The 57,671-nt window shown below is 45.9% G+C and carries 51 protein-coding genes (2 of these 51 cut by a window edge); 34 read left to right on the forward strand and 17 right to left on the reverse strand.

All coding sequences use genetic code 11. The features are described 5' to 3' along the window. The 9 genes from MHI06_RS09440 to MHI06_RS09480 all read left to right on the forward strand — a co-directional run. On the forward strand, positions 1-394 hold the 3' portion of the coding sequence (locus MHI06_RS09440; protein WP_340401296.1) for a hypothetical protein. Its footprint begins 299 nt before the window's first position; the window shows 394 of its 693 coding nt (coding positions 300-693); its start codon lies off the left edge, out of view; the stop codon is at positions 392-394. 3 nt (positions 395-397) lie between these two features. Beyond that, the gene (locus MHI06_RS09445) at positions 398-3,925 is read left to right on the forward strand and encodes a hypothetical protein (protein ID WP_340401297.1); all 3,528 of its coding nucleotides are present in this window, start codon (positions 398-400) and stop codon (positions 3,923-3,925) included. A 66-nt stretch (positions 3,926-3,991) separates the two neighbouring features. Then, entirely contained in the window at positions 3,992-4,765 is a 774-nt protein-coding gene (locus MHI06_RS09450; protein ID WP_340401298.1) for a hypothetical protein, read from the forward strand. 60 nt (positions 4,766-4,825) lie between these two features. Further along, on the forward strand, positions 4,826-6,235 hold the full coding sequence (locus MHI06_RS09455; RefSeq protein ID WP_340401299.1) for a LamG domain-containing protein: 1,410 nt from the start codon (positions 4,826-4,828) through the stop codon (positions 6,233-6,235). 55 nt (positions 6,236-6,290) lie between these two features. After that, positions 6,291-7,430: a hypothetical protein gene (locus MHI06_RS09460; protein WP_340401300.1), complete on the forward strand. Its 1,140-nt coding sequence runs from the start codon at positions 6,291-6,293 to the stop codon at positions 7,428-7,430. A 369-nt stretch (positions 7,431-7,799) separates the two neighbouring features. Further along, on the forward strand, positions 7,800-9,566 hold the full coding sequence (locus MHI06_RS09465) for a hypothetical protein (protein WP_340401301.1): 1,767 nt from the start codon (positions 7,800-7,802) through the stop codon (positions 9,564-9,566). A 23-nt stretch (positions 9,567-9,589) separates the two neighbouring features. Continuing rightward, entirely contained in the window at positions 9,590-11,536 is a 1,947-nt protein-coding gene (locus MHI06_RS09470; RefSeq protein ID WP_340401302.1) for a DNRLRE domain-containing protein, read from the forward strand. Positions 11,537-11,681: 145 nt separating this feature from the next. Next, on the forward strand, positions 11,682-11,936 hold the full coding sequence (locus MHI06_RS09475) for a hypothetical protein (RefSeq protein ID WP_340401303.1): 255 nt from the start codon (positions 11,682-11,684) through the stop codon (positions 11,934-11,936). 392 nt (positions 11,937-12,328) lie between these two features. After that, positions 12,329-12,631: a DUF1805 domain-containing protein gene (locus tag MHI06_RS09480; RefSeq protein ID WP_017689545.1), complete on the forward strand. Its 303-nt coding sequence runs from the start codon at positions 12,329-12,331 to the stop codon at positions 12,629-12,631. A gap of 132 nt (positions 12,632-12,763) precedes the next feature. Here the strand turns inward: MHI06_RS09480 and mtnA are convergent, their stop codons facing one another. Next, positions 12,764-13,837: an S-methyl-5-thioribose-1-phosphate isomerase gene (gene mtnA, locus MHI06_RS09485; RefSeq protein ID WP_340401304.1), complete on the reverse strand. Its 1,074-nt coding sequence runs from the start codon at positions 13,835-13,837 to the stop codon at positions 12,764-12,766. A gap of 23 nt (positions 13,838-13,860) precedes the next feature. Next, positions 13,861-15,078 (reverse strand): S-methyl-5-thioribose kinase, encoded by a 1,218-nt coding sequence (gene mtnK / locus MHI06_RS09490; protein ID WP_340401305.1) that lies wholly within the window; start codon positions 15,076-15,078, stop codon positions 13,861-13,863. Between the two features lie 297 nt (positions 15,079-15,375). Between mtnK and MHI06_RS09495 the strand changes: the two genes are divergently transcribed. From MHI06_RS09495 to MHI06_RS09535, 9 genes are all read left to right on the forward strand, one after another. Continuing rightward, the gene (locus MHI06_RS09495; RefSeq protein WP_062833522.1) at positions 15,376-15,837 is read left to right on the forward strand and encodes a Dps family protein; all 462 of its coding nucleotides are present in this window, start codon (positions 15,376-15,378) and stop codon (positions 15,835-15,837) included. Between the two features lie 126 nt (positions 15,838-15,963). Then, positions 15,964-16,539, forward strand: coding sequence for a DUF1802 family protein (locus MHI06_RS09500; protein WP_340401306.1), 576 nt, complete (start codon positions 15,964-15,966; stop codon positions 16,537-16,539). A 376-nt stretch (positions 16,540-16,915) separates the two neighbouring features. Further along, positions 16,916-17,698, forward strand: a complete 783-nt coding sequence (gene sufC / locus MHI06_RS09505) for a Fe-S cluster assembly ATPase SufC (protein ID WP_017689540.1) — start codon at positions 16,916-16,918, stop codon at positions 17,696-17,698. Between the two features lie 25 nt (positions 17,699-17,723). After that, positions 17,724-19,028, forward strand: coding sequence for a Fe-S cluster assembly protein SufD (gene sufD, locus MHI06_RS09510; RefSeq protein ID WP_340401307.1), 1,305 nt, complete (start codon positions 17,724-17,726; stop codon positions 19,026-19,028). Continuing rightward, complete coding sequence (locus MHI06_RS09515; protein ID WP_076330320.1) at positions 19,025-20,245, forward strand: cysteine desulfurase; 1,221 nt, start codon at positions 19,025-19,027, stop codon at positions 20,243-20,245. The genes sufD and MHI06_RS09515 overlap by 4 nt, the downstream gene beginning before the upstream one ends. Then, on the forward strand, positions 20,235-20,666 hold the full coding sequence (sufU, locus tag MHI06_RS09520) for a Fe-S cluster assembly sulfur transfer protein SufU (protein ID WP_169478722.1): 432 nt from the start codon (positions 20,235-20,237) through the stop codon (positions 20,664-20,666). The genes MHI06_RS09515 and sufU overlap by 11 nt, the downstream gene beginning before the upstream one ends. 20 nt (positions 20,667-20,686) lie before the next feature. Then, on the forward strand, positions 20,687-22,084 hold the full coding sequence (gene sufB, locus MHI06_RS09525) for a Fe-S cluster assembly protein SufB (protein ID WP_036669904.1): 1,398 nt from the start codon (positions 20,687-20,689) through the stop codon (positions 22,082-22,084). A gap of 630 nt (positions 22,085-22,714) precedes the next feature. Further along, complete coding sequence (locus tag MHI06_RS09530; RefSeq protein ID WP_340401308.1) at positions 22,715-23,434, forward strand: M23 family metallopeptidase; 720 nt, start codon at positions 22,715-22,717, stop codon at positions 23,432-23,434. 149 nt (positions 23,435-23,583) lie between these two features. After that, a complete protein-coding gene (locus MHI06_RS09535; RefSeq protein ID WP_017689533.1) occupies positions 23,584-23,724 on the forward strand; it encodes a hypothetical protein in 141 nt (46 codons plus the stop codon). A gap of 111 nt (positions 23,725-23,835) precedes the next feature. On the opposite strand, the gene MHI06_RS09540 is transcribed toward MHI06_RS09535, so the two are convergent. Both MHI06_RS09540 and MHI06_RS09545 read right to left on the reverse strand, forming a co-directional pair. Further along, entirely contained in the window at positions 23,836-24,885 is a 1,050-nt protein-coding gene (locus MHI06_RS09540) for an HD-GYP domain-containing protein (RefSeq protein ID WP_169478720.1), read from the reverse strand. A gap of 125 nt (positions 24,886-25,010) precedes the next feature. Further along, positions 25,011-25,757, reverse strand: coding sequence for a molybdenum cofactor biosynthesis protein MoaE (locus MHI06_RS09545; protein WP_340401309.1), 747 nt, complete (start codon positions 25,755-25,757; stop codon positions 25,011-25,013). Between the two features lie 120 nt (positions 25,758-25,877). On the opposite strand from MHI06_RS09545, the gene MHI06_RS09550 reads away from it, so the two are divergent. The 7 genes from MHI06_RS09550 to MHI06_RS09580 all read left to right on the forward strand — a co-directional run bounded on the left by MHI06_RS09550 (position 25,878) and on the right by MHI06_RS09580 (position 32,709). Continuing rightward, positions 25,878-27,311: a 5'-nucleotidase C-terminal domain-containing protein gene (locus tag MHI06_RS09550; RefSeq protein ID WP_340401310.1), complete on the forward strand. Its 1,434-nt coding sequence runs from the start codon at positions 25,878-25,880 to the stop codon at positions 27,309-27,311. A gap of 67 nt (positions 27,312-27,378) precedes the next feature. Then, positions 27,379-28,500: an HD-GYP domain-containing protein gene (locus MHI06_RS09555; RefSeq protein WP_169478717.1), complete on the forward strand. Its 1,122-nt coding sequence runs from the start codon at positions 27,379-27,381 to the stop codon at positions 28,498-28,500. A 221-nt stretch (positions 28,501-28,721) separates the two neighbouring features. Continuing rightward, positions 28,722-29,858 carry a radical SAM/CxCxxxxC motif protein YfkAB gene (gene yfkAB / locus MHI06_RS09560; protein ID WP_155985059.1) on the forward strand — a complete coding sequence of 379 codons (1,137 nt, stop codon included), beginning with the start codon at positions 28,722-28,724 and terminating at the stop codon, positions 29,856-29,858. A 46-nt stretch (positions 29,859-29,904) separates the two neighbouring features. Then, positions 29,905-31,257, forward strand: a complete 1,353-nt coding sequence (locus MHI06_RS09565; protein ID WP_169478716.1) for a hemolysin family protein — start codon at positions 29,905-29,907, stop codon at positions 31,255-31,257. A 279-nt stretch (positions 31,258-31,536) separates the two neighbouring features. After that, positions 31,537-31,776 (forward strand): spore coat associated protein CotJA, encoded by a 240-nt coding sequence (locus MHI06_RS09570; RefSeq protein ID WP_036609912.1) that lies wholly within the window; start codon positions 31,537-31,539, stop codon positions 31,774-31,776. Beyond that, positions 31,766-32,041: a spore coat protein CotJB gene (locus MHI06_RS09575; RefSeq protein WP_036609910.1), complete on the forward strand. Its 276-nt coding sequence runs from the start codon at positions 31,766-31,768 to the stop codon at positions 32,039-32,041. The genes MHI06_RS09570 and MHI06_RS09575 overlap by 11 nt, the downstream gene beginning before the upstream one ends. Before the next feature lie 98 nt (positions 32,042-32,139). Further along, the gene (locus MHI06_RS09580) at positions 32,140-32,709 is read left to right on the forward strand and encodes a manganese catalase family protein (protein ID WP_017689524.1); all 570 of its coding nucleotides are present in this window, start codon (positions 32,140-32,142) and stop codon (positions 32,707-32,709) included. 173 nt (positions 32,710-32,882) lie between these two features. Here MHI06_RS09580 and MHI06_RS09585 read toward each other — a convergent pair whose 3' ends face one another. The 4 genes from MHI06_RS09585 to MHI06_RS09600 form a co-directional block, all read right to left on the reverse strand. Next, positions 32,883-33,875 carry a 3-oxoacyl-[acyl-carrier-protein] synthase III C-terminal domain-containing protein gene (locus tag MHI06_RS09585; RefSeq protein WP_340401311.1) on the reverse strand — a complete coding sequence of 331 codons (993 nt, stop codon included), beginning with the start codon at positions 33,873-33,875 and terminating at the stop codon, positions 32,883-32,885. Between the two features lie 54 nt (positions 33,876-33,929). Continuing rightward, positions 33,930-34,280 carry a hypothetical protein gene (locus MHI06_RS09590; protein WP_169478713.1) on the reverse strand — a complete coding sequence of 117 codons (351 nt, stop codon included), beginning with the start codon at positions 34,278-34,280 and terminating at the stop codon, positions 33,930-33,932. Between the two features lie 187 nt (positions 34,281-34,467). Continuing rightward, on the reverse strand, positions 34,468-34,836 hold the full coding sequence (locus MHI06_RS09595) for a carboxymuconolactone decarboxylase family protein (RefSeq protein WP_340401312.1): 369 nt from the start codon (positions 34,834-34,836) through the stop codon (positions 34,468-34,470). Between the two features lie 12 nt (positions 34,837-34,848). Beyond that, positions 34,849-36,480, reverse strand: a complete 1,632-nt coding sequence (locus MHI06_RS09600) for a thiamine pyrophosphate-binding protein (RefSeq protein WP_340401313.1) — start codon at positions 36,478-36,480, stop codon at positions 34,849-34,851. A gap of 408 nt (positions 36,481-36,888) precedes the next feature. On the opposite strand from MHI06_RS09600, the gene MHI06_RS09605 reads away from it, so the two are divergent. Beyond that, positions 36,889-37,860, forward strand: coding sequence for a Gfo/Idh/MocA family oxidoreductase (locus MHI06_RS09605; RefSeq protein WP_340401314.1), 972 nt, complete (start codon positions 36,889-36,891; stop codon positions 37,858-37,860). A gap of 179 nt (positions 37,861-38,039) precedes the next feature. On the opposite strand, the gene MHI06_RS09610 is transcribed toward MHI06_RS09605, so the two are convergent. Continuing rightward, positions 38,040-39,758, reverse strand: a complete 1,719-nt coding sequence (locus MHI06_RS09610; RefSeq protein WP_340401315.1) for a methyl-accepting chemotaxis protein — start codon at positions 39,756-39,758, stop codon at positions 38,040-38,042. Positions 39,759-40,051: 293 nt separating this feature from the next. Here MHI06_RS09610 and MHI06_RS09615 point away from each other — a divergent pair, with 293 nt between their 5' ends. Further along, positions 40,052-40,744: an HAD hydrolase-like protein gene (locus MHI06_RS09615; protein ID WP_340401316.1), complete on the forward strand. Its 693-nt coding sequence runs from the start codon at positions 40,052-40,054 to the stop codon at positions 40,742-40,744. A 95-nt stretch (positions 40,745-40,839) separates the two neighbouring features. Here the strand turns inward: MHI06_RS09615 and MHI06_RS09620 are convergent, their stop codons facing one another. The 5 genes from MHI06_RS09620 to MHI06_RS09640 are packed head-to-tail and all read right to left on the reverse strand — an operon-like array spanning position 40,840 to position 47,202. Then, a complete protein-coding gene (locus MHI06_RS09620) occupies positions 40,840-42,018 on the reverse strand; it encodes a YheC/YheD family protein (RefSeq protein WP_340401317.1) in 1,179 nt (392 codons plus the stop codon). Between the two features lie 35 nt (positions 42,019-42,053). Next, positions 42,054-43,160: a YheC/YheD family protein gene (locus MHI06_RS09625; RefSeq protein ID WP_169478707.1), complete on the reverse strand. Its 1,107-nt coding sequence runs from the start codon at positions 43,158-43,160 to the stop codon at positions 42,054-42,056. Further along, positions 43,160-44,533, reverse strand: a complete 1,374-nt coding sequence (locus MHI06_RS09630) for a YheC/YheD family protein (RefSeq protein ID WP_340401318.1) — start codon at positions 44,531-44,533, stop codon at positions 43,160-43,162. The genes MHI06_RS09625 and MHI06_RS09630 overlap by 1 nt, the downstream gene beginning before the upstream one ends. 60 nt (positions 44,534-44,593) lie before the next feature. Next, the gene (locus tag MHI06_RS09635) at positions 44,594-45,784 is read right to left on the reverse strand and encodes a YheC/YheD family protein (RefSeq protein WP_340401319.1); all 1,191 of its coding nucleotides are present in this window, start codon (positions 45,782-45,784) and stop codon (positions 44,594-44,596) included. A gap of 50 nt (positions 45,785-45,834) precedes the next feature. Next, positions 45,835-47,202 (reverse strand): YheC/YheD family protein, encoded by a 1,368-nt coding sequence (locus MHI06_RS09640; RefSeq protein WP_076330330.1) that lies wholly within the window; start codon positions 47,200-47,202, stop codon positions 45,835-45,837. Between the two features lie 236 nt (positions 47,203-47,438). On the opposite strand from MHI06_RS09640, the gene MHI06_RS09645 reads away from it, so the two are divergent. From MHI06_RS09645 to MHI06_RS09655, 3 genes are all read left to right on the forward strand, one after another. Then, positions 47,439-47,786 (forward strand): YlbF family regulator, encoded by a 348-nt coding sequence (locus tag MHI06_RS09645; RefSeq protein ID WP_169478704.1) that lies wholly within the window; start codon positions 47,439-47,441, stop codon positions 47,784-47,786. Positions 47,787-47,885: 99 nt separating this feature from the next. Continuing rightward, complete coding sequence (locus MHI06_RS09650) at positions 47,886-48,170, forward strand: hypothetical protein (protein WP_139331819.1); 285 nt, start codon at positions 47,886-47,888, stop codon at positions 48,168-48,170. Positions 48,171-48,422: 252 nt separating this feature from the next. Continuing rightward, entirely contained in the window at positions 48,423-49,757 is a 1,335-nt protein-coding gene (locus MHI06_RS09655; RefSeq protein WP_169478703.1) for a DRTGG domain-containing protein, read from the forward strand. A gap of 145 nt (positions 49,758-49,902) precedes the next feature. On the opposite strand, the gene MHI06_RS09660 is transcribed toward MHI06_RS09655, so the two are convergent. From MHI06_RS09660 to MHI06_RS09670, 3 genes are all read right to left on the reverse strand, one after another. Further along, a complete protein-coding gene (locus tag MHI06_RS09660) occupies positions 49,903-50,244 on the reverse strand; it encodes a YtpI family protein (RefSeq protein WP_340401320.1) in 342 nt (113 codons plus the stop codon). Positions 50,245-50,327: 83 nt separating this feature from the next. Beyond that, positions 50,328-50,816 (reverse strand): hypothetical protein, encoded by a 489-nt coding sequence (locus tag MHI06_RS09665; protein ID WP_017689500.1) that lies wholly within the window; start codon positions 50,814-50,816, stop codon positions 50,328-50,330. A gap of 21 nt (positions 50,817-50,837) precedes the next feature. Then, positions 50,838-51,167, reverse strand: a complete 330-nt coding sequence (locus MHI06_RS09670; protein ID WP_026081169.1) for a YtrH family sporulation protein — start codon at positions 51,165-51,167, stop codon at positions 50,838-50,840. Between the two features lie 266 nt (positions 51,168-51,433). Here MHI06_RS09670 and MHI06_RS09675 point away from each other — a divergent pair, with 266 nt between their 5' ends. From MHI06_RS09675 to accD, 4 genes are all read left to right on the forward strand, one after another. Further along, on the forward strand, positions 51,434-55,579 hold the full coding sequence (locus MHI06_RS09675) for a DNA polymerase III subunit alpha (RefSeq protein ID WP_340401321.1): 4,146 nt from the start codon (positions 51,434-51,436) through the stop codon (positions 55,577-55,579). 299 nt (positions 55,580-55,878) lie between these two features. After that, entirely contained in the window at positions 55,879-56,370 is a 492-nt protein-coding gene (locus MHI06_RS09680) for a phosphatidylglycerophosphatase A (protein ID WP_062833545.1), read from the forward strand. 282 nt (positions 56,371-56,652) lie between these two features. Next, a complete protein-coding gene (locus MHI06_RS09685; RefSeq protein ID WP_017689496.1) occupies positions 56,653-56,841 on the forward strand; it encodes a hypothetical protein in 189 nt (62 codons plus the stop codon). 405 nt (positions 56,842-57,246) lie between these two features. Further along, positions 57,247-57,671: the beginning of an acetyl-CoA carboxylase, carboxyltransferase subunit beta gene (accD, locus tag MHI06_RS09690; protein ID WP_036609844.1), read on the forward strand. Its footprint extends 469 nt past the window's final position; only the first 425 of its 894 coding nucleotides appear in the window; its start codon is at positions 57,247-57,249; the stop codon falls past the right edge of the window.

Genomic DNA, 57,671 nt, shown 5'->3' on the forward strand with positions numbered 1-57,671 from the left:
AAGTGAAACATCAGGAATTGTCCGTAGTATATCTGGTGGAGTGGGATATGCAGATGCGAATGGGAAACTGAGTATGAAGGATTTAGGATTGGGGGCATTCCCCAATAATAATGAATATGACAAATATATTATGAAGTCCAGTTTGGGTGGCAAGGCTACACCTAATGATGATAATGTTTGGCATCACCATAACGTGTTTTGTTGGGCAAAGGAAACACCTGTTCTCGGTTCATGGACTACGAACAAAGGAACTGCCTTAACAGCGAATTCAACAAGCAGAATAGTACGAGGGTTTGAGTCACGAGATGACAATAGAGGTGTTGCTTTTACAGGAGGCTCAGCATCTCAGAATTATATTGGGTTTCGTCCAGCATTTGAATATAAGGAGGTGTAGTATATGGCTACAGTAGGAGATCAACTGGCACTACCAGAATCAGGATGGAGACGATATGATGATACACATGTTGGTTTAAAGTATACAGGGAGTTGGTACAAAGTAACCAGCACAAATTACTATAATGGCAGTGTGAATGTAACGACTAGAGCGGCAGACAACAACTATGTGGCATTTTCTTTTTATGGAACTAAAATTAGAATCATCTCTGATATTGCTCAAGATAGACATTCGGACAATACGATTACTGTAGATGGTGTAACGGAATCATTTAATACAAATAAAACAGGGACTGGTGTATTAAATGCAATCGTTTATGAAAAAACGAACTTACCTCTTGGATTTCACACAGTTACAATTACGGTAGGGCATAATCGTACTAACTTCATCATGGATGCTATAGATATTGATGAGACAGGTTACTTATATGGGTATTCTTTAACAGCGCCTGAAGATGGATGGAAAAGGTATGATGATGCTGAGCCATCTTTTAGCTACACGGGGTTTACCCAAAGGAACCTTGCCGTTGCAGGTGCATATGAGGGCAAATCTTCTTACAATGCAAATGGGTCTGCTGTAGGGGAAGTAGTTTTCTCTTTCGTAGGAACTAAGATAAGGATTATCTCTTCAACTACCTCCACAGTCAGAGCAGAGAGCATATCTGTTTCCATTGATGGTAGTGTTGAGACATTTACAGCTAGAACCGCTCAGAGTCAAGTGCAAACGCTTGTATATGAAAAGAAAAATCTACCTTACGGGACGCATACTGTGAAGATTTTCGACTTCAAGGGTGTGATGACTGGAACTGCCGCCGCCGCTTTCGGTCTAGACGCTATAGACATTGATTCCGATGGTCGCTTAATAAGATCTGTTGGATCTGAAGCAACAGCACCAGAAGATGGATGGAGAAGGTATGATACGGATGACTACGCACAGTTCTTGGGTACAGATTGGAAGACAGTAGCGAATTCCACAGGGCGTGTATTTGAAGGTGGCTCTGTTAAGTATAGTAATGTAATAGGAAATCAAATAGAATTCTCCTTTGCAGGAGACAAGCTTAGACTTATTGCAGAGTATGGTAGCGCATATGATACAAATGTTGAAGTTAGTATTGATGGAGTAATAAAATATATCAATCTATCAACTTCATCTTCTTCTATTCAATATCAACCTCAAAGGATAGTTTTTGAACAATTTGGTTTAACTGATGGGGTTCATGAGGTTATAGTTAAAAAAGTTAGTGGCACAGGTAATTTTCATATTGATGCTGTTGATATTGATGTAAATGGACGCATGGTAAGACCTATTGGTTCTCAATTGACCACGCCAGATGAGGGTTGGAAAAGGTATGACAATAGTTCAGCTATGAAGTACGAAGGGTTAGGTTGGGTTTCTGCTATAGGTGATGCTACTACTTATGCAGGAACAGGCCACTATGTTCCACTTAATGGGGCATCATCAAATAGCATTGAATTTAATTTTTATGGGACAAAATTGAGGATCATTGATCTGTATTGGACTAATAGAGTGAATAACGTGACCATAGATATTGATGGGAAAGTCTCTACATGGAATCCAAACAATCCAGCAAATAAGTATCAAATATTGGTCTTTGAAGCGTCAGGCTTGGAGAAAGGTTTACATAAAGTGAAGCTTTCTACAACAAGTTTGAGTGGAACATTTTCTCTTGATGCTGTAGACATTGACCTTGATGGACGAATGTTTCATCCAGATGAAGTGACAAATATTACAGAACTTGAGATTGGCAAGCGAATCAGATGTCATTACATTGCGGCTAGGAATAGTGCTGGAGTATTTAGTAGGCTTGGAGAAGAGACTTTTGACTTTATAAGTCCTTCAGGAAGTCCTATCCCAATGGGAGATTTTTATTGGATTATGGTTGAAGACTGGAATAAGAGAAAATTTCTAGTGGCTGATAGAAACATACAGAATGCTGTATCTTGGGATTCAATTAACAAGGAGGGTTATGTTTTTGGATTTGAATCAACAACTATTTCTAAGACGCATAATAAGACACCATATCTAACTTCAGCTTCCGATGTATATAGCGTAACTGGTGTTGGAAATTCCCTGACCAATGAAGATCCTTGGAGAGCCTTTTCGTTAGCCGGATCAAGTGGATGGTGGGGGTCATATGCAGGTACAGGTTTAATATTAGACTGTAAGCGAAAAGTGAAGTTTGGAGAAATAAAAGTAATTGCTTTCAGAGGAGCGAACATGGCTTCAGTGATTGATGTGTATGGAAGTGATAATAATGTTGACTATACTCTAATAAAAAGTTGCCAAAAATCTACTTGGATCGACTCAGAACAAGCTACATTTTATTTTGACGAACCCGTAGAATACAGATATTACAAGATTATGAAGACCACACAGGTATCGAATAGTAATGCGGCAAGATTAAACCTTGAGTTAAGTTATTCAGAGAAAATAGACAATAATCATATTTTTAAAGTAAGACTTCTCACAGGCGGCATTAACGCAACAGATAAGGATAATGAATGGGATAAGTATATTGTTAACTCAACATTAAATGGGAAAATCATTGCTGGTGACAACAATGTATGGAATTATGGTGGTGGAGCTTCGTGGACTTCCACAACTAATGCCGCTGGTTCGGGAAACAGAACTGGACGAGGTGCAAGTGGCAATGCAGGAGCAAGCGGATTTAATCCAACTTCTTATGTAGCGGCGGCAACTGCTACAGGATTTAGACCATTAATGGAGATTGAAATTCTTCCAATGAACAGATCGTTCATTAATTATGATGGTGCATATAGAACGATAAGTGAAAATATATTATATATATACTCAACCGAAACGGCTGCTCCCATGATGACATCAAATACAGCACCTTCAGGTGTAGCAAGTGCAAGTAGTATATTTAATTTTACTTATGATGCTTGGAAAGCATTTAATGGAAGCTCAGTTGATTTCAACGATTGTTGGGCTACTGTAAGCGGAACTGTTTCTGGATGGTTGGCATATAAATTTTCTTCTTCAGTAAGTGTTTATGAATATTTAATAACATCGCGAAACTCTTCAGATGCTGAGGAAGCAAAAGGATCAGCACCAAAGAAATGGACATTTGAAGGATCTAACGATGGAGTTAACTGGACTGTATTGGACACAGTAACCAACTCGAATAATTGGATTGCCAATGAAACTCGAACATATAGATTACCTGAAAACATGATTTCAGATTACCTCAACTATAGATTGAACATCACCGAGAATAATGGTTGGGCTACTTGGACAGTGGTTACAGGACTTAAACTATTTTCGAGAACAACGATGGTAAGAAAAGGATGGAACACAGTATCAACAACTTTACCATCAGAAAACACTTTTATTAATGAGGGAATTGATGATCTGTCTGTTTTAGATAGAAAAAACGAAGATTTCGTTCAGACTATGACTGCCCATGGATCGTTAGGATCAGGCAAGTTATTTAAAGAAAGAATCGATCTGAAAAAGTTTTTCGAAATAACAAATGTAAGTGTGAAGTAGGGTTTGAATGCTCTACTTCTTTTTGTATGTAAAATAATGATTTCAATTAGGAAGGGAGTTGATTATATGTTAGAAGAAACAATAGATGGCAGATGGAGTAGAAATTCCAGTTATACAGCTCCAAATCAAGGTCTAACCTCAATAACAACTAGTGGATCTAGAAAATTGGGAGAAGGTCGCTTTTATTTTGAGATTACAATGCCTACTTCTGGAAATCTAACTTATAGATATCTTGGTATAACAGAGACTAATTCTCCTGCATGGGTTTCTAATGGGAATCTAACAAAGACAAAAATTTTAGTTTGGGGTCCTCTAACTCTAGGTGCGATATATGGCATAGAACTTGATCTTTCTTCTAGCGATACAGGAATGGCAAGAGTGAGAGTTAATGGTGGTGCATTTTCGAATTGGACAACTTTAAGCGACTATCAGGGAACGAAATTGCAATCTTTTAGACCAATGTTACTCGGAGGATCAAGCTCTAATACAGCATTATCATTTACAATTAGCACTGGTCAATCTTCAATGCCATATTTGCAAAACATATTTGAATATAAATTATATTCATTTGATGGTAGTATGCAATCTTCATTTAATAAGATATTACTTTTATCAGGTGGGGTCAAATATTCTTTAAAGAATTCAACTATTATAAAAATGGAGACAAATAGTGAAAAGAACTTTGTTAATTATGGTGCAGATTCTACGTTTGATTTTAACGGATATGTGGTCAAACAAAAAGATATAACAAGTACAAGTGTTACATTGGGATCTGGTAAAACCCTTGAGCACACAATTGATATGTCAAAACGCCGAGTAGATAAAATTATACTAGGCTAAATTTATTTGGAACACATCTACAGGGTGTGTTCTATTTATTTTTGAAAGGAGATGATTTAAATGGCAAGAGGGAATCCCTATGCTTTAGCGTTTAATGGAACAAATAGTCAGGTAAATATTGCTTCCAATGCCGCATTGAATTTTACACAGGCAAGCAAGTTCTCTATAGAAATGTGGTTTAAAGCTAACTCTATTGGTAGCAACATGACGTTATTCAACAAACAAAGAGCAACAACAAATGAGTTTGTGATTAGTGTTGATGTACAGGCTGATGGATATATATTATACGCTATAGGCAAACAGAATGTAGCGCCAGTTAATGCGAGAAGCAAGAATCCCATTATATCTGGAAAATGGTATCATATAGCGGCTATTTCAGATGGAACTAATATTTCTCTTTATTTGGATGGGGTTATTCAAGAGTCTGTATTAATCTCAGTTACAGGTACTACACAATCTTTAGCAAATGCACTTATTGGACATTGGTATTTTAATGCAACGAGCTATTTCAATGGCCAGATAGACGAATTCAGAATATGGAATACTAACAGGTCTGTTGATGATGTTAATAAAAATAAAAATTCATATCTCAAAGGAACAGAATCTAATTTGATTTTGCTATATAGAATGAATGAGGGTTCTGGTTTGACTACTATAGACTCATCACCAAGTAATATCTCTGGGACTTTGGTTAATGTTACTTGGACTAAGGGGATGGTTGATATGTTCGGGAATAGTGAAAAATTCTTGATTACATCCGAAGATGGAGTCATTCATTCTGTGACAGGTTGGAACCCTAAAGATAGTTTAATTTCTCCTCTAACTGCCAATATATCATCTGATGGCGAAGCAAGAAGTAGTTCAAATTATGATTTAACATATGATGCTTGGAAAGCATTTGATGGTGTGACTACAGGAAACCAAAATGGATGGGCTACCCCCATAGGAACTACTAATGGATGGCTGGAATTTTATTTTTTCAGACCTCAGATTGTAACATTGTATTCGATGGTAAGTAGGAATCCTGTTTCACACATATTTGAAATGCCTAAAGATTGGACATTTGAAGGTTCTAATGATGGATTTATTTGGGAAATATTAGATACCCAGAAAAATATATCTTGGGCATTAGGAGTTTCGAAAGCATTCTCCTTCAATAACTATAAGAGTTTTAACAGATATAGAATAAACATCTCGGCAAATGGGGGTTCATTCACACAGAACTATTTATGTATTGGTGAGGTGACAATGGGGGGGACTGAAGAGGTACAACTAAAGTCAATTCCCAATTTTACTGAAGAGTACTACATTAGATATGGGATGAATAAAAACACAGAAATAAGCTTAAATGTAGTACTATCCAAAAGAAATTATCTTTCAAACTCATCAACCTCTTTAGGATTAGGAAAGGTATTCAAACAGAGAATAGATAGGTCAAAGCATAAAGTGCACAAAATTATATTAGGTTAGATTCTGAGAACATCATTAGATGTATTTTTGTTTATTTTGAAAGGAGATGTTACTAATGGCTATAGTAGGAGATCAGTTACCATTTCCCGAATCAGGGTGGCAAAGGATTGATGATGAAAATAAGAATATCAAATATAAAGGTAATTGGATTTATGTTTCAGGAGATCCAAATACGTATGCGGGAACAGCTCATTACTTTACTCTAAGTGGAGCAACAACAAATTCGATCGAATTCTATTTTTATGGAACTAAGTTAAGAATCATTGATATGTATTGGTCGAACAGAGTGAATAATGTAACTGTAGAATTAGATGGGGTTATCTCTTCATACAATCCCAATAACTCTACAAACAAATACAGGGTAATTGTATTCGAAAGACTAAACTTACAATATGGTTTTCACAAAGTAAAGTTAACAACAACAAGTACAAGCAATAACTTTTCTCTAGACGCTATAGATATTGATTCTAATGGCGAAATTACCGCACCTCCTCTGAGTAAGTTCTTGATTTCATCAGAAGACCAACACTACAGTATTACAAATAAATACAAAGATAATGCTATTCCTGCAATGACATCTAACACTAGTCCGAATGGAATTGTAGATGCAAGTTCGTTTTACACGACATTTTATCCATGGAAAGCATTTGATAGAATTATTGATCCAAATGGATGGGTTACTAATATCAATGTTCTAACAGGATGGTTAAGTTATGAATTTGATTCACCTAAAACAATCTCCGCCTATTCAATTCAAGCAGGAACCACTCCTGTAAACAGACCTCCAAAAACTTGGACATTTGAGGGGTGGGATGGATCAAAATGGGTTTTATTAGATTCAAGAATGAATGAACCCAACTTTGCTGGAGAGGAATATCGCCTCTACAATTTTAAAAATAAGGTTGCTTATAAGAGATACAGAATTAATGTCACTGCGAATCAAGGCGCTGGAGACTTCTTGGCGATTGGTGATTTAGGTATGTACGAACTCGATAAATACATATCCTCCGTAGACAATTCAGAAACAAGCTTTCTTGAACATGGGATGGAAAAAGGGATGATTATTGATCTAGAGGATGAATTCATCGAAAGAAAGTCCGTGGTTAAAGATCATAAAAAAATTGGTTCAGGAAAGGGGTTCAAGCAGAAAATCGACACAGCTAAAATACCAATAAAGAAAGCATCAATCACATGAACTAATAAAATGAACTATCTATTTAGAATTCAGAAAGGAGTGGGTTAATTAATGGCAACTTTAGGTCAAGCACTGCCGCTTCCAGAAGAGGGTTGGAAAAGGTACGATGATAACGAAATAATCTTTAAGTATTCAAGCGGATTTGTTTCCTCTCCAAATGAAGTATATTACAATGGTACCTCTAGACTAGCTTCAATAGCAAATTCAACTTTAGAATTTCAATTTAAGGGCACAAAGCTAAGGATAATTGGCAACAGGCATAACAGAGGATCATCTAATATATCTGTCTCTATTGATGGGTTAACTGAAGTTTTCAGTGAAAATCATGTAGATATTGTTCAACAAGCACTAGTCTATGAAAAATTAAATTTGTCCGATGCTATTCATACTGTGAAAATCACCACCAATGACACCAATTTTGTTCTTTTTGACGCGATAGATGTGACCGAGATGTTCTATAAGACATTTGTGCGCTCTAACAGTCTATATTACTACTATTTAAACTCATCGTGGAATCAACTGTCTAGTATTGATCCAACTGAGCAAGACTATAAAATTTACGGTATGGATGATTTGTTGATTGTTCCTGAATCCGCGTGGGCACAGTTTCAAGGTGAAGTAGAGTTATTTCACTATACAAACGACCCAGTACAAGAAGTATCCTTTAACATCGAAACCGAATCTTTTACTCTCGAAGAGGAGTGGGCAGACAAGGATATTGAAGTACTTTATTATACAGACGATCCCAATGCTACAGAATCGGTGGTAACAATCGAAACCGAGCCCTTCACCCTAGCCGAAGAATGGGAAGACAAAGAGATCAAAATCATTGAATACACCGATGACCCGAACCAAACCGAATCAACGATTACAATCGAAACCGAACCGTTTACCCTCTACGATGAGTTGGGTGACAGTGTAGACGTTCTATACTACACTGACGATCCCTCCAAAACGTCAGCAGAACTAAATATCACGGCTAACTACTCCCCATTGGATGAACTTGAGGGAGATTTTGACGTGGTTACGTGGACGAATGATGAAGAGGTAATCGCCGGAAATCGAGACATGATGCTGACGTATAACGCGCTACCGTTTGAACAGTTAATTGTGCAACCAACAGACATAGCGTTATATGGAGATGTCAAAAAGGTTATTGCTACGAAAGTAACGGAGAACAGTCCGCAAGGTATATTAAGGATGGCTGCTTCGTTCGACTCAGGGCTCACATGGAAGACATACCGTTTCAACAAGTGGCTTGATCTGGATATTCAGAATACAACCCTATTCAAGAGAAAAGGAATGAATCTGGACACACTCAACGCCATCCCTGAAAAGAATTTAATAGCTTTAACACGAATCGCCTATTACTTCGATAGCAGTAAGCACTATGAAAACAGCTATTCGCTGGACGAAGTGAAGATGATCGTTGATGCACCGCGTAATGCGGTGGAGTTTAGAGATATGTCACTGCAATTGTTAAACACCACTGCCACAATCGACCTGACCTTCTCTGGCAACAAACTTACAGGTGTGCTTGATGATGCAGATCAAGGCAAGGTTAAGTACCGCGTGTTGTTGAACGGTAAAACGTATTATCCGGCGGATGGCAATTTTACGCGACTAGCAGCTTCACCATTCAATATTGAACTCAATATTGACGAGAGAAATGTTAATTTTGGCGTAGAGAATATATTGAAGGTTGAATTTCAGGACTATTGGGGTGCAGTAGACTCTCGGGAAACCAAGTTTATCGGATCGTATTCAGGATTAATGTTTATGGATGAGTCTGGAGATTTTCTTTCAGATACCTTTGGGGGAATTTTGAAACAACTTGATTATGGGGTGATCATTGCCGGACAGACGACATTAACGAAGAAAGTCAGAATTAAAAACTTGCTTGGATATGCTGTGGATCATGTTTACCTGGAGATGGATAAGAAATTCGAAACGGGTGGTGTTGACGTCCAATTGTCCAGACAGGCCGATCCGTTTCTTCCGATCGATTATCTGACCTATGGTCTGATTCAACCGGAGGGTAGCATCGATTTTTATATTCGTATCGCAACAGATATTCATGCCAAGCCGAATCCGAATGGTAATTTTGAAATGAAGGTCACAGCAGACCGGGTGTAGCTCTCAATACAATGAGACGGGAAGTGAGTGGAATTAATAACGGGGAGACTCTATTAGATAGTTATATACATATTAAAAGTCCGGAAAATCGTTTTCCAGCAAAGTATATCCTGTACAATCAAGTAGATGAAGATCTGCCTTCGATCCTAATAGCTGCTACAAGAAAAGTGTCCGAGATCGTCTCCAGTGTATCCGTACGTGTCAGACGGTCACAGGAATTGAGCAATTCGCTATCGGTGATGTACAGGTCGCAAGGAGATCTGAGCGCAACCATTCAAGCGGCATCCAAAGTTGATCTTGAAGGCATGCTGTACGTTCGCCCACATAACCGTGCACACGGCAAATATGAATTACTGGAAGCACCGCGTGTAACTGTTAATCTTAAGCCTGTTGCTGATGCAACCACGCGAAGTCAAACTCACTTGCAGACGATCAATTTTGGTGATACACAGCGTATGATGATCGGCAGAGACGAGATGGAGCAATTCGAATCGTTTATACATTTCGGTGATCTGGATACCAGAATACCCGATTTGTTATATCTGGAAGAAGCTAAATTGAGGTTATATTACACAGGAACCCTGGCACCTGGAGCACACATTGAGCTGCATCAGCCGGATACATTGTGGCGGGAGTACGGGATCACGTATGCAAACAGACCTCATTCCATTCAGCTCTTATCGTCCAGTTATATTATGAATACGACTGAACGTTATGTTGAGTTTGATATGATGGCATTACTTCAAATGTGGAGAGAAGGTATTCTTTCGAATGTTGGAATGATTATTCAGTCTAGCGGTAACACGCCGATATATTTCAACACTCGTGAGTCTTCCAAACCACCTGTTTTGCAGATCAAATATATCACTTCTCAGATCTATTCCATCGGTCGAACCGAAATCGAAAGTGAAGTTTTTATTTATGGTGCAGGTCGCAAGGAGATTAGTTCAACGTTAGTTGTTCACAGTGATATTGGGCTGGATTGGCTCAAATCTCAGTTGTACGTCCACCGATATGAGGATCACATGCATCATGATATTCCTCAAGTAATCGCAGTCAGCCGTCCAGACCTGGATGTAGATCTGATAGTAGCTAAACGTATAGAGGCGGAACTAGATTCGAACATCTCTATTGCTGAAAGTAGGACCGAAGAGAAGGAAACATGGGTTTCTATTTCTAAGCCCGAACTTCACTCGCAGTTCATTACCGCCATACGGACAACTAGAGATACAGAAGGCAATCTTGCGGTTAGAACAGGTCTGGACGACGAAAAAACTGTAGAAATCGCAGTTTCTCATCCTGACATACCTTCAGTTATTACGGTAGATAGACAAATGTCTCTGGTTAGTACGTTAACGATATCACAGTTGTTCAATGATGGACGGGATACGAGTTTAATTGTATCCATACCTGATCTTCATGCTTCGTTGGAAGTCTCCAATTATATAAAAGCAACTTCAACGTTGGGGTCTTTGTTAACGGTCATGTACGACTGTGATTCGACTGTGATTTCGGAGATTATGGTTAATAAGCCTGATCTGAATAGTATCCTTCAAGTCAGAGCATTAGATCATGATGAGAGGGCAGGCACTCTTGAGATTCCTTATTTGGAAGAACAGCCTGGGCAATTATATATTTCCAGACCTGATGTACTTTCCAGCATTGAGGTCAGGTATATGGATGTTTTGGATAGCCACATTAGTATCAAGGAAAGAGAATACTTAGATGGCTATCTTCAGGTAAGAGAGTGGAAGGATATGCTGTCTACAGTAGATGTGAGACAGATTGTGGATATGGCTACTGAACTGACAATTTCCAAGCCTGATCTGGCCGCGTATATCCTACCAAGAGTTATTGCGAATGAGGAGTTAGATTCAATCGCAAGTATCCGTAAACGGGATGCTAGTGATATAGTGACCACAGTGATTGTGAAGAGTCCAGGGAATCAAGCTTATTTTTACATTCTATAAAATGATATATCATCAAAGAGGGCATTGGCCCTCTTTTTTTTGCGTTTAGGCTCTTGCCCAACTCTAAGCATCTGTACTTTATTGTGTAACAGTCGTCTTCTCGTTATGTTACAATATGTTCATCACATATTAAGGAATGAAGACCATGCGTCAAGAGGACAGCGTATTTGAACAGATTATGAAGCAGAAGAGATTGAAGCGTATCAAGCCTGAAACAAAAAAACTTCAAGTAATACATAAAAAGAAACTAGCTCAGGAGCAATTAAGTGAATTGGATGTCCAGTTCAAAAAAACGGTAGCTGAATCAATAGATCGAAGTGCACTTCATAGACGTGTACTGGGAATTAGAAGAGAGCTAACGGAGATAAGGCGATTAAAGAATGATGAGCATACGTTTTAAGGTAGGCCCAATTGGACTCATCTTTGGGGGGATAATTTATTTCGTCCCATCTGGGGCTATTTTGACCAGTTAGTTTAATGTTGGCTAGGGTTACTGATGTTGTAAGACTTAGAGTAATATACACAGATTATAATTTGAAGTATGACCTTGATGAACTTATAGACGCTCAAAAATATTAACGATTATTATGAGAGCTGCCTCATTTCTGAGGTGGCTTTTTATTTTCCAACTAAGCATATCCCTCCTATCTAAGTCTGCGAAGAGAATTACCAACAATGCATTTGAACTGTAAGTACCTACATTTTCTCAAACACGGCAGGTGTCCACACGACAATCCAGAATGAGGCATACAATTATCGTGACCTGTGGAAGAGGAGGTGGATCGGGAAATTATGGTGACGATGGAGCCCATTGTAGTTGGAGAGCATGTATTGGTTGGGGTAGAAGTCAAGCTGCCCAAAACAACGTTGTTGACCATTAACACATCCAAAGGATATATCATGTGCGGAGCACTCGACGTGGGATTACTTAATGAGAAGCTCGGGGATCGCAAAATTATTGCAGCTCGGGCGGTTGGTGTGCGTACACTAGAGCAGTTGTTGCATGCACCTATGGAGTCGGTGACAACAGAGGCAGAGGCCATGGGCATTACGGTTGGCATGACGGGTGTAGAGGCTTTGTTGAAAATGATCTAATCACTAACAAAAGGGCTCCCCATATGGGAAGCCCTTCTTTAGCGTCGTAATTCAGAACTAGTGCACGTCTTAGCCACCAACGATATGCACCAACTCTATATACACGAACTCTTCTTGAATACTCTTATTAAGTTAAGCTTCTTCCTTCGCGAACAAAGCAGCCAGGTTTTCTTGGAAAGGAGCGCGAACAACGCCTTTTTCCGTGATAATCGCTGTTACATATTCGTTAGGTGTTACGTCAAATGCTGGATTGTATACTTTAACACCTTGGGGTGCTGTTCGTTTGCCAAATCCTTCGGTCACTTCCTCCGCAGCACGTTCCTCAATTGGAATCAGGTCGCCGGATGGAGTGGACAGGTCGATGGTTGACAATGGACTTGCTACATAGAACGGAATGTTGTGAGCCTTGGCAAGCACGGCCACGCTGTAAGTTCCGATCTTGTTAGCTACGTCGCCATTTGCTGCAACACGGTCTGTACCAACGATAACGGCTTGAATCCAGCCTTTGGACATGACCATGCCTGCCATGTTATCACAGAGCAGCGTAACATCAATGCCGGCTTGCTGTAACTCAAATGCGGTCAGGCGTGCACCCTGAAGTACAGGACGAGTCTCGTCTGCAAATACTTTCAGGTGGATGCCGCGTTCCTGTGCGAGATACATTGGAGCAGTTGCCGTACCGTACTTCGCTGTTGCCAGTCCGCCTGCATTACAGTGGGTGAGTACACCCATACCATCTTCGAACAAAGGCAGTGCATTCTCGCCGATCATACGGCAGACTTCTTCGTCTTCTTTCTGAATCAACAGAGCTTCTACTTCAAGAGCAGCACTGCCCTCTTCTAGACTCAGGCCGGATTCGACGACCTCATTTGCTTTTTGCATCATGCGATCTAGTGCCCAGAATAAGTTCACCGCTGTTGGACGGGAAGTAGCCAGATGAGCACATATGGATTTTACGTGATCCAGCCAGTCTTGAATGGTCGATCCGTCATATGACTTCGCGCCCAGTACGACACCAAATGCAGCAGCAATACCGATTGCTGGAGCACCGCGTACTTTCATGGAGTGGATGGATTCCCATACTTCCTCAGGTGTGTACAATTTCAGCATGAGGATGGTTTCGGGCAGCAGACGCTGGTCAAGCATTTCAAGCTTGTCCTTTTTCCAGATGAGAGAGGACAGAGGCTGATATTCAGGGATTGTCATGGATGGTTCCTCCGTTCCTTATGTTAAGCCTTAGTAGTTGAGACAGCTGTAGATACAATATCCAGCACTTCACCGATGGTATTCAAGCGACGGTTGTTCTTGATTAACGCTTTACCAATGGCCAATGATTTACGCTGAGAACGTTCACGTTTAGTTGCATCCGAAATGGTATCTATATCCGCCACGTGCGCGAGGCCCACGATACGACGAACCATTTTGGCACCTGCGAAGCCGATCGAATCTCTGAACAATTGTTGCACATACAGATCCTGGTACCCTGGCGTTTTCGCCATTGGATCGACCAGTTCATTAGCCCAGAGGGCACGGAAACGGGATTCGAACTCAGTCCATACATCACGAACCATGTTCAGCAAAAGCGTTTCACGCTCACGCAAATCAGTCTCATTCTGAATCCATCCTGGCAGGGATGCATAATTCAAGAGCAGATTCGCAAGGACTGCACCGACATCGAATCCCATGGGGCCGTAGTACGCAAATTCGGGATCAATGACTTTGGTCGATTCAGGTGTAACAAAAATACTGCCAGTGTGCAGATCCCCGTGAAGCAGTGCCTGCCCATGTGTAAGGAATTTTTCCCGCAGCAAGGCCACTTCAAGGTGAAGTTCTCCATCTGTTCGAAGGGCTTCAGCTTCATCTTCAATGGAAACATCATAATTATTTTTCTCGGCGATCCGGTAGGGTTCATCAAAGATCAGATCTTCCGTTATTTTGCATTGGTCCGGATTAATGAATCTGCCCTGTTGTTCCTTCTTCAACTGCTGATCCATGCCCAAGTCGGATGTGAAGAACAGCGTTCTTGCCATGAACTCCCCAATATGCTGTGCAAAAAGAGGATAGGTAACACCTTCGATCAGGCCTTTGCGCATGATCACATGATCACTCAGATCTTCCATAACCGTTAACGCAAGGTCATCATCGTAATGGTACACTTCCGGTACCATCCCTGGACACAGACGATACTCTTCCTGAAGAATCTCACGTTCGATTCGGGCGCGCACCAGAGACAGTGGCCATGATTCTCCAACCACTTTCGCATAAGGAAGCGCCTGTTTGATAATGATACTTTTATCGGAGTTCTGATCCGTAATGTGGAATACCAAATTCAGATTGCCGTCGCCGATCTCGTGACAATCCAGATTCGCATCTGCCGCAAATGGACCCGGTAATGTTTTGGCCAGTTCAATTGCATCCTGGGGGGTAAAAGGGTGATATTGGGACAAAGGTGCCACCTCCATATATATGAAGAAACAGGAAAACCCACTTCTTTGCTTGGTATATGTCAGTATATCGGAAATAGCGCGGTTTTTGAACTTTTTTTTGAGACAAGCCAAGGCGATCCTGATTCGAACTTCTTGTTCAAGGGTAAAAACAAATAGGCCGGACGGTTGAGAGAAACGCCGCGAGCAGGCCTCTCCGCTACCAAGCGGTGACACATTATTAACTCTCTGTTATTCAGTGCAGGACAACCTGCTTACCGCTGCATGACAGACTAATTTTAAATAAAGGATGGGATTAATATGGCTACAACAAACAAAACAGATCAAGCAAAATCGGTGGAACAAGTACTTAATCGTCAGGTGGCTAACCTGAACGTATTGTATGTCAAAATCCATAACTATCACTGGTACGTTAAAGGACCTAACTTCTTCACGTTGCATGTGAAATTCGAAGAGTTCTACAACGAAGTTACGGTGCAAATGGATGAAATCGCTGAGCGTATTCTTACGCTGAAAGGTAGCCCTGCGGCTACAATGAAAGAGTATCTGGAGCTTTCCTCTATCCAGGAAGCAGCAGGTGGCGAAGACGCGAAAACAATGGTACAAAACCTGATTGAGGACTTCGCTACACTTTCGAACGAATATCAGGAGGGTATCGAAGTTGCAGATGCAGCTGAAGATCAACCAACATCCGATATGCTGACAGGCTTCAAGGCAGATCTGGAGAAACATATGTGGATGCTTCGCTCTTTCCTGGGTTAATACATCTACGATTTAAGCCTAATACAAGTGTGTCTTTTACGTAAGCTTTCTAAGCCCGGATCATGTTGTCAGAAACGCCCTGAGCGTCTATACTGCTGACAAGAACGATAGGGGAGGGAAGCGCTTATGTTAGAACCAACGATACCGGCTTTAAAAGAATGGGCTTCTGCAATCAAAGCATTGGAAACGGGTCGCCAGATTATTGTGATGCGCAAAGGTGGGATCGTAGAGGAAACCCGACATTTTGAGTTGAAAAGTCCAGCGTTTTACCTGTATCCGACTTATGAACATCAGCGTAAAGAACTGATTAAGTCCTCGGATCAATCCTATGTTGAAGAATCATTGGCCGAATGGGTGCCCGAAGCTTCGACAATCCGCATTACGGCATATGCTGAAGTAACGCAGGATCTGGAGATACGAGATCAGGAGATGCTGGATCGACTTCTTGACTTTCATATGTGGACAGCGGATTTTGCCGAAGACCGTTTGAAATGGAAACGGAAAGATCCGCTCCATGTATTGATTTTACGTGTGTACCTTTTGAAAGAACCGATGGAAATCCCCGTACTGCCTGAATATAATGGTTGCCGTTCATGGATTTCTATTCCGAATGGTCCGGTGCCGCGCGAAATGACGCCGGTGGTGGACGTTGCGGATTTTGACCAACAGGTACAGAAGATTAACGAGATGCTCAAATTGTAAGTGGTAACGTTATTAACGGAGGGACTTGTCCATAATATGGATAAGTCCTTTTTTGGATTATGTATAGCAGATGGCATAAAACCTTAAATTGCTGTGATTTTTCTCACTGTACATTTATGCGTAAGATGTTTTCTAATTTGATTCAATTTGTCTTTTAATATAGAATCAGAAAGAATAATGTTTCCTGCAAGGGACAAAGGTTCTTAGGAAATGACTTGATTATCATTGAGAATCAGTTTAGAATTATTCTAAAGTGTTCTTGCTTTGAAGATTCGAGTTCAGGAGAAATTCAGGGGAAGCCCTGTTCAGATATAATAGGCGCTTTTTCGTTTTCGACAACTAACATCAATTTAATCAATGGAGGGAAACAATACACATGGCTACGAATTTCGTCATTGAAGGTCTGAAAGCGACGATCGAAGGTAAGGAAATCCTGAAAGGCATCAACTTGGAAATGAAAGGTGGAGAAATCCACGCAATCATGGGACCGAACGGAACAGGTAAATCCACTCTGGCTTCTGCATTGATGGGTCACCCTAAATACGAAGTAACAGACGGTACGATTACACTTGATGGTGAAGATGTATTGGATATGGCTGTAGATGAGCGTGCACGTGCAGGTCTCTTCCTGGCTATGCAATACCCAAGTGAAATTGCTGGTGTTACGAACTCCGACTTCTTGCGTAGTGCAATTAACGCACGTCGTGGCGAAGGTAACGAGATCTCTCTGATCAAGTTCATTCGTCAAATGGAAGGTAAAATGAAAGAACTCGACATGAACCCTGAGTTCGCTCACCGTTACCTGAATGAAGGTTTCTCCGGTGGTGAGAAAAAACGTAACGAAATTCTGCAAATGATGTTGCTTGATCCGAAAATCGTAGTACTTGATGAAATCGACTCCGGTCTGGACATCGATGCTTTGAAAATCGTGGCTGACGGTGTTAACGCTATGAAGAGCGAAGATCGTGGCTTCCTGATCATCACTCACTACCAACGTCTGTTGAACTACATTACGCCTGACTATGTTCACGTAATGATGCAAGGTCGTATCGTGAAATCCGGCGGACCTGAATTGGCTCACCGTCTGGAAGCGGAAGGGTATGACTGGGTAAAGGCAGAGCTGGGAATTACAGACGAAACTGTAGGTCAAGAAGCGTAAAGACAAAACGGAGGAGGATTAATCAATGACTACACAAACAATTCTTCCGGTTGAATCTGAAGCGCTTCGCGCCTTGTCGGAAAGCAACAATGAACCCGGCTGGTTGACCGAACAGCGGCTCGAAGCTTTGAAGCTTGCGAGCGGGCTTGCGCTTCCTAAACTGGAAAAACAAAAAATCGAACGCTGGAATGTCAGCGAGTACGGCACATATAAAGCAAGTGAAGCTATTTCTTCTTTGACAGAAGTACCTGCTTCTATCAAAGATCTGGTTCAGGATCAAGCTGAAGGCAGTCTGGTTATCCAGCGCAATTCCGGTACGGTATACTCCAAGGTGTCTGCTGATCTGGCGGCAAAAGGAGTTATCTTCACGGATCTGGCTACAGCGGTTCGCGAACACGGCGATCTGGTAAAACCATATTTGAACACAGCAGTTAAAGCGGATGAGCATTCCCTCGCTGCATTGCATGCGGCACTTTGGAATGGCGGGGTCTTCCTGTATGTTCCGAAAAATGTCGAAATCGAAGTACCACTGCAAGCAGTGTTGCTTACGGATGACGCATCTGCAACGTTTGCACCTCACGTGCTTGTTGTTGTAGAAGCAAACAGCTCCGTAACTTATGTGGATAACTATGTATCTGGCGAATTGTCCGCACCTGTTTTCCATAATGGTGTTGTGGAAGTATTCGCAAAATCCGGTGCTAAAGTACGTTTTGCATCGGTTCATCAACTGAGTGTGAATGTGACTGACGTTTCCTTCCGTCGTGCAGTGTTGGAGAATGATGCTTCCATCGAGTGGATTGTAGGCGAAATGAACAATGGCGACACAGCGAGCAACACGATGACCGTGCTTAAAGGCAATGGATCAAGTTCTGATTCCAAAGTCATCGCTGTAGGTTCCGGTTCGCAGAAAATCAACTACACCACAGAAGCTCGTCACTTCGGCAAGAATACGCCAAGTCAGATGATTACACGTGCAGTTATGCGTGAAGAAGCTTCTGCAATTATTAACGGGATCACGAAGATTGAGAAAGGCGCTACCAAAGCCGACGGACAGCAGACAGAGAAAGTATTGATGCTGAGCCCTAAAGCACGTGGAGACGCCAACCCAATCCTTCTTATTGACGAGGATGATGTAACAGCAGGTCACGCGGCTTCTGTTGGTCAAGTCAATGCCGAGCAGATTCATTACTTGATGTCGCGCGGAATTAACCGTACGGATGCCGAACGCCTGATTATCTATGGCTTCCTGGCTCCGGTGGTGGCGGATATTCCTCTGGAAGCACTGCGCACCCAATTGCAGTCCCTGATTGAGAAGAAGCTGGGACAATGAACCCGTCGATTCGCGAGCAGTTCCCGATCCTCCACCAGGAAATTAACGGACACCCGCTCGTATATTTAGATAGTGCTGCAACTTCACAGAAGCCTCATGCTGTGATTGAAGCAGTCAAACATTATTATGAGTATGAGAACTCCAACGTGCATCGCGGTGTTCATACCCTTGGAAGCCGTGCAACCGACGCCTATGAAGGCGCACGTGAGAAGGTAGCCAAGTTTATCAATGCCCGTCGCACACAGGAGATTATCTTCACCCGCGGGACAACGACAGCCCTGAATCTGGTGGCTTCATCGTATGCCCGCGCCAATTGCAAAGAAGGCGATGAAATTGTTATCACGCAAATGGAGCACCATAGTAATCTGATTCCTTGGCAGCAGGTTGCCAAGGAGACAGGTGCAACATTGAAATACATCCCGCTTCAGCCTGACGGTCATATTGAATTGGCTGACGTGGAGAAGACGATTACGAACAATACTAAAATTGTAGCAATTGCTTATGTATCCAATGTTATGGGGCTAATCCATCCTGTGAAACAAATTGCTGAAATTGCACATCGCAATGGTGCTGTCATCGTTGTTGATGGCGCACAAAGCACACCACACATGAAGGTGGATGTTCAGGATCTGGACTGTGATTTCTATGCATTATCCGGTCACAAAATGTGCGGACCAACCGGAATCGGTGCACTCTACGGCAAAAAGGCGCTGCTGGAGTCCATGGAACCTATTGAGTTCGGCGGTGAAATGATCGATGATGTGGGTCTGTACGAATCCAACTGGAAAGAGCTTCCTTGGAAGTTCGAAGGTGGAACCCCGATTATCGCAGGTGCGGTAGGGTTGGGAGCTGCCATTGATTTTCTGGAGCAGATTGGTATGGATGAGATTGCACATCATGAAAGTGTGCTGGCAGCTTATGCAACGGAACGACTGTCCGAAATTGATGGGTTAACGATCTATGGCCCAGCCAAGCGGCATGTGGGTGTTGTTACCTTTAACCTGGGTGATGTTCATCCGCATGATGTGGCAACTGTGCTTGATGCGAGTGGCGTAGCCATTCGTGCTGGACACCATTGCTGTCAACCGCTAATGCGCTGGCTTGAAGTTAGCTCAACAGCTCGTGCCAGCTTCTATCTATATAATAACGAACAAGATGTAGATCGGCTTGTCAGCGCCTTAATCCAGACAAAGGAGTATTTTGGCGATGCAACTTGATGATCTGTACAGACGTGTTATAATGGACCACTACAAAAACCCACGTAACCGTGGAACTTTTGATAATGAAGCTGTCACGGTGAATTTGAATAATCCAACGTGCGGCGACCGGATTTCACTGCAAATTTTGTTGAAAGACGGAATCGTTCAGGAAGCCAAATATACGGGTGAAGGCTGCTCCATCAGCATGTCCTCGGCATCGATGATGACAGAGGCTGTCAAAGGCAAAACGATGGAACAGGCACTCGATATCGCTAACCGTTTTTCCTCACTGATGAAAGGTGAAGAAGTCGATTTCGACGATTATGAAGATCTCGAAGCCCTATCCGGTGTGAACAAGTTCCCTGCACGCATCAAATGTGCCACTCTGGCCTGGAATGCATTACGCAAAGGGATTGACGAAGAGAACAAAGTACAATAACGATAGGGAGGTAGAGCAAGATGGCTAAAAAAGCACCAGAAATGGAAGAGTACAAATATGGTTTTCGCGACGAGCACAAATCCATCTTTCAAACCGGTAAAGGTCTGACTGCAGAAGTGGTTACCGAAATTTCCAAGATTAAGAATGAACCGGAATGGATGTTGGAATTCCGTTTGAAATCTTTAAAACAATTCGAAAAGATGCCAATGCCGAAATGGGGCGGAGATCTCGACGGATTGGATTTCAATGAAATTCAGTACTACGTTCGTGCTTCTGAAAAACAGGGTAAAACATGGGAGGAAGTTCCTTCCGAAATCAAGGAAACCTTTGATAAATTGGGTATCCCTGAAGCAGAGCAAAAGTTCCTGGCAGGTGTATCGGCTCAGTATGAGTCCGAGGTTGTATACCACAACATGCAAAAGGAATTGGAAGACCAAGGTGTAATCTTCATGGATACGGATACGGCTCTCAGAGAGCATCCGGAAATCCTGCGTGAATATTTTGCAACGGTTATTCCGCCAGCAGATAACAAATTTGCTGCATTGAATAGTGCGGTATGGTCCGGAGGAAGCTTCATCTACGTGCCTAAAGGCGTTAAATGTGAAGTGCCTCTGCAAGCGTACTTCCGGATTAACTCCGAGAATATGGGCCAATTCGAGCGTACACTCATCATTGCGGACGAAGACAGCTTCGTTCACTATGTAGAGGGCTGTACAGCTCCAATCTACAGCACGAACTCACTGCACAGTGCGGTCGTTGAGATCATTTGTAAGAAAAATGCCCGTGTTCGTTACACTACGATCCAAAACTGGGCACCAAACATCTACAACCTCGTTACAAAACGTGCGGTTGCTGAAGAAAATGCAACGATGGAATGGGTCGATGGTAACATCGGTTCCAAACTGACGATGAAATATCCAGCGGTTGTACTGAAAGGCCGTGGAGCTAAAGGTTCCGTACTCTCCATCGCTGTAGCTGGTAAAAACCAGCATCAGGATGCAGGTGCGAAAATGATCCACTTGGCTCCGGATACAACATCTACAATCGTATCCAAGTCCATCAGTAAACATGGTGGTAAAGTAACGTACCGTGGTTTGGCTTCCTTTGGACGTCAAGCTGAGGGCGCGAAATCCAACATCAAGTGTGATACACTCATTCTCGATAATGAGTCCACATCGGATACAATTCCTTACAATGAAATCATGAATGATAACATCATGCTGGAGCATGAAGCTACAGTATCCAAAGTTTCCGAGGATCAGCTCTTCTACCTGATGAGCCGTGGTCTGACGGATGCAGAGGCTACACAGATGATCATCATGGGCTTCATTGAGCCATTCACGAAGGAATTGCCAATGGAATACGCAGTTGAGATGAATAGATTGATCAAATTCGAAATGGAAGGTTCTATTGGTTAATCCAATGCAACGCCTTTCGAAGCCGTGAACTGAACCTTGCTGCTGATGTTAAGCGGCAGATACAGTATCATGTGATTGAATACCCTGTAGAGCAGACTCTTTAAAAAGTCTCTCTACGGGGTATTTTTATTTTCGTACGAGCAATGATCTACCATGGCGGCCAATCGAACATTGCCACACTGAACCTGGCAGACGGAGAGTATTTAACCCAGGCGACAATTGGTCAGGGGACACGAAATGGAGATAAACGGATCTTTTTACATCGAGTTGTCCACCAATCTTGGAAATAAAATCGAAGGCGGACAAAAAAACTTCGGATGAAATCAATCTTGGGGCACCAGCTGGGTGGTATATAGCCGGATTTATTGGAAGAGCAGGACAGGGGTTGGATCAGCTCGGTGTCAAATACAGACCTGAATTAGGAGTGATTAGTGGTTAAAATGAAATAATAATATATACATCTCATAGAGTGATCATAACGGCATAGCGGGCCGCTTGGAATATACGTTGGAGGGACCTCAAGGTTTGCCAATGCTATTCTGAGCGGTGTTTTTTTGTAATAAAATAAGACCAATAGCACAAGCCATTTCATAGATTTAAGCATCTAATGATAGAAAAGGATGTGAGTGTATGAGCGTGAATCCTTTCGAGGGATATCGGATTACAAGTTCATTCGGCTATCGAATTCATCCCATTCATGGTGGACAGACGTTTCACCGCGGAATTGATCTTGTAACAGAGCCATGGAATAGTCCCGTCTATGCCTTTATGGAGGGTAGGGTACGTTTTGCTTCCGAGGGAGTTACGGGCTCTGGATTCGGCGGTTACGGGCTTACAGTAGCACTTCAGGATCATCGAGGCTATTTACATTGTTATGCGCACCTTTCGCGTATTGCTGTAACTGTTGGACAACGCGTGAAGCGAGGTCAGCTTATCGGTAATCAGGGAAGCACGGGTCAGAGCACCGGCCCGCATGTACATTATGAGATTCGTAAAACAAGTGCGCCATCGTACGGTTATACAGCCAGTGAAGATGGTGTGACGGAACCGGGAGCATATCTACAGGCCGAATACGGAACTGCATCTCAGGAACAGGAGGCTCCGCCGATGACCACTGAGCAGAAGAGAATGTTTGAAGCCATGCAGAAGACGCTGGAGATTCAGGGAGGATGGATTCAGCAACAGAAGCAACTTTCCAATATGGCCTGCCCCGCATGGGCACAGGAAGCGCTTGACTATTATCGACCGTATATTATGAACGACACAGGCAGTTATGAATTTTGGCGATTACTCGTCATTATGTACCGCAAGGAAAAGGGTATCCAGGTTCATTCGGATTCTGACATATAGACCCCTGCAAAGAACAGGGAGTAGCACAAGACTGATCCTCAGGAAGATTGCAGGCAGACAACCATTTATCGAATGTTGCCTGTTCGCCCGGTTCATTCCACCGGAAACGTCATATGTTAGGGTATACCTGATGAAGAGGAGGCAATCACATGAGCGAAGTAGGATATGGCTGTGGGGGCAACGTAGGCGGAGTAGGCGGCGTTGGTGGATACAATATGTTCACAAACACTGGTGCGATCTTGGTACTGTTCATTCTGTTGGTTATCATCACGAAAGCATTCTGCGTGTAATCCAGCATGAACGAATCGAGATAGACAAAAGGGAAGCCGTTATGGCTTCCCTTTTTACATATGCCAACCTATAAGTTGGTTAATGAAGCTAATGTTTAGTTCTTCGTATGCTTACTGAACATAAATCTCAACGATAGCAATATCTCTTTCCTTCGCTAAATCAATAAAGGCCGTAGAGGTCTGAACGAGTGGTCGGAAATAATCCGCAGGATTATTCATGACAATGAGTCCCGTCTGACCCGTGGTGAGCAGAACCCTTTTACCGATAAAATTAGGGAGCATGTGCTTGATCAGTTCCTGCGTTGCTTCACCATTTAACTGACCGAAGCTGAGGCTGTACAATTCGCACAGAACAGAGATAAGCTCCTGTTTGGTCTGATACACCCGATTGGTCGTCATGGCGCTGTATACGTCCGCTACAGCCGTTATACGTGAATATGGATGGATCTCATCCCCTCGCAGTCCATGCGGATAACCACTTCCATCCTCGCGCTCATGATGCTGAAGGGCAACCGTTGCCAGAATTTCATCCTGGGTGGATTCTTTAATAATATCGTATCCATAGAACGTGTGTTTCTTCATTTCATCGAATTCTTCCGTGGTCAATTTACCCGGTTTATGTAACATTTCAGAAGGAATCTTGGACTTGCCTATATCATGAAGATATCCTGCTTTGGCTACCGTTAGACATTCCTCGGGGTTGTAGCCCATCCAGCCGGCGATATAAAAAGCGAGCATTCCGACTTGCAATGAATGGTTGTAGGTATAATCGCTATCCCCGTCCAGCATAAGCAACAAGGAGACAACATCTTTTTGTTTTTCCAACTGTCCCGTTAGGGTAATCAAAATCTCATCGACCTGTGTCTCATCAATAAAACCCTTCTCCATCGCTTGTTGAAATAGAGATTCAGTACCTTTGATCGTATCGTTAAACAGATTAGTTAACAGACGGGTTTGATCGGAAGGTAAGGTTTGTTCATCAGAGTGTAGGTCGGAAGTTGTATGTTCTACATCTGCGTAATCGATTCCATGTTGCAACAGCTTAGATAGGTCATCTTCACTGAGGGTGGAACCTTTCATCAGCATGTGGAGACCCGAACTGTTGTATACATCATTTTTTAACAGGTCACCAGGTTTAAGATCAGTAACATGCACTCTCACGTATAAACCACCTTTTCCTCGACTAATATCGACACATATCATTATAATAACAAGAAAAAAATGGGTTGACAACGACTTATTTACTATTAAGTAACTCTGTCGAAGAAGGTGTAAGGACTCATTGTTTAGTTAGCCATGGGGTTCCAGGGTCCTAGTTGATGTCCCTTCCATTCAGATCCATCTTCCCATATTTCCTTTTTCCAAATGGGGACCGTCTGTTTAAGTCTTTCAATGGCGTAGCGGCTTGCATCATAACAGTCGTTGCGATGAGGCGAGGAGACGGCAATGACGACACTAATCTCTGCCACATCCACTTTGCCGATGCGGTGACTGATCGCGCACAATACACCAGGCCAGCGCTCCGAGATTTCCGTACCAATGGCTGCCATCTGAGAAAGAGCCATTGGCACATAGGCCTCGTACTCCAGATGAATGGTGCGCTGTTCACCGGTCATTTCGCGAGTCGTACCTACAAAAGTAAGAGCTGCTCCGTGATTTGCAGTAATGACTAGCGCCGTTGTAGCTTCCACAGACAAGGCCGACTCGGTAATGAGAAATAACCCATCTTCAGTCCGATGCTCAAGAGAAGTAGAACGATGCTGTTCATTGGACTTATCTGTACCATCGCCTCCGGAGACAGGAGGAATTAACGCAAGTTCGTCTTCTGACTTGAGTATCGTATTGGCAGGAGCGTACTGCTGGTTAACTGCCAAAAAGGATGTCCGTATCTGAGAAGCTGCCTCCGGATAGGCGAGACTCAGTTTTTCTTTTACATCAGCAGCAGTCGGAGCGTCTCCAATGTACTCAAACTCCAGAAGGGATGTATTTAAACGTTCTGCGATGCCTGCAAATAGTTGAATTGTCAATTTCATAGATATGACTCACCTCTTTTTGATCTCTAAACCCTTTAAATATATCATAACGACGCGGAAAATGTTATGCTTATCCATTAGAAGAATGAACGTTTATCGAAGAGCGGGGGAGGCGGTGTGATGAGCACCAGAGAGAAGCAAACATTGACGATTCTGCACACCAATGACATCCATAGTCACTTCGGCTCCATGAGCACCATCGCCGCTATGATCAATCAGGAACGTGAACAAGGTGGGAACGTGCTTGTACTGGATATTGGCGACCATATGGACCGGATGGCTGTTGAGACAGAAGGGACGCTGGGCACGGCTAACGTCGATGTGATCAATCTGACTGGCTACGATGCCATAACCATCGGAAATAACGAAGGACTGACCTTTACGCCTGATCAGCTCGCGCAGTCATACGCTGGACTTCTGTGTCCTGTAGTATGCGGCAATGTCGTGGAACAAGCCACCGGCCTTCCGCCAGTATGGATGAAACCTTCTCTTATCGTGGAGAAAGGTCCATTTCGCATTGGTTTGCTGGGGGCCACTGCACCCTTCACTACGTTCTATGAACTTCTGGGATGGGATGTTCTGGACCCGGTGGAGACGTTAAAAGCTCAGGTTGAAGTATTACGTCATGAAGTGGATGTGGTGATTATTCTCTCACATCTGGGACTCTCCACAGATCGGAGACTGGCGGAGCAGATTACTGGAATTGATGTTATTCTCGGCGGGCATACCCATCATGTTCTTGAAGAACCATTAGTCATTGGTCAGACCGTGCTGGGCGCAGCCGGCAAATTCGGTCAATGGCTTGGGAAAGTGGTTCTGGAACGAACAAGTGTGGCAAAACCTCTTCAACTGGTAAGCAGCGGATGTGTTGCTGCCGAGAGTATATTACTGGATGATCAGGTCGCGCTGGCAATCGCCACGAATCGCACGGAAGCCGAGAGAGCGCTGGATCAGACGGCCGTGATCACGGACCGGATGCTTCCCATCCAGTATGATCGGGAGTCTGCATTTGCCACATTACTTGCGCAAGCCGTACGTCATTTTACAGGAGCACAGTTGTCTCTGGTGAATGCGGGGCAGCTTCTCGGAGATCTGCCACAGGGAAATATTACAAAAGGAATGTTGCATTCCCTATGTCCATCTCCTATAAATGCTTGTACAATATGCTTGAGTGGAAGTCATATTCGTGAAGCACTTGAGCAGTCATTGTTGGATGAGTTTTCTGGTAAACCTATTGTCGGATTTGGTTTTCGCGGTCAACTTCTCGGCACGCTGTGTATGGATGGAATGGAAGTTCAGTACAATCCGCATGCGCCAGCCTATGAGAAAATTGAGACCATTTACATCAATGGGGAGCCTATGGACGATCAATGTGAGTATGTCGTTGGAACACTGGACATGTTTACGTTCAATGTGGGGTATCCTTCTCTGGCTCATGGAACCGGTACGCTCTATCATCTTCCGGAATTCATACGTGATTTGCTGGAACTGGAATTAAAACGACCAGGGGCGCTGGATGACAGCCTGCGAGCCCGCTGGCATGAAACTAAATAAAGTACTTGCCTTCTGCTGTAGCGGCGGCTAGTGGTAATTACATCTACGGAGCGGGAGAGGATAGGCTGTGCGTTTAGTACATATAAACTTATTGCAGCCTGGCATGAAGCTGGGGAAACGTATATATAGTGAAGAAGGCCTGGTATTACTTAGTGAGGATGTAGAGCTGACGACCCGACTGATTGGGCGTCTCAAGGATCTTGGGGTCGGTTATGTGTATATTAAAGATGCTGCGACCGAGGATATCATTGTTCCAGATATGTTGCAGGAAGAGACCCGAAGGAAGGCACTGGTAGAGATCAAGCAGCAATTTCAGAGCATGTCCGGAATGAAAACAAAGAATCGGATTCCTCATTTCGGCAAAGCGCTTAGTGGGGTGATGAATACCATTCTGGAAGACATCGGCAGTCAGAAGGAAGCCATGATTATGCTGATGGACATGAACTCCAGTGATTTTGACCTGTATAATCATTCTCTGAATGTATGTGTGTACACGCTGGTTCTTGGTGTCGCTTCAGGTTACACACGCCAGCAATTAATGGAGATTGGTCTGGGCTCCTTGTTGCATGATATTGGCAAGACACAGATTGCACCAGAAATCCTGCATAAGCCCTCCAAGTTGAGTGACGAGGAGTTTAAAATCATTCAGCAGCACACTACATATGGACATCGTATTCTCAAAGACGAACCAGGTATACCGCTTCTATCTGCACATTGTGCATTGCAGCACCATGAGCGAATTGATGGCAGTGGGTACCCCTTTGGCCTGAAGGACAAAGAGATTCATGAATATGCCAAGTGGATTGCACTTGCTGATTCGTATGATGCCATGACAACGAATCGGGTGTACAAGCAAGCCTTGCTGCCACATCAGGCCGTAGAGGTGCTGTATACTGGCTCAGGAACGCTTTATGAACAACGAATGCTGGAGAGATTCAGGGATTGTGTAGCGATCTACCCCGTGGGTCTATCGGTCACGCTCAGTACGGGAGAGGTTGGGGTGGTCGCAGCGATTCATCCACGCGTTCCTCAACGTCCGCTGATCCGGGTGCTCAAGGATGCGGATGGCCAGACCTTATCTTCGCCTTACGAAATTAACCTGTCGACAGCACTGTCTGTGATGATCACAGGTGTAGAGGGTGTGGAGGATACACCTTCATCTGCCCAAAGTGAACGGTTAGAAAGCTGAACAAGTTTGGAAGATGATTAGCGCTCATGTCGTAATATCGGGGCCGTTTCGTAATTCGGCCCAGAGTTACCTGAGTGTTTTTTGTCATGTAATGGACAGGGTCTACGTATGCCGGAGCATTCAAAATTGTGCTATGATAAAAGATAACTCCAAAAAGAGAAACACAAGGTATGATGTAAATAAAACTTTTTAGGTTAATAAAAGGAATAAGGTGAAGAACAATGACCATGCTAAACTCAGGATCGGTACAACCGATGCCTTTATCGCCGACGAATGATCCGTGGGATCCGATCGGCTCTCTGCGTACATATGGACGCCATGTGTTGACCAGTGTAGAAATGACCGTGACACATCTATGCAACATGCGGTGTGAGCACTGTGCCGTCGGAGATATGCTTACGATGCGTGAAGCGCCAGCTCTTCCGTTACCGCTGATGCTGAAACGATTGGATGAAGTGGAGCATCTGCAGACGATTAGTCTGACAGGTGGCGAGCCAAGCTTTAGCCAGAAAACAGTGGATGAGATGATTATCCCACTGCTCAAATATGCCAAGGAACGTGGAATCCGTTCCCAGATCAATTCTAACTTAACGCTGGATATCAGCCGATATGAGCAACTTTTGCCGTATCTGGACGTTATGCATATCTCATTCAACTACCTCAATGCTGATGATTTCCATCAAGTCGGATTTGCAAATAGTGGCAGACCTGTGAAACGTGAAGTAGCGGTGAAGATGTATGAGAAAATGATTGAAAATTCCCGCAAATTAAGTGAAGCAGGTATGTTCATTTCTGCGGAGTCCATGATTAACTTCCGTACACACGACAAGCTAGATGGTATTCATCAATTAATTCGTGAGATGGGCTGTGTCCGTCATGAAGTGCATCCAATGTATAATTCGAACTTTGCTTCTTCACTGCCCGTGTTATCACTGGACCATATGAGAGCAGCGATTCATCGTTTGCTTGATGCACGCGACAAGGATATGTGGATGCTCTTCGGTACCCTGCCATTCTTCGCATGCAGTGCAGCAGAGCAAGATCGGGAACTGATCAACCGATTATACAGCGAGCCTAATGTGACGGTACGTAATGATCCGGACGGACGCAACCGCGTTAACGTCAACATGTTTACGGGCAATGTGTATGTGACGGATTTTGCAGACATCCCGGCATTTGGCAACATTCGTGATCGTAAACTGGATGATGTGTTCCATGAATGGTCAGCTGAACATCCGTTGAATCAAACGGTCAACTGCCATTGTGACATCGCATCCTGTTGCGGGCCAAACCTGCTGGTGGCAGATATGTATTACAAAGGTGTGGATTTCAAATCGAGAAAGGCAATCACACGTTGATATTCCAGGTGTATTCCTGAAATAGATAGAAAAGGGGAGTTTCAACTTGGATATTCATACCGAATTTCATCTTGGGCAGCTGGTATTTAATCTGGTCTGTGTCTTTTTGCTCGTGTTTTTGAATGGCGTATTTGTTGCAGCGGAATTTTCCCTTGTGAAAGTAAGGCAGACACGCTTAACTCAATTGCAGAGTGAAGGAAACCGTATGGCCGGTTACGCTTTGAAGGTGAATAGTAAACTGGATTCCTATCTATCGGCAACTCAGTTCGGGATTACACTGACATCGCTTGGACTTGGGTGGCTGGGAGAACCGGCCATCTCCGAATTGCTCGTTGAGCCACTCATGTATAAGCTCGGCGTAGGAGATACAGGGCTTATATCGACGGTGTCCGTCATTATCGGTTTCTGTATCATTACGTTTCTGCATATTGTGCTGGGTGAGCTTGCGCCTAAATCGTTGGCAATTCAAAAAACAGACGGAGTGGCACTGTTCCTATCTGCACCCTTGCTGTTGTTCTATAAAATCTTCTTCCCGTTCATCTGGGTTCTGAATGTATCGGCTAATGCATTGTTACGTCTGGCGGGTATCGAGCCTGCCAGTGAAGGAGAAGCACACTCGGAAGATGAACTTCGTATTCTGATGAAACAGAGTGCCAAAAGTGGTGTCATCGATAAGGATGAGATCAAACTGATGGACAACATCTTTGATTTCTCCGATATGCTGGCACGTGAAGTGATGCTGCCACGTACAGACATGGATTGTCTGTATACCCATATGTCTTTGGAAGAGAACCTGAAGATTATTAATGCAACCAAACATTCCCGGTATCCTGTGGCAGTAGAAGACAAGGATGAGATTATCGGATTTATCCACATCACTGATCTGCTGCTGGCTGACCCGGAGCAACAACAGGATCTGGCTTCACTTGTCCGTCCAATCTTAAACGTTCCTGAATCCATGGAAATCAGCCATGTACTGCGTCTGATGCAGAAGAAACATTCCCAGATGACGCTGGTGGTTGATGAATATGGGGGTACAGCGGGACTACTGACAGCCGAAGAGATTCTGGAAGAGATCGTTGGAGACCTGTATGACGAGTTTGAGGATGAGCGTCCGCATATGGAACGCAGTGGTGATTCATTTTCCGTTGATGGTCGATCTCTTATTGAAGAGGTTCATAAGTGGACCGGAGCCGTCATTGAGGATGACGAGGTGGATACCATTGGCGGATGGTTGTTTAAAGAGCTTGGTGGCAGTCCGGCCAAGGGCAAAACGCAGGAAATGAACGGATACGTCTTTGAAGTGGAAGAATCCACTCGTTTGCGAATAACCCGGGTCCGAGTGTACAAGCAGTCTGTCTCTGAAGATATGAATTCGGAAGAAAAACCGGCAGAATAGTTCTCTCGTTGCAGGAGCAAGATGAGATGGAGCAAGAGTAAGCCATGATGCAGATTACAGAAATCTGCCATGATAGAGACCCCCGGTTCGTTACCTGAACGGGTAACGAACCGAGGGTCTTTTTTTATTGAAGAGAGAAAGTGGAGAATTTCTGCGCTTCGTTCAAGCGAATTTCGGATTAACTTTGGATACAGCGTCATATGGTTATAGAGACGGGAAACGGGAAGGACCTTAGTGGTATGCAGTTGCACCAACGATGTAATAAGGAGGCGTTGTTCTGTGAAAGATCCGCAGCTTCGTGCTTACGCCCCTTTTGTGGGGCCGTTTGATCCTTGTCCACCAGTAGCGATTCGGACGTATCTGGTACCTCCGCAATTATTTATTCCATTTCAGCCGATGGGCTGGCCACAGTACAGTCCGGCAGAAGCGTTAAGATTGGGAACATTATGGCCTGCATTATACAGCCCTTATACACCAGCGAGATCGAAGGGAAGGAAGGTGGAAGTGGATGGAACCTGAAGTGCCGAAACCCTGTGACGCTAAATACTACGAGTTGCTTGAAGAACTTCAGGCGCTGGATTTCGTGTTAGTGGAACTGAATCTGTACCTGGACACCCATCCAGGAGACTTCCAAAGCATTGAGCAGTACAACAAGTTCAGCCAAGAGCGAATGCGGGTAGCCCATGAATTTCAGCAGTTGTACGGACCGTTGATGAACTTTGGGCATGCGTTCTCCAAGTATCCGTGGGAATGGTCACAGACACCTTGGCCATGGCAAGTATGATGTTATCAGCCCCCGGCTTCCTTGTAAGACTATAAGTTCGGGAAGCTCGGGGGCCGAAGAAGGGATGTATTTTGATAACGTAGAGGGAGGCATCTGGCATGTGGGTATATGAGAAAAAATTGCAGTACCCCGTAAGGGTTAGTAAATGTGATCCTCATATGGCGAAATTGCTAGCGGAGCAATATGGAGGAGCGGATGGGGAACTCGCGGCGGCACTGCGGTATTTGAACCAGCGCTATACAATTCCGGACAAAATTATCGGGTTATTGACCGACATAGGCACGGAAGAATTCGCCCACTTGGAAATGATTGCCACCATGATCTACAAGTTAACAAAAGATGCTTCGGTAGAACAGTTGCAAGAAGCCGGTCTTGGGCCTAACTATGCGCAACGTGACTCTGCCTTGTTTTATACGAATTCCTCCGGTGTACCATTTACGGCAGCTTATATCGCTTCAAAGGGTGACCCGATCGCGGATTTATACGAGGACATTGCAGCAGAAGAGAAGGCCAGGGCTACATATCAATGGTTGATCGATCTAACCGATGACGTGGATCTACAGGATAGTCTGAAGTTTCTGCGGGAACGGGAGATTGTGCATTCCTTACGTTTCCGGGAGGCTGTGGAGATTCTGAAAGACGATCGGGAGACGAAGAAGATTTTCTGAACAGGTGGAAATAGGAACCTGGCAGTCCGATGAGGGCTGCTTTTTGCTTTGAAGGAATAGAGAGCCAGAAGGAGTGTGCGTGCTGAAATGTGGATTGCATTCAAATAAAAAAGACGATCCATTTTAATTAAAATAAAAGGGATCGTCCTGTTTTTATTTTGGCGAATAAAGGCCTAGTATTCAACCACCATGGCAACATTTTGCCACCCGGCTCCAACGGTCCAGAACAACACTTTGTCACCTCGCTGAATCTGACCGAATGTAATCGCCCGATGCAATGCGATGAACGGACTGCTGGTGGAGGTATATCCGAATTCGTCTCCGATGTAGACGGCAATATCATCACCGATGCCAACGTTCGTGGAGACAGCCCGAATGTTACCAATGGATAGTTGAGAGAAGCAGGCGGCTTTGATCTCATCTGGTCCAATCTCGTTGCGTGTCAGGAGGGTACGAATGGACTCCGAAGCGGCATCCACACAGATCGAATCATCAAATGGGATGAATTTCACATGAAAGGCCCCTGCATCTACACCCGTTTGGCCCAGTTTCGCAAGGCCTTCAGCAGGAAAGAGTGAATTACCATACACACAAGTATCGGTCTGATAGATTGAATCAATGAAACCGATAGCATGTTCATCCCGCTCTACAATAACCGCCGCTGCTGCATCACCGAAGTTGGCAAAGTATACGGGATCATCCGGACTGGCGTGAGGAGCCACGTAATCCGAGCCGATGATTAATGCACGGCGAATTCGAGGATTACCCAGCATCTGCCGGCTAACCTGTTCGAAAGCTGCGGTCATGCCTGCACAGTTAGCGTTGCTGTCAATGCAGATCGTGTGAGAAGCGCCATTAATCAGGCGATGAATCATCAAGGAATTCGTAGGAAAGATGTATTCTGGCGTTTGGCTTGCATAAGCAATCAGATCAATATCTGCACCGGTGAGTCCGGTTTTTTCCAGTAGGTTACTGGCTGCCTCAAAGGCCATGCTTAGTGAGTTTTCGTCATCGTTGTCAATTTTATAACGTGTATCACGACCAAGTGCCTTTAACAATCCACGAATATCTACACCTCTTGCGTCAAAATGTTCAATATAAAAATCATTGTGCACCTTGGTTGCTGGATGATAGATATCGATATCTACAATACGAATTCCGGCCATCTTCATTCTCCTCTTGAGCGGAAGGGTGAATTCACAGCTTGTCCGCCTGGTTTATTAAGTGGTAACGGTAGATATGATTTCGAGATTGTTCAGGCCTACAGACCGACCAAGCCTGGACAATTGCATTTTTAGAATCGCGTTGTTCTCGAGGGTCAACACGACTTTTTTATATTCGTCTTTTTTGAACATTTGAAGGCATCCTTCCAGAAGAGGCACAATCTCAGGAGCAGTGACATTCAACTTTTTGCAATCAATATTCAGGTGATATTCCTTAGTGTTAATTGGAGCGATCGTGTCCTGATAGGCCGAGATGGAACGCAAACCGTCTTCTTGAGAGAAAGAACCCTCCAGTTCAATGTTTAACACCTTGTTCGGAACGTCAGTCTTAAGAATGAAATTTCCCATGCTTGATCTCTCTCCTTTAAATGAGTTAAGGCTATCCTGCTAATGGATACACAGCCCTATAGGACCTCTGCTGAAAGCTTCTAAGATGCGAGCTGGTTCGAAGGATAATTTAACCATATTATAAAGGTAGGAATGTAAAAAGATCAATAAAAAAGTCGAATCATGTATAAAAATGTAGAAAAGTGAATTACTGTATTTCATCCAAAGTGGCAAGCAATATATTGAATGCACTTATAATACGCGGAGCACCCACACAGGGCGCGAGATGTAGCAATATTCCCTTGATCTGATCCACGGTCACTCCCACGCTCAGAGCCATCGTGTAATGCACCCCCAATTGTTCATACTGTCCTTGGGTAATCAACGAAGAGATAATGGCAACTTCCTTCCATTGATCCGTAATCGTGCTGCGCTGAAAAATATCCCCATATGCCGTCCCCATGATAAATTCGGATAATTCGGGAAAATGCTCTTTGATGGGTGCGAGGGCTTTAGCGCCGTACTCACCAGAAAGTTTAGCAAAACGGTCCAGGCCCTGAGCCACATGTTCACTCATGATATGCTCCTCCTAATTCAAAGTTACGGTGCGGTGAGCTGTAGGTGGAATCTCGTCGCGATCGGTCAGTAGCTCAATGACAGTCACCTGATTCAACGTCTGTGCTGTGTTCAGCGCAGATGAGAATTCAGCAAGGGTCTCTGCCCGGAACGCAACAGCACCCAGGGATTCGGCAAACTTAGATGCGTCCATAGGAACTTCAAACAGGGTGCCATCGATTCTGCCTGTTGTTTTTTCCATTCCTTTGAGTGCCATGTCCAGTTGTTTGTTGTTGACGACAATGAATATGACATTCAGATTGTTGCATACTGCGGCATTGATCTCCGTGCCAAGCATCATGAAACATCCGTCCCCGGTGATGCATACGATAGTCTCTTCAGGTGAAGCTGCCTTCGCACCTATCGCCATACCAATGGCATTACCCATGCATGCAAAGTACGCGTCAAACACAAAGCTGCCGGGTTTCTTGACTTTATATCGCTGAACCGCATGAAATCCATGGCTGCCATCATCGACAAACAGCTTATGATCGTACGGAAGCAGTTCACTCATCCCATCCAGCACAGAAGCCAAAGACAGGCGGGGCAGATCCGGTAAAGGGACAGTATAATCTATGGGGGCCGTGGTTTTCTTTGGAGAAGAATGGTCTACGAGTGTGCCCAGCAAATAGTGCATGTTGTCCTTCAAATCACCCGTGATATGTAAGGTTTGAGCGCTCAGAATCTTACCGACAAACGTAGGATCAGCATCAAATTGAATGAGGTGTGCCGGGTGGTTCTCAGGCTTCAGATTGCAGATGGTCATATCACTTAGACGTGAACCAAGTACGATATAAAGGTCACTTTGGTTCAGCATGTTGTCTGCATGTGGGAAACCTCCAACACCACAAGGTCCATGGTACAGAGGGTGGTCCCACGCAATCGCTCCTTTTCCACCAGGAGTAGTAATGACGGGAATGTTGAACGATTCAGCCAAATGAAGCAGTTCATCATGGGCGCGGGCGCGACTAACACCTTTACCAGCAATAATTAAGGGACGATTGGACTGTTGAATGAGAGGGAGAATGCGATTCAGGTTAGATACGCTAAGAAGAGGTTCCGGTTCGGGAATGACAATTCGGCATTGAGATAACAACTCAGTCTGTACGTCAAAAGGTAGACAAAGGTGAACAGGGCCTTTATTGGGGCCGAGTGCAATGGATAGGGCATGATTCAGGAGGGTGCCGAAGTGATCTCCACGTTCTACCAGTTTACTGAATAGCGTGGCAGGCCTGAACATCTCGGCCAGATCAGCCAGATAGGAAGACGAATCCTGACACTGGGGAAGCCCCAGTTCCTGTATGGATTGATGACCTGTAATAAATAGAACGGGCAGGTTGTTGGCCTTCGCATGTGCTGCAGCGGTAAGCAGATTGGTTCCGCCCGGACCGGATGTGGCAAAGGCAACGCCGAGCTTGCCCGTCTGAAGGGCATAACCGGATGCGGCAAAACCTGAGCTGGATTCATGACGGCCTGGAATGAATTCTAATCCGTAATCGACCATCTTCAGGACAGCAGGACAGATGGATTTACCAATAATACCAAAGACATGAGTAACGCCTAGATTACGCAGAGTTTCTGCCAAATAGTCCGCAACTGTTCTCATGCGGGACACCTCGCTTCATGAAATAGGTTATTAGAACCATACGCGTATTCCATTATTTGAATGCAAGTCGTTTTCTAAGGTTGTCAGAGGAAATATATGTTTGTTATTAGGAAGATATCTTTTTTTGTGGTTTTTTGTCAATCTATTTTATAAGTCTAATTTCCTGATTCTTAAGTTGGTAACGCTTAAAGTGTTGCTGGGTAAAGCAAAAATAAATGATTATATATTCCTGCAACAAATTACCCAGTTAAGAATTGTAAACAAATAATGTAAAATAATGACTGAAAATGGTGTTTTTCAGCCTGCGAGATGACATCGCAGCAAGAGCGACATCTTTTTTTCGCAATAGTCTATAGCGTTGGCAATACGTTGCTTTCTGCTATACTGGAATGGATTGGGGGGAATGGAATGACAGTGATGAAGATGGCTCTGATTGGGCTGGGTAAAATGGGATTACATATGGTTCATCATGTCGAGAATACGAAGATGGACACAAAGATTGAGCTTGTAGCGGTGTGTGATGCGAATGAGGAAGGTCTGGCGGCTTTTGCAGCTTCTCATCCGGGGGTTGGAACGTATACGGATTACAAGCAATTGATGAATGAACATCAGATTGATCTGCTGTATATTGCAGTTCCGCCGAAATTTCATTATCCGGTTGTCATGGAAGCGCTGGAGCGCAAAATTCATGTGTTCTGTGAGAAACCGCTTGCCAATAGTGTGGAAGAAGCGAAAGAGATGCTGGATGCAGCGCAACAAGCGGGTGTCGTTCACGCCATTCATTTTTCTATGCCACATGAACCTTCCGTGCTGAAACTGCAAGAGATGATTGAGCAGGGCACCGTGGGTACGGTTCGCAAAATAGATCTCATTCTACAATTCCCGCAGTGGCCTCGAACATGGCAACAGAATGCATGGATTACGAGTCGTGAACAGGGCGGATTTATTCTTGAAGTGGGAATTCACTGGATTCATATGATTCAAAAAGTGTTTGGTGCAGTCCGGGTCGTAAGTACTCAGGTTCAATATCCTGAGAATGGGGATTGTGAGCTGGAAGTGCAGGCAGCCATGGAACTGGAAGACGGCACCCGAATTCAGCTAAACGGTATTTCTCAATTTGCGGGGGAAGAACGTGTATCCATGGTAGTGTACGGCACGGAAGGCACAATTGCTCTGGAAAATTGGGATGAATTGAAGAGTGGCCTGGTGGGGCAGCCCCTTTCTCCGGTGGAAGTGCTTGAATCCGCCAGTGAACTGCCTGTACTTAAACATGTCATTGCCCGTATACAGGGCAAACCAGGTAAAATATATGATTTTAACGATGGTTATCAGGCACAATTGATACTTGAAGCGCTACGTAACACGGAACAATCGAGATAAGAAAAAGAGTGCAGAATTTTTCATATAGAGGTGCCTGATGCACCTTTTCCTGATTCAGCTCTCCTTAACACAAAGAAGCATCGCAGAGGCTCGTGTGAGCCTGTCTGCGATGCTTCTTTCCTTTGGCTAAATGCAACGGATATAGCTGTATAGATACTCGATCAGTAGGTTGAGTCGGATTACGCAAGCTTGAATCGTTTAACCAGTTGATCAAGCGCATCGGACATTTCATTTAACTGTTTGGATGTGTCAGACATTTCCTGGAGAGAAGCAAGTTGTTCCTCTGTCATTGCGGATACTTCTTCCGTGGCTGATGCCGTATCTTCCACAACAGCGGATACTTCGCTAATGGATTTCATTACGGCCTCACTGCCAGAAGTTAGCTCTTCGACAACAGCGGATACCTCCAGAACTTCACCACTGAGGTTATGAATATGCTGAGTAATGGTTGAAAAAGCATGACCTGCATCCTCGATGGTTTGCAACCCTTCATTCACATGAAGTGTGCTCTCATCAACCACCTGTACCGTACTTTGAACTCCCGCTACTACGGTTTCCAATATACTTGTGATCTCTTTGGCTGAGGTTGCGCTTTGGTCTGCAAGATTACGGATTTCCGAGGCAACAACGGCGAATCCACGTCCATTTTCCCCGGCGCGAGCAGCTTCTATTCCGGCGTTAAGTGCAAGCAGATTGGTTTGTCTCGCAATTCCTGACATGGCATCTGCAATATTAATCACTTGATCAGACATCTTCGAAATATCGTTAATGGCTCCCTGCACAGAGAGGAAGGATTGCTCAATGGAACTCATTTTGCCTACCGCATTATCAATACGCTGTTGCCCATCCACAGCAATGGATTCGGTACGTACTGCACGCTCAGCCACGTCAGCTGCCGAAGAGGCGACACGATTAAGCCCAGTGAGGGATTGCTGCATCGCAGCTACCATCGTTTGAGTCAAAGCAACCTGTTCGTCAGCGCCTTCAGCGACGCGTTCCATGGCAGTGGCAACCTCTTTTCCGGCAATGTGACTATCGGAGACCCCTTTATCCAATCGATCCGACGCTGAGCTCAGAATCATGGCATTGCTCTGAACGTCCAGCATCATTTGCTGCAAACCAGCGAGCATCACATTGGCTGACTCCGCGAGTTCACGAGTTTCGTCTTTCATCGGCGTAGCGATTCGCAGCGTCAGGTCACCATTGGAAGAACCAATGTCATTCAGGGCCTGCTTCACGGTACGGATGTTTCTAACAATGGCGCGGGACAAAATTAACGCAGTGATGAACGAGATGATGGCGACAACGATAAGTGCCCCGTACAGTTCCAAGTTCAGTATTGTGTTTTTCTGCTTGAGCGCTTCTGTACGGGTATCAGTCAACGTAAGCTCGTTGGTACGAAACGTAGCAAGGGCGGCGCGAATCTGGTCCATGTCTCGTTTACCCGGGTCATCGGCAAAGAAATCTAGAATGGCCTGCGTATTATTGGCTTGGCGAAGGGCGATCACAGGTTCCCCAGCGACCTGGATCCAGCTCTCCATATTACTATGTATGTCTTTCAAGAGTGCGGTTTGGGCCGGGTTGTCCGAAATTAATACGGCAAGTTCATCTTTGAAAGTACCCAGTGTTTCTTTTCCTTTGGTGTAGGGATCGAGGTAATTGTCCTCACCAGTAATGACGTAACCGCGTTGTCCCGTCTCCATATCTACCATGGTTTTTTCGAGTTCATAAGTCAGGGCGTGTACTCTCATATCATGATCGACCAGAAAATCCAGTTCCTCTTGAAGCTTGTTTGTACTGCTCTGAATCAGAAGAATGCAACCAGCCAGCACAACCAGTACAAGTAGATATCCCAATCCAATCTTATAAAAAATTTTGAAGGTCCTGCGCTTATTCATGTTTAATATTCCTCTCTATGGGGTATATGTAAATGTCGAAAAAACTGGAAAAATAATTTTTTTTGGGTCTTTAGATTGGATGTCTAAAGTACTATTTTTTAGTATTATACGTAAAGAAAGTTTGTTTGTACATAGTTTGTTTAATTATCATATAACGTTAGTTATTTTTGTATAAGGTTAGGGCTTCCGATGTTTTACAATCGTTGGTTTACACGTTCAAATGTTATGTTTATCATGGAAAGGGAACAATTCAGATTACATATACATATCCCAATCCGAAAGGAACATTGGACATGACCAAAGAGACGGTATTGCGCAAACCGGAAGCGATGATTTTTGATATGGATGGTACGCTGTTCCAGACAGAGACCCTGTTGTTGCCAGCTTACCAGCAGTTATTTGATACATTACGTGCCGAAGGGCATTTTGAAGGAGAAACCCCACCAGAGGAACGGATGCTGGGAAGCTTGGGCATGTTGCTCGAAGATATATGGAAAGTCGTTATGCCTGAGGCGTCTGAAGCGGCACATCGCCGTGCAGACGAACTGCTGCTTCAACTGGAGATTGAGGGGCTCGATCAAGGGAGTTCTCAATTGTATCCTGGCGTGAAAGAAACGCTGCAAGCATTGAAAGAACAAGGAGTGCGTCTTTTTGTCGCAAGTAACGGGCTGGAGGACTATGTGAAGGGTGTGGCTTTTGCGCACGAGATTATGCCTTTCTTTGAAGGGGTATATAGTGCAGGCCAGTACAAGACTCCCTCCAAGATCAATTTAGTGCAGATCCTGCTGGAGAAACATCGGATTCAGGACGCCTGGATGGTCGGGGATCGCTCCTCTGATGTGGAAGCGGGTAAAATGAACCATCAGACGGTCATCGGCTGTGCCTATGCCGGATTCGGTCGTGATGAGGAGCTTGCAGGCTCGGATGCGCTGATCTCTGATTTTACGGAACTGCTGCGTCTATATGATGAAGCGGAAGCAGAATAAGCCAGTCATCGATTAAGTGTGTCGATAATCATACGAGAGCGCCCAACCCGATATGTATCAGCGGGTTGGGCGCTCTTTTATTCGTGATCAACAGATCATCTCTTTTTGCGTGCTTTCTTCAATGCAGATGTTCTGTTGCTTGCAAGCCGGGTGGTTTTGATTTGTTTAACCGGGCGACTGGCCCGGTTGCGGTATACCCATAGGGCATAGTCCAGCGGCTGGGTGATGGCTTTATAATAGATATCACGCTCACCGATACGAGCGAATACTTCACGTGCAGGCTTGGGATTAACTTCGAGTAGGTAGATACTTCCGCTCTTGTCAATCGCCAAATCCAGTGCCAGCTCGCATAAGTCCCCATACGTATCTTCCAGAAACGAAGCAACATCAATGCCAAACTTCTCTGCAGTCGTGTTAATTTCTGCTCGGAGTTCCTCGTCAGCGATCCATTGCTTCATGAGACGATGCATGGCTACAGCCTGACCGCCGCCATGCAGATTGGAGGTTACGCTTTTCTCTGCACCCATGCGTCCTGCACATCCGGTAAGTTCCCATTGTCCTTCGCCGTTCTTCTGAACCAGCATGCGATAGTCATGCACCCGTCCATTCGGAAGCTGAAGTTGAATGCCCTTCTGTACAAGATATTTGTCTTTCATGTTCCAGTGCTGAAGCAGCGCGCCAAGCCGTGATAGATGGACTTTACGTGGCGTGATAATACGACGCTTCTGATCCCGTCCCTGAACAAGCACGGTATTCGCCTCGCTACTGCTGCGTTCAACGCGCAGAATACCACGTCCGCCGGTGCCGTTAATGGGTTTCAGGTAAACCAGAGAAGACGCTTTGAGCATGCGGTTCACATCAGACATATCCTGAAATAACACCGTTTCCGGCAGGTGTTCGCGAAAGTTGGCTTTTTCCGAAAGGGTCTGATGGATGGTCCATTTATTACGCAGTGGTCTGTTCAGAAAGAGCAGGTGACCATATTTCTCCCGAAAAGCAAGCAGTTGCTGGAATCTGCGGTTACGCTGAATCCGGCAGCGATCAAAGATCAGATCCGGGAATGATCGCCATTCCCGAGACCAGCCTTTTTCCTCATGAAAAACCATCGCCTCAATCTGTTTGCCTCCTGGGTGTACATCGGCAGGCGTGAATACATAGATATCGAGTCCCCGCTTGCGCCCCTCAAGAATCATTCTGCGATAGATGCTTCGTTCTTCAAGAGCGCGATGTTCATTTAAGTACAACGTCATAATGCCCAGAACAGGTGAGGACACAAACAATCACCTTCTTTTTGCAGTATTCCTGTCTATCATCGTTTGGACTGACGGGCAAGATAAGCGCTGTAGTGAAATATACGTTCCAGTGACCGCCGCCTGATCTGTGGTTCATCGAACTTCATGGGCTTCGCATTGGCTTCAAAGAACCAGATTTCCCCCAGGTCATCAATGCCCAAATCCATGGACATTTCTCCGAGCGTGTAACCCGATCCCCGTTCTACCTGTCTTGCAATCATCAATGAAGTGGATTTCACACGTTTCATCAGGGTGGTTGTCGTTTCTTCTCCGAAAAGTTCGGTCAACAGCTTCTCGGGGTCTTCTACACTTCCTCCACGCGGCACATGAGTGGTTATGCTGCGGGAGCCAGCAAGTCTCGCACCTACACCGGTCACGCTCCATTGTCCTTTGCTGTTCTTTTGTACAAGAACACGCAAATCGAAGGGACGTTTACGAGACGAAGCAAGTTCAATGCCTTGTTGCATGATATAAGGCGTATGCCCGGTTTCTTTGCGAATTCGTGCCCATAACTTGGCAAGTGTAGCCGTCTTGTAGGTCGTGTTTTTCCGTGTGGTCTGTATTTTAAGTCGATAGGGAAGGCGCTCTTTTTCCTGGAATTTCAGCATCATGATTCCTTTGCCAGCTTTGCCGCTCTCGGGCTTGAGGTACAGATAGGGGTGTGTCCGCAGAACGGCACCCAGAGAAGAAGCACTGCGCATCCGCCGGGTATGGGGAATCAATTGCTGAGTCGATTTGGATTTTTTGAGCCATTCGAACAGATTCCATTTATTGAAGAAGAATGGGTTATACAGTTCGATTCCCGATTGCATGCATTCGTCAATTTTACGCTGAACGGAAGGTTTTCCTTCGTCTTCCCGGTTGGGAATACGATTGTACAGCACATGGGGAAGGGGGAAAGGCTGTGAAACCCACTTTCCACTCCCCTTGTTGTACGTATATCCTTTGACGGTGGGACCACTCACGTTCAGATCCCGTACAGTCACGATGTACACCACATATCCCATGCTCTCACCTGTCTGCAGAATATCCTGAAAATTTTGATGATTTCCCCTGAACATGCGCTGATTATCATGCATGGTCAAAACAGCAATGACAGGTTTGAAATCATCATGAAGGCTCATCAAATGTCTTCCTTCTTCCGGAACTTGCTCAAATACAGGCAGTGTTCCAAAATGTGCTCCACCGACGATTTTCCCTCCACCCGGAGTGAAGGGTGACGGAAAATGGAGCGGCCGGGTTTGGCGTTCGCTTCGAACATCCATACATGTTCCTCCTGATCAATGCCCAGATCAAAGCCAATCTCACCAATCAAATGCTGGTGCTGGGTTTCAATCGCCTGGGCCAGTGTAATAGCGACGGATTTGGCCTTTTGAAGAACTTCTCCCGAACGGTCGCCGAAGTTGCGACTGAGGGCCTGCTCAGGGGTCATTAGGGAGCCGCCATTTTTGATGTGTGTTGTGACGCTGCCACGTCCTGCCTTTTTGGCGCCAATTCCGACAACAACCCATTGGTTGTTACCATTTTTGTGCATGTGAAAACGAAAATCAATCGGACATTCATCAATCTCGATCAGTCGTATTCCCTGTTGAACGACATATCCGCGAAGTTGTTTGCCATGTCTTCCCTGAAGCATACGCATCAGACTGTTGAAGGACCCGAAGCGCAGGAGTGCATTACCGCCTTTTTTGCGATAACGTGCGAAATATCCACGTTTGGGTGAATAGGTCAGGCGATAGATCCCGTTCCCCAGACTTCCGGCAGTAGGTTTATAGTAGACAAACTGATGGCGTTCCAGCATTTCTTTCATCTGTTCCACCGACGGATTGGTAATCGATTCAGGGATATACCGTCCTGCTGTCGGTTCATTCTCCAGCAATGTATAGATATCCGACTTGTTGAAGAAGCTCCAGTTGAAGAACGGAATTTTCCGGCGAATAAATCGCTCCCGCAGTTGGTTAATCGCTGGTGAGAAGTCTGAACGGCGGCTCGGCAACCGGTTGTAGACGACATCAGGCAGAGGTACCGTTCTGCGGGTGAAGCTTCCGTTATCATTCAGAAAAAAACCGGATACCGTCTCGTTTTGCCAATTGATATCCCTTGGAGTAAAGGCATAGATATAGGATTTTCGGCTGCCTTCACGGAGTAACTGTTTGATGAAACCTGTACGGGAACCGAATGGATTCGTGCTTGTCGAAGGCCCATCGGAGAGTACGCCGATCAGTGGACCTAACTGGACTTCATCATTTTGCAAATTACGGAGATAAATACTGCCCCGTTTGGGAACGTTCATCAGATTACGGATACCTGAGGCGAGATAGAGATGTTTACCTGCCTTTTTGATTGGTTTGATCGTCGCAGGCACCCGGTCACGCCCAAAGCGAAGGTTCACCGTTTTTTTGCCGGACAGGTTGAGGCTCTTCATTAAAGCGCTGGATACATAAACCACTTTATCCGGTTGCTTGGTGAAATGCAGATTGCAAAAGGTCAAACTCATGATTTATCCTCCTATCCTGAAAAGATCCTTGTGCTCCATGGCAAGCGGGCGCTGCGGGCCTCAGCCGCCGTGAATCGGGATGGGTTTCAGGCCAGCTTTGCTGGATGTATTCGGCATTTTCATTGGACGAATGACGTCCGTGAGAACATGTTGTTGCAACAGGTAACGGGCATAGGCAAGCGGCTGAGTATACGTCATGGCATGCATGCGTCGGTCGCCCGCTTCTGCGAATGAGGTGCGGCCTGGTTTGGAATTGACTTCGATTAGCCAGAGTTGGCCCTCTGCATCTGCTCCAAAATCAAGCCCCAATTCGGCTAGCCTGCCGAAACGACTCTCCAGCAGGGTGGGGATAAGAGCGGCAGTCTGCCGGATGCTCTTGAGCAGAGCTTCTGTGCGTACCGTTCCATATCGCTGGAGCAGATAGGCGTGGGCAGGGTAGGCTCTACCCCCTCCGTGAAGATTGGACGTGAGGGAACCCTCGGGTCCTTCTCGCACCATACATCCTGTCAACGTCCAGCGACCTTGCCCGTTCTTTTGCATTAAAGCCCGTATGTCGAACGCTCTTCCTTGATGGCTAAGCTCCAGATAGGGCTGCACGATCATCTTGCGCTCAGCCTGATGTGCTGCTAACCAGGAAGATACGGCCTGAGTGTGATTGAAGGTGAGACAAAATTTTTCATTATCCGCGTTACGGCCCTCTACGATCCATGTTGTTGGCGTCGCTCCCTGAGACAGGCGAAAGGTATTCTTGCCATGAGTCCCTGATACAGGTTTGAAGAACAGTCCCATGGGCCAACGTTCCAACCATGTTTCCCAGGGGATATGCAATCCGATCCTTGTTGTCGGTGCAAGTTTTGCCCGCAATTCAGGATTTCGGGACAACACACGGTGCACTTCCCATTTTCCTGGCAGGGAAGCAGACCAATAACGGTGCTGATCTGTGCCATTGGTCGATATCCGTTCTTTAAGCTGTTGTCTGATGTTCCTGGGTAGAGGGCGAAGACAACGGTCCATGATGAGGTCGACTCCAGGAACAGGGATCTTCTTCCACTTCCCTTGATGATAGGCATATCCCCATTGCAGGGGAGAATGGGCTGCATCAACCGATATCGGGATCACAATAACCTGAAGGGCATATCGCATACTCCCCAGACTGAGACGACGGCAGAAAAGTTCATCCGTGAAGGGAGGTGAGCCTTCGGTTGCACGTACCAGAATGGCCAGTGTTTTTGTCTGAGCTGATGGAAACATTACGCTGCACCTCTCCTCTATCAGATTTGTTTCCAATAGGAGATGACTTCTCAAAACCCGGCCAGGTACGTGGAGTATTCCAACATGGCTTTGACGGAAGGACGGATCTTGCTCTCACTCAGTGGTGTATTGTCGTTCTTGGATGGTTTTGAGTTGACTTCGAGCAGCCATACGCGTCCAGTGGAGTCCAGAGCCAGATCAATACCAAGTTCTCCAAAGTGAGCAGGAATGGCACTTTCGATCCCTTTGGCGATATCCAGTGCTGCGGTGTGCAATCCTGCATATGCGGAAGCTTTGGCCGATCCGGACAACTGTGTTTTGGCAACGGCTTCCTTCACGGTGCTGAGACTTCCACCCCGTGCCAGATTGGATACGTAGTGACTCCCGCCTGCAATCCGGGCAACGATGGAGGTTACACTCCATTTACCGGTACGGTTTTTTTGCACGAGCGCACGGAAATCCACAGGTCTGCCACTGTGATCAATGAGAGTCAGCCCTTGCTGGATCTGGTAACGCGTTGTTTTCATTTTCCCAGACATACTGGCATACAGTTTATCCAGAGATGCATACGTTTGTTTCCGGGTACCCCCGACGCCAGTCGCCAGAGTCAGGAAACTTCCGTCCGTCTGACGTGAGACCCGGATGATGCCTTTGCCCAATGAACCGCGTACGGGCTTCAGAAATACAACCGGATGTCGGTTGCACATTGTCTTGAGCATGGAGGATGTCTTGAGTAAATGGGACTCGGGAAGAACTCGTTTAAGCGTTGAAATGGACTTGAGTGCGTCAAATACTTCGTTTTTGTCCAGAAACTTTTCATTGAAGGTTTGCGTGCCGTAGAGCGATTTTACTTCTTTCATAAAATGCTGTACGCTAGGTTTGTTCTCAAGCTTGCGGGACGTTAGCCGGTTATTGACGACGTCTGCTACAGGCAGAACAGTCTTTTTCCAGCCGTCATCATACACCCAGCCCTTCATATAACCCGTTACCGCTCCAATATCCTCCGGTGTGAAAAAGGATACATAGGCGCCTTGCTTACGGCAGGCGTTCACCAGTTCTTGACAGAACATCGTGATGGAGCCAAAGGGCCGATCGGGCTGATCGGGATAATCCTGGCTAACCAGTACACTGATGTAGGGTCCAAGGCGAAGCGTACGGCTGGCTGAACGATAGGATACCCTCAGGACCGAACGCGGAACAAGACCGGTCTTGCTGGCAACCGTTTGATTGATGCGCAGTCCGTCATACCTTGGTACCGGAATGACAGTGACTTCTCGGCGGAAAGAGCCAAATTGCAGCTGAAGCGGCCTTCCTGAAGGGATTTTAAGTGCCTTGAGCACCCCTTCACCCAGCATGATGACGTCGTCCTGCAGGATGCCCGAGCCGGTAACCTGAATCGTTACTTTTTTAGTGGACATCACGGATCTCCTTCCGGGCGGCAACTTGATGTCTGATCTCGAAGTTGAACGGCATCTGAACATGGCATGTGCTTCATCATATGAGGACATATAACCCTTGGTGATTGACCCATATGGATTAAATGCATTTGATTCGGGGCGAGGTATCGAAGGCTTGTTTCAGATCGTCCTTGTTTGACAGGAGAGAAAAGCGTGTATTAACACGGATGAACAAACCAATCTGAGGAGGAATAATAGTGAACATTTATGACAAAGCCAATGATTTGGCCAAAGCACTAAGAGAAAGCAGCGAGGTGGAAGAGATTACTTCCGCGATGAAGCTGATTGAAACTGATCCGGATGCAAAAGCAATGCTGGATAACTTCCGTGATCAACAAATGGAATTGCAACAACGCATGATGAGCGGGGATATGCCAGCTCCGGATGAGATGGAGAAAATGGAAAAGCTGTTTGAAGTATTGAGCTTGAACCTGAACATCCGTCGTTTGTTTGATGCAGAGCGTCGCCTCAGTGTCATCATTGAAGACGTGAACAAAATTATCGCAGACAGTCTGGGTCATCTGTACGGTGGCGCTGAAGCGTAAATGCTTGTCTTGTTTTTTTAGCTGAACCTTTCATATTAGCTGCTTATCGTTCATAGACTAGACATATAGAGTCGATCAAGAACGAAGGAGCTGTGAATGGTGAAGAGGTTGAAAAAAGCAAAACATGTGATCTATCTGCTTATCGCGTTGTCGATGCTGGTCATTGCACTGCCGCGGATTTCCTTTGCTGGAGGAATGGACTGGGTTAATATTTTTGGCATCGTATGGGTGCTGTTCTCTTTATTAATCGTGGGTGCACATCTGCATTTTATTCTCGGTGTGGATGAAGAGAAGAAACGCGCACTGGAAGCCGTTCGGCGGGCGAAGCTGCGGCAGTGGGAAATGAAACTGCTGGACAAGCAGGAGCGGAGCAAGTCTGTATAAGGAATAGAATTACATTCAGTATGCCAGGGCAGGGCCGACAGATTCGGTTCTGTCTCTGGAAAAAAGACCGGATTCCCCTTCATATCAGGGGGTCCGGTCTTTTGTGTACATATAAGATTAGAGATCAATCGGATGATTGAATTCAAGCGGTGGATTTCCCTAGGAGAATGGGGTAGGAGATGGGGTTATTTTCCTAAGGGCGTGTTATAATAGATACAGTATAGTACAGATGCATCTTCGGGGGTGGTACAGATGGACGGACAAGAAGAGAACGTAACGAAGCATGAACAGTTACTTCAACATATTGAACAACTGAAGGTTGGCAGTAAAATATCGGTACGTGGACTTGCACGGGAGCTGGGCGTAAGTGAAGGTACAGCTTATCGTGCGGTGAAAGAGGCGGAGAACTTCGGGCTGGTCGTGACCAAGGAACGAATTGGGACCGTGCGGATCGAGAAGAGACCCCGGGGCATGTCGGAACAATTGACCTTTGCGGATGTCGTGACCATTGTGGAGGGCCATGTGTTGGGCGGAAACGACGGCCTCGCCAAACCGCTGCACAAGTATGTGATCGGTGCGATGAAAGAACAGGCGATGGCCCGTTATATTGACGCTGGGAGTTTGCTGATTGTAGGTAACCGGGAGGACGCTCATTCCCTTGCCCTCGAACAGGGAGCGGGCGTGTTGATTACAGGTGGTTTCGGGACAAGTCGTGAAGTAAGAATTATGGCTGATGAGCTTGGACTACCGATTATTTCATCCAGACATGATACGTTCACGGTGGCTTCAATGATTAACCGTGCGATCTTCGACCGGCTGATTAAGAAAAAAATTATGCTTGTTGAGGATATTATCGGTCAGAAACCTCGCTTGCAGGTGCTCAAGGTCACCAGTTCAGCCGCAGATTTTCATATGCTGGTGTCGGAGACGGGTGAACACCGCTTCCCGGTCGTGGATGAATGGAACCGGGTCATTGGCATTGTGAGTCTTAAGGATGTCAGTGAACTTACAGCAGATCAGAGTATTGAGAAATGTGTGATACGCCGCCCGATTACGGCCTCATTGCAGACTTCACTCGCTTCAGCAGCCCAGATTATGACCTGGGAAGGCATCGACTTTCTGCCAATCGTGGACCGTAACCGCAAACTGATTGCTTCCGTCACACGCAAGGAAGTGCTTCAGGCCATGCGGGATGCACAGAAGCAGCCCCAACTGGGCGAGACGTTTGATCATCTGATCTGGAATGGGTTTGCTGAGGAACGCGGAGAACAGAATGAACTGTTATTTCACGGATTCATCATCCCACAGATGGCGACGGACCTGGGCACGATCTCGGAAGGTGTTCTGTTGAATGTGATGACCCAGGCCGGCCGGCGGGCAGCCTGGGATGTTACAGGGAACGACCATGTGGTGGATAATGTGACGACGTATTTTGTTCGACCGGTACAGATTGAGGATCAGATTCTGGTTCGACCGGTTATTCTGGAAACGAGCCGTCGTACATGCAAGATGGACATTGTAGTTACTCGTGAAGGCAGTGTGGTATGCAAAGCGGTGATGACATTGCAATCCATTGACCATGCCTAATCGGGCGAATGATTCCAGGCATAGACAAAGAGAGTACGCCCTGATCGAGAAGCACTTCTGAGTTCCGCTGAAATCGCGGTTCAGGCTTCGCTTGATGTAGGGCAGTACTCTCTTTTTGCAGATACAATGATTGTACTTCACAATATCATGCAGATTGTCCGGAGGTTTTACCCGATCCATTACTGGACCGTTGTTGAAGTCTGGCATAGTAACTGCGGTTACGTATTCCGGCGAATACATTGTATGCACCCATAATTAGAAAAAGCGCTTCCACAACCACAGATAACGTGGAACCCGTGAAGACAAACATCAGGATTAGCGCAAGCACGATGAGCATGCCACCCATCCAGATATTCGTCCAGGAGCGGTAAAGACCAGCGCTGGCAGCATCCGAGGTTCTGCGTGAACGAATGCTGTTCAGAGCTGCAAAGACCATGGCAACAGCAAAGATAGCGATTAGAGCATATTTGAGTACATCGATGAACACCAAGACGCAGCTCCTTTTCTGGAAAGCATTTACTGCCCTTATTGTATCATGCAGCGATGAAGACAAGCGCAGTTTTTTTGATATTACGCAGGAACGTGCATGCGAATCTGTACCCAGACTTGCAGTACGCCTTCCATAACCAGCATTGTTTTGACCTGAACGGTGTACTCTTTTTCCCTGACAGAATACACTTTCTGATTCAGCATAATTCGCGTCATTTTGCTATACTCATCGATGTTGAATACATCTCTGCCCCGCAGTACCTCAAGTTCGTCCCCTAGTTTCTGTAACATCACTTTCAGAGAAGCCTCGTCCGGCCCCTTATCCGATTCTTCAGCACGGACCTTGATTTCCTTGATAACGGTTTGGCGTTTACTGTATTTTTTCAGCGTTTTGATATCCTCCTCATTCTGATGCAGCTGAAGCTGCAGCTCCTGATTGTTCAGCCACAACGCATTGTAACTCAGGTGAAATACACCGTTGTAGACGACACATCCAGCGATCATTCCCAGAACAAATACAGCGGTCATTCGCATCAGCGGGCGGTAACGGGAGAATGGCGGAATTCTCATGAACGCTGTTCCTGTCTCATGCTAGCTCCGGCCTCCGCCGCACACCCATTTCACGAGTTCCGTTCCCATATGCGCGCCCATAAAAGCAGAGATCAGATACAGGATTTGTTTGACCGCCGGAGACAGGTTACCATCCAGAAAATTGCTCTCGATGACACGCATGGGATCGATGGTGCCACCGACAGCAGCTGCGAGTGCCCATATCTTTATTTTCCCGGAAATATCGAGCATCGTCTGTGTCGGAGGCTGAAGCGAGATCACCGCTCCGATCCCTCCGATCATCGCGCCGCCCAGCACGATCCCAAACGCAATAAAGAAATCAAGAATGGCTTTGGATAAAAATGTGCTCATTGGCAACACCCCTTTCAGACCCAGCAGCACACCTCCTGTCTTCGGTCTGTCACAGGGGGAGCGGCTTGTACTTCTATTGTATGGGCGTGCCCCCGAACGTTATGATAAAATAGAATAATAAAGTCTCCTTTTAAGAGGTTGTCACGAATTTTAATAGGTGATTCCATTTTTTTATTTATTTAATTCATATATATGAGAGAGATAGGGCAGTAGACGGATCAGAAGATCGATGCTGCGACTATCTGCGGCGAAAGGAAGAAAAAAACATGAGTTCTTTTGTGCATTTGCACGTTCACAGCGAATACAGTTTGCTGGACGGCGCTGCGCGTATTCCGGATCTCGTGAATAAGGCTGCAGATCTTGGAATGACAACACTCGCACTGACCGACCATGGCGTGATGTATGGTGCAATTCCTTTTTATAAAGCATGTATGGAACGAGGCATTAAGCCGATTATAGGTTGCGAGGCATACATGACAGCAGGGTCCCGTAAAGAGCGGGGAAGTCGCAAGGATCAACCGATTCATCATTTGATTTTGCTGGCGAAAAACATGACGGGTTACCGTAATCTGATGAAATTATGCTCGATTGGACATCTCGAAGGTTTTCATTACAAACCACGTGTAGATATGGAAAGCTTGGCTGCCCATCACGAGGGCATTATCTGCCTCAGTGCATGTCTGGGCGGTGAAGTACCACAGCATCTGCTGCATGGACGAGAAGAAGAGGCAAGACGTGCGGCGTTACGCTACAAAAATATCTTTGGTGCCGACTTCTATCTGGAACTTCAGGATCATGGGCTTTCCGAGCAAAAAAGGGTAAATCCGCAGTTGATCAAACTAGCTGCTGAGCTTGAGATTCCACTTGTAGCGACCAATGATGCGCATTATCTGTCGGAAGAGGATGCAGAGCTTCAGGATGTGCTGATCTGTATCGGAACAGGCAAGACCGTAGATGACGAGACTCGGCTTCGGATTGGAACCAACCAGCTCTATCTGAAAAGTGAAGAAGAGATGGCTCGTTTGTTTCCTCATGTGCCCGAGGCTCTGGCCAACACCGTCCGCATTGCGGAGTCTTGTGAATTGGAGCTGGAATTCGGCAAATCGATTTTGCCGGAATACAGACCACTTCCCGATGGACTCAGCCCTTCGGCGTATCTGCGTCAGCTGTGCGAAGAAGGAATGGAGGAGCGTTATGCGGAGTCCACACGTTGGACAGACGCGCAGCTTCGATCCGAACTCGAACAACGCCTGGCGTATGAACTGGGTGTGATCGACAGCATGGGGTTCTCGGATTATTTCCTGATTGTCTGGGATTTTATCGCCTATGCGCATAAACAAGGCATTGTTACTGGACCAGGCCGTGGCTCCTCGGCAGGTAGTCTGGTAGCGTACACGTTGCACATCACCGATGTTGATCCGATGAAATACAACCTGCTCTTTGAACGATTCCTGAATCCTGAGCGGATCTCCATGCCGGATATTGATATTGACTTCAGCGATGAGCGGCGGGATGAGGTCATTGATTATGTGGCGCATAAATATGGCAAAGCCCATGTCGCCCAGATTATCACGTTTGGAACGATGGCTGCACGGGCAGCTGTGCGTGATGTTGGGCGAGCACTGAATGTGCCTTATGGCGAAGTGGACAAGGCTGCGAAGCTGATTCCAGCGCAGCTCGGCATTAACATAGAGCGCGCCATGGAAGCTACGCCTGAATTGAAGGCGCTGTATGAAACCAAGCCTAAGACACGTGAGCTGTTAGATATGGCGATGAAGGTCGAGGGCATGCCACGTCATGCTTCGACCCATGCTGCGGGAGTGGTTATCTCCCGTGACCCGCTGACCGATGCGGTGCCACTTCAAGAGGGCAGTGAAGGGACAGCGTTAACCCAGTATTCTATGGAAAACTTGGAGTCGATTGGGTTACTTAAGATGGACTTTTTGGGTCTGCGTACCCTCTCGATCATTGAGCGATGTGTGCGCTGGATTGGGGAACATGGAGAAATTCCGGACTTCCGTCTTATCCCCGATGATGATGCGTTAACGTATGAGATGCTTGGCCGTGGTGACACGATGGGCATATTCCAACTGGAATCTGCCGGGGTACGCCGTGTGCTGAAAGAGTTGAAGCCAAGTGTATTTGAAGATGTGATCTCCGTGTTAGCGTTGTATCGTCCGGGGCCAATGGAGTTCATATCGAAATACATTCAGGGCAAGCATGGACAGATCGAAGTGGATTACCCGCATGTGGATCTGGAGCCTATCCTGAAAGATACGTACGGAATCATTGTGTATCAGGAACAGATCATGCAGATTGCTTCACGGATGGCGGGTTTCTCGCTGGGTGAAGCGGATTTGCTTCGCAGAGCGGTCTCCAAGAAGAAACGGGAAGTGCTGGATCTGGAGCGTGGACACTTTGTACAGGGCAGTCTGAAACAAGGGTATAGCGAAGAAGAAGCAGACCTGGTCTATGATATGATCGTCAAGTTTGCCAATTATGGCTTCCCGCGTGCTCATGCCGCGGCATATGGTGTGCTCGCGTTCCAGACGGCTTATCTGAAGGCACATTATCCGGTGCATTTTATGGCATCCATGCTGACAGCAGTGATGGGCAGCCATCGTAAAGTGGCAGAGTACGTGGTGGAGTGTCGACGTATGGACATGGAGGTGCTTCCGCCGGATGTGAATGAGAGCGGTATTCTGTTTACGCCTGTATTTGTGCCGACTGACAGCGCAGAAAACGGGGATCAGAGTAATGTAGCGAAGCAGACTGCGGGAGCAGATGCAGAGAGTGATACCGGAAGCCTTGCCGAAGAACATGCCGGGAACAGTAACGGAAGTTCCTTCGACGAACATCCCGTTCATGAGCATAATGGTTATTCGGGACAGGCCGAATATGGTGAAGCACCTCTGCCGGATGATCCCGGTCCTGGACCGGAAGAGGACAGTGGCGGATATGAGTGGCAAGCAGCGACATCCATGCCTGAGGCATCCGACAATCGGAAGGAACCGGGATTGGTGACGGCTGCTTCAACGGAAAATCGTAATGACCAGGGGCAAGAAGCGTCTTCTTCGCACACGGAGCAAGGTGAACTGTCTTCTGTGGAGAAAAACGATGCAGTGTCTAATGCAAATGAGGATAAAGATAAGGAAAAATTAACGGGTGCAATCCGATTTGGTCTGGCCGCTGTGAAAAATGTCGGTACCCAGGCGATGGAAAGCATCATGATCGTAAGGCAGGAGAGACCATTCGACAGTTTGCTCGATTTTTGTCGTCGTGTGGACTTACGTGTTTGCAACAAACGTGTGATTGAATCGCTGATTCAGGCAGGCGCTTTTGACTCATTGCCTGGACACCGGGCCCAATTGCTGGCGATGCTGGATGAGACGGTTGAAGCCGCACTGAAATGGCGTAAGGAACGTGAGGATCTGCAGATTCAATTGTTCGACTTCGTTGAGACACCGAACTGGGAGATCGAATATCCGGAAATTCCCCCTTATTCCTCAGGGCAGCAACTGGAGCTAGAGCGTGAGTTGTTAGGTTTGTATCTTTCCGGGCACCCGCTGGATGACTATGAAGATGTGCTGGAATCGAGTGGGGCTGACCGGATCATGGAGCTGACCGAGGCGGCTGACGACACGATGACCGTCGCTGCGGGAATGGTTGTGTCCGTGAAGTCGATTACGACGAAACAGGGCAAAGCCATGGCGTTCATGGAGCTGGAAGACCAGATTGAACGCTGCGAAGTGGTTCTCTTTCCCGAGGTATGGCGGCGTAGCCAGCAGCATGTCGGGAAAGGTGAACTGCTCGTCGTGCGTGCCAAAGTGCAGCAGCAGGACGAAGGCTTTAAGCTGCTGGCTGAGGAAGTGGCGCCGTTGTCACCGGCGGCACTGGAACAGCAGCTGCGCAGCCGTGACCGGCGCGGCAAGCCGGGCAGCGGCAGCTCTTCGCGCCCTGCGCAGGCGGCTTCGCCGCGGCGGCCAGCGGGCGCAGGAGCCGAAGCGCAGCGCAGCAGCGCAGGCGGGGAGGCTTCCGCTGTGCGTAGCAGCGGGAGCCAAGGCTCGGCAGCGACGCGCAGCGATGCGGCGGGTACGGGCGCAGCCACGGCGGCGGCTTCCCGGACCGGCGGTGCCGCAGAGGCGGCTGGCAGCCCGGAACAGAGCCGCGGACCGCGGGCGGTGGAGCAGCGGGTGTTCGTGAAGATCGCCCCGCATGCGGAGAAGCCCGAGCTTCTGGCACGTCTGAAGCAGCTGCTTCAGGAGCATCCCGGACCTGTGGCGACGGTGCTCTTCTATGAGCAACAACAGAAGCTGCTTGCGCTGAGTGATGCTTATCGGATTAAGCCATCACCAGCCCTGTTCTCCGATATGGAGAAGATGCTGGGTGAAGGCACGGTCAAAATTAAATAAAAAGCTGTCCCTCAAATGAGTGATAGCTCTTATTCCCATAATATGAAACCTGTTTGGCTAAATGCTGAACAGGTTTTTTGGTGATTGTTTTAGCGTGGTTCCCTGACGAAATGGTTTAATCATTCGAATTGCAGACCAGCTACAGGCCAGAGCTGAATGTACAATCCTATATCATGTTCAGGATGTTACTGGCCTCAACCATCCGCACATTTTATGAACATTTTAACAGGTAGCTGCATACACTTGAGAACACCGAAGGACCTCGCGGTCCTCGGGGGATTGATGCGGGAGGTCGAGATATGTCATATGAAATCGTAGAAGCCATGCTGGCCCGGCGGGGTGTACGGATTGATGCCATCGCAGCAATTGTATACCGTCTGCAAAAAGGGTACCACCCCGAACTGACCTTGGACGACTGTGTAACCAGCGTGAAATCCGTTCTGCAGAAACGAGAGGTGCAATATACGCTCTATACCGGTATTGCTCTCGACGAACTTGCAGAGAAAAAACTCTTGCCCCAACCGTTACAGGCTATTATGGAAGCGGATGAATCCCTGTATGGAGTGGACGAGACTCTGGCCCTCGGCATTACTCATGTGTATGGTATGATCGGTTTAACCAGTTTTGGTTATCTGGATAAAGAAAAAATAGGTGTTATTCATGATTTGAACGAACACGCAACAGCCATTCATGTCTTTTTGGATGATCTGGTCGCAGGGGTGGCGGCTGCCGCTTCTGCCCGGATTGCACACAAAAATATTAAAGCCAAAAAATACCCCTCAGACCTGTAACCCCCTGCATTTCCATGCGTATATGCTGTTGTCACTCCAATGGCTCATATGAAGTCATCAAGGGCGGCTGAGGCTGCCCTGATAGGCTTGATGCTGCTTATCGAAGGGGATGAACAATAAGATTTCGTCAACCATATGAGTTATTCGTGGGGGACAAACGTCCCTCATGATCCCGAATTCTCCCCAAAGGTCCCGAACCCTTTCTTGCAGAAAAAAAGTGAGGTATGTTATCATTAGTCCAATATACGGGCTCTGAACATTAGCTTAGGGGGCGGACAAGGCATGTGGACGGTGATTTACATTGCGCCGACAGCAAAGGTTGCGGACAAGATCAAGACCAAGCTTTCGGAAGAAGGTTTTCTGGTACAGACCCGTCCCATCAGTTTATCCAAGCAGCAATTTGAGATTCGCGTCCCTTCTGGGGAATTGGAAGAGGTCCAGGAAGTGTTGAATTCTATTCTGCATTCCTGATTCGTTCGACATCGACGTGCCTTGGCAGATGAAGAAGTACCATCGGTACATAAGGGACTAATCGCGTAAGCGGAGAGAGGAATCGACTTGCATGTATTGTATGCTGCTGTCCTTCCTTCTTTTTTTGTTAGGACAAGGACCGACCTGGTTGCTCCCGGAGACCCTACCAAGATAGATTCAAACATCGGCGCAACAATCTTTCGGTTATTGCAGGTAACATCAATCGTGCTGACAGAAGCCGCTGATCCTTGCCCTGTACCGGCGGATTTTTTTGTTGTGAATGCTGGACAAGGCCCATGGCAGCGTGTGGGTCGTAAGCGGTTTACCGTAGCACGCGGATGAAGCTGCCCCAAGCAGCGCACTGCAGGTTGCGGCCATCAAATCAACGGCTGGAGAGGTGTAGTTGTGTTCAAAGATATATTCCAGAAGAAACGGAAGTACGCTACCATACCTTCCGAGCGTGCACTTCCCGGCGAAGGCCAGGAAGTCCTAGAACGCCCAAAACGTGAAATACCTGAAGGGCTTATGAACAAGTGCAGCAAATGCGGCACCATTCAATATAGCAAGGAATTGGAGAAAAATCTGAAAGTATGTCCTGCTTGCGGTTACCATATGCGCCTTAACGCTATGGAGCGCATTGCTATGGTACTTGATGATCAAGGGTTTGTTGAGTTTGACGCTGATATGATATCGGTTGATCCACTTGGCTTTCCCGGATATAGCAACAAACTGGAACAACAGCGCCTGAAATCGGGTCTTAAGGAAGCGGTAATTACGGGGGAAGGAACTATTGATGGCCTGCCTGTAGTTGTGGCTGTCATGAGTTTTGA

The sequence above is a fragment of the Paenibacillus sp. FSL H8-0079 genome (assembly GCF_037991315.1).
Classification (GTDB): domain Bacteria; phylum Bacillota; class Bacilli; order Paenibacillales; family Paenibacillaceae; genus Paenibacillus.

What these genes read in the sequence shown, in the direction of transcription:
- MHI06_RS09445 (WP_340401297.1), top strand. Translation starts at nt 398, where the DNA reads ATGGCTACAGTAGGAGATCAACTGGCACTACCAGAATCAGGATGGAGA.
- MHI06_RS09450 (WP_340401298.1), top strand. Translation starts at nt 3,992, where the DNA reads ATGTTAGAAGAAACAATAGATGGCAGATGGAGTAGAAATTCCAGTTAT.
- MHI06_RS09455 (WP_340401299.1), top strand. Translation starts at nt 4,826, where the DNA reads ATGGCAAGAGGGAATCCCTATGCTTTAGCGTTTAATGGAACAAATAGT.
- MHI06_RS09460 (WP_340401300.1), top strand. Translation starts at nt 6,291, where the DNA reads ATGGCTATAGTAGGAGATCAGTTACCATTTCCCGAATCAGGGTGGCAA.
- MHI06_RS09475 (WP_340401303.1), top strand. Translation starts at nt 11,682, where the DNA reads ATGCGTCAAGAGGACAGCGTATTTGAACAGATTATGAAGCAGAAGAGA.
- MHI06_RS09480 (WP_017689545.1), top strand. Translation starts at nt 12,329, where the DNA reads ATGGTGACGATGGAGCCCATTGTAGTTGGAGAGCATGTATTGGTTGGG.
- mtnA (WP_340401304.1), bottom strand. Translation starts at nt 13,837, where the DNA reads ATGACAATCCCTGAATATCAGCCTCTGTCCTCTCTCATCTGGAAAAAG.
- MHI06_RS09495 (WP_062833522.1), top strand. Translation starts at nt 15,376, where the DNA reads ATGGCTACAACAAACAAAACAGATCAAGCAAAATCGGTGGAACAAGTA.
- MHI06_RS09500 (WP_340401306.1), top strand. Translation starts at nt 15,964, where the DNA reads ATGTTAGAACCAACGATACCGGCTTTAAAAGAATGGGCTTCTGCAATC.
- sufC (WP_017689540.1), top strand. Translation starts at nt 16,916, where the DNA reads ATGGCTACGAATTTCGTCATTGAAGGTCTGAAAGCGACGATCGAAGGT.
- sufD (WP_340401307.1), top strand. Translation starts at nt 17,724, where the DNA reads ATGACTACACAAACAATTCTTCCGGTTGAATCTGAAGCGCTTCGCGCC.
- MHI06_RS09515 (WP_076330320.1), top strand. Translation starts at nt 19,025, where the DNA reads ATGAACCCGTCGATTCGCGAGCAGTTCCCGATCCTCCACCAGGAAATT.
- sufU (WP_169478722.1), top strand. Translation starts at nt 20,235, where the DNA reads ATGCAACTTGATGATCTGTACAGACGTGTTATAATGGACCACTACAAA.
- sufB (WP_036669904.1), top strand. Translation starts at nt 20,687, where the DNA reads ATGGCTAAAAAAGCACCAGAAATGGAAGAGTACAAATATGGTTTTCGC.
- MHI06_RS09530 (WP_340401308.1), top strand. Translation starts at nt 22,715, where the DNA reads ATGAGCGTGAATCCTTTCGAGGGATATCGGATTACAAGTTCATTCGGC.
- MHI06_RS09535 (WP_017689533.1), top strand. Translation starts at nt 23,584, where the DNA reads ATGAGCGAAGTAGGATATGGCTGTGGGGGCAACGTAGGCGGAGTAGGC.
- MHI06_RS09545 (WP_340401309.1), bottom strand. Translation starts at nt 25,757, where the DNA reads ATGAAATTGACAATTCAACTATTTGCAGGCATCGCAGAACGTTTAAAT.
- MHI06_RS09550 (WP_340401310.1), top strand. Translation starts at nt 25,878, where the DNA reads ATGAGCACCAGAGAGAAGCAAACATTGACGATTCTGCACACCAATGAC.
- yfkAB (WP_155985059.1), top strand. Translation starts at nt 28,722, where the DNA reads ATGACCATGCTAAACTCAGGATCGGTACAACCGATGCCTTTATCGCCG.
- MHI06_RS09575 (WP_036609910.1), top strand. Translation starts at nt 31,766, where the DNA reads ATGGAACCTGAAGTGCCGAAACCCTGTGACGCTAAATACTACGAGTTG.
- MHI06_RS09580 (WP_017689524.1), top strand. Translation starts at nt 32,140, where the DNA reads ATGTGGGTATATGAGAAAAAATTGCAGTACCCCGTAAGGGTTAGTAAA.
- MHI06_RS09585 (WP_340401311.1), bottom strand. Translation starts at nt 33,875, where the DNA reads ATGGCCGGAATTCGTATTGTAGATATCGATATCTATCATCCAGCAACC.
- MHI06_RS09590 (WP_169478713.1), bottom strand. Translation starts at nt 34,280, where the DNA reads ATGGGAAATTTCATTCTTAAGACTGACGTTCCGAACAAGGTGTTAAAC.
- MHI06_RS09595 (WP_340401312.1), bottom strand. Translation starts at nt 34,836, where the DNA reads ATGAGTGAACATGTGGCTCAGGGCCTGGACCGTTTTGCTAAACTTTCT.
- MHI06_RS09600 (WP_340401313.1), bottom strand. Translation starts at nt 36,480, where the DNA reads ATGAGAACAGTTGCGGACTATTTGGCAGAAACTCTGCGTAATCTAGGC.
- MHI06_RS09605 (WP_340401314.1), top strand. Translation starts at nt 36,889, where the DNA reads ATGACAGTGATGAAGATGGCTCTGATTGGGCTGGGTAAAATGGGATTA.
- MHI06_RS09610 (WP_340401315.1), bottom strand. Translation starts at nt 39,758, where the DNA reads ATGAATAAGCGCAGGACCTTCAAAATTTTTTATAAGATTGGATTGGGA.
- MHI06_RS09615 (WP_340401316.1), top strand. Translation starts at nt 40,052, where the DNA reads ATGACCAAAGAGACGGTATTGCGCAAACCGGAAGCGATGATTTTTGAT.
- MHI06_RS09625 (WP_169478707.1), bottom strand. Translation starts at nt 43,160, where the DNA reads ATGAGCCTTCATGATGATTTCAAACCTGTCATTGCTGTTTTGACCATG.
- MHI06_RS09630 (WP_340401318.1), bottom strand. Translation starts at nt 44,533, where the DNA reads ATGAGTTTGACCTTTTGCAATCTGCATTTCACCAAGCAACCGGATAAA.
- MHI06_RS09635 (WP_340401319.1), bottom strand. Translation starts at nt 45,784, where the DNA reads ATGTTTCCATCAGCTCAGACAAAAACACTGGCCATTCTGGTACGTGCA.
- MHI06_RS09640 (WP_076330330.1), bottom strand. Translation starts at nt 47,202, where the DNA reads ATGTCCACTAAAAAAGTAACGATTCAGGTTACCGGCTCGGGCATCCTG.
- MHI06_RS09655 (WP_169478703.1), top strand. Translation starts at nt 48,423, where the DNA reads ATGGACGGACAAGAAGAGAACGTAACGAAGCATGAACAGTTACTTCAA.
- MHI06_RS09665 (WP_017689500.1), bottom strand. Translation starts at nt 50,816, where the DNA reads ATGAGAATTCCGCCATTCTCCCGTTACCGCCCGCTGATGCGAATGACC.
- MHI06_RS09670 (WP_026081169.1), bottom strand. Translation starts at nt 51,167, where the DNA reads ATGAGCACATTTTTATCCAAAGCCATTCTTGATTTCTTTATTGCGTTT.
- MHI06_RS09675 (WP_340401321.1), top strand. Translation starts at nt 51,434, where the DNA reads ATGAGTTCTTTTGTGCATTTGCACGTTCACAGCGAATACAGTTTGCTG.
- MHI06_RS09680 (WP_062833545.1), top strand. Translation starts at nt 55,879, where the DNA reads ATGTCATATGAAATCGTAGAAGCCATGCTGGCCCGGCGGGGTGTACGG.
- MHI06_RS09685 (WP_017689496.1), top strand. Translation starts at nt 56,653, where the DNA reads ATGTGGACGGTGATTTACATTGCGCCGACAGCAAAGGTTGCGGACAAG.